This is a genomic window from Yersinia enterocolitica (assembly GCA_002082245.2).
In the GTDB taxonomy this organism is placed as follows: domain Bacteria; phylum Pseudomonadota; class Gammaproteobacteria; order Enterobacterales; family Enterobacteriaceae; genus Yersinia; species Yersinia enterocolitica_E.
The window spans coordinates 3056586-3114256 of the sequence record NBTC02000002.1 but is presented as its reverse complement, the minus strand read 5'-3'; the positions used below and the strand labels follow the sequence as shown (position 1 = coordinate 3114256).

Genomic DNA, 57671 nt, shown 5'->3' with positions numbered 1-57671 from the left:
TCCATAGCGCTGGGTCATATTCCACAGGGCTATAACCGATGGTGATAATCACATCGGCTTGTTGTAGTAACTTGTCGCCAGCCTGATTATTAAACAAGCCCACCCGCCCGGCAAAATGATCAAAGTGCGCCTGATCAACCACCCCTGCGGCTTGATAGGTGCTGGTGACCGGTATTTTGCTATGGTGAAGTAAACGCCGAATGGCTTGAGCGTTTGCCGGCTGACTGGCCATCAATCCAAGGAGCAAAATGGGATTTTTAGCGTTGTTAATCAACTTAGCCACGGCAGTAATCTCATCCAAGGGTGCACCGCCATTGTGTGGACATGGTTGATGAATCAATGCCTGGCTGGTCACAGGGTTGTTGAGGATATCTTGCGGCAGGCTAACAAAGGCCGCGCCCGGCCGACCAAATTCAGCGGTTCTAAAGGCATTACCCAGGACTTCTGACAGCGCCGCAGAGGCCGTCACCTCCGCACTAAACTTAGTTATCGGGCGAAAAATACTCACAGTATCCATACTCTGGTGAGTTATTTTCAGGCTATCGGCTCGTTTTACCGCGCCGCCCAGTGCCACCACTGGATCCCCTTCAGAGGTTGCTGTTGCCAGTCCGGTGACTAAGTTGGCGCAACCCGGCCCTGAGGTGACTAATGCAACGCCTGCTTTACCGGTTAGCCGGCCGATGGCCGCAGCCATGAAAGCCGCATTCGCTTCGTGGCGCACCACAATCGTTTGAATGCTGGAATCTTCCAGTGAATTAAATACTCGATCAATTTTAGCGCCGGGAATACCGAACACCTGCTTTACACCTTGCTGCTCTAAATGATTAACCACCAGATCAGCCCCGCACTGCCAAGCCTGAGTATGCGTTTCATTGGTCATGATGTGTTGTCCTCTATGGTTGATTTAGCCGCTATTAATTGATGTTTTACCGCCGGTTAACTTTCTACCGCGCGGATGGCGTTATTGAGATTTTGCGGGGAGAGATTGGCCTGGAGAAAATCAGCTTCCTGCGGCAGATCGATTACCAGTTTGGCCACGGTGCCGAAGGTCAGAACACCCTTTTCCAATTGGTAGTCGAGCACATGGCCACCGCCATTGCGGGTGTCAGTAATAAAATGCTCGTGGTAGCCAGCAACATTTATTCCTTGGGTATAGTCTGGGCTGCGAAAACCGATGATCACGCCATTTTGATGGGTGAAATCAAACGTCGGTTGCTCGGAGATGGCTTCAAGCATGGGTTTATAGGGGCGCTGTTGGCAGGGAACGGTGCGGGTTTCAACGTGGCTGAAGGTGCCATCAATACGCAGAGCACAAAACAGATTATCTGTTTTGGTAAGGTCATCAATCACATTATGGAGCTGCTTTCTGCTTATTTTATGTTCGAAACTGCGTTTTTCTGTCGGCTGAAAAAACGTCATTACTGCGAAAGGTGTCTTCTGTTCTGGTTGTGCTGAACGGGCGCTGCCATCGGATCGTAATTGATAAATTTTACTGTTTAGTGCGACTAATTCACCATCAAGATTGTTAAATGTTCCTAATCCAAAATCACCGTGTTTCAGTAGTTCTGCCATGGTGATTTGGCCTTCATAAACCCCACTAATTAGCGCGCTCATTAGTGATGTTTGATAAATAATGCACTCAGAATGCTTTTCTCTATAGGCAATAAAGCTTTTTACAATCTCTTGAGTACATGAACAATGCGATGTTATTGATTTAGTCATCTCTCTCTCCGTCTTACCTGTAACATAAATTATATTTATATTTACGTATAAGGTTGACGCTGAAAGAACATAAGTACCAATATAGGAATCCCACTTTTTTGATATCAATAATATATGGAACTACGTTATCTACGATATTTTGCTGCGGTTGCTTCAGCCCGCCATTTCACCCGGGCGGCTGAAAAGCTGGGTATCTCTCAGCCACCACTAAGTCAGCAAATTCAAAAGCTAGAGCGGGAGATCGGGACACCACTGCTACGTCGGCTCACGCGCGGTGTTGAACTGACTGATGCAGGGAAAGCGTTCTATGTGGATGCCTGTCATATATTGACGCTTACGGATGAAGCGATAGAGCGAGCTAAAAGTATCGCGCGCGGGGAGACGGGTAAGTTGCGGGTAGGTTTTGCCAGCTCGACAGCCTTCCAGCCCTTGGTATTGCGCCTACTCCACGCCTATCGGGATAAATATCCTGAGGTGATATTGTCACCCAGTGAAAAGACCATGCCGGTGTTAATGAATGATTTGCATAACGAACGCATTGATGTGGCTTTTATCCGTCAGCCATGTGATGCCAGTAATGAATTCACCTGTAAGGTGCTGGTGGAGGAAGATATGTTGCTGGTACTGCCCCATAACCATCAGTTGCATCGCTGCCCACAAATCAATCTGCAAGCGATACAGCATGAAAAGCTGATTACTTTCCCTCGCGAAGTGGCTCCCGGATTGTTTGATACCATTATCAGCGCTTGCTACCGTGCCGGATTTAAGCCGGAGCTGGGGCAACAATCCCCCCAGTTGGTGTCTGCCATAGGGATGGTGTCGGCAGGCTTTGGTTTTACTATCGTGCCTCGCTCACTGACAACTATTCAGACGAATAATGTTACTTATCATGAGATTGACGATAGTTTGCTAAAAACCAAGATTACACTGGCATGGCGGCGGCATGAGCGCTCTGCCGCGGTACTTAATATGGTGAGTATCATTGCCCGCACGGGTAAGTAATTAACCGTTGTTAACCCTCACTCGCGGTGATAAAGGGCAATTTAAGTGTAATGCGCGTGAATTTATCTGCCTCGCTTAGGGCGGTGACACCATATTCGTTGCCATAGCGGACTTTAATTCGCCGGTCTACCAGATTCATCCCCAGCCCATCGCCGTTTGGTTGCGGTTGATACAAACCAGCATTGTCTTCCACTTCCAGTATCAACGTATTGCCCTCGAGCTTACCGTGCAAGGTGATGCGCCCGTTATTGAACATCTGCGCTATGCCGTGTTTGATGGCATTTTCGACCACGGGTTGCAGGGAAAAAGCCGGTAAACGCGCTTCCATCAATTCATCAGGTAATGAGATCTCAACGGAGAGGCGGTCGGCAAAACGTGCCTTTTCTATTTCCAGATAAGCATTCACATGTTCAATTTCATCGCTCAGCGTGACCACATCATGGCTGCGCTTGAGGTTCTTACGGAAAAATGTCGACAAAGAAAGCACTAGCTTGCGGGCATGGTCTGGATTACGGCGGATTACTACTGACAGGGTATTCAGTGCGTTAAAGAGGAAGTGAGGATTTACTTGCGCGTGCAGTAGCTTGATTTCTGATTGTGCCAATAGCTGTTTCTGTTGTTCAAATTCACCCGCCAGAATCTGGGCGGACAGCAGGTGAGCAATACCTTCACCCAATGTGCGGTTGATACTGGAGAACAATTTACTTTTTGGTTCATACAGCTTGATGCTGCCAATCACCCGATGCTCTTCACCGCGTAGTGGGATAACTAACGTGGAACCCAGTTTGCAATTAGGTGAAATAGAGCAGGTATAAGGGACGGCATTGCCATCGGCATAAACCACCTGATTCAACTCAATCGCCCGGTGGGTATGGTCTGAGGTGATAGCACTCCCCACAAGGTGATGGTCGGCGCCAGTACCGATAAATGCCAGCAGCTTCTCGCGGTCGGTAATTGCCACCGCGCCAACGCCCAGTTCCTCATACAAGATACGCGCCACCCGCATACTGTTTTGTTGGTCAAAACCATGGCGTAGTTGCCCCTCCGCCCGTGCGGCAATTTGTAATGCTTTGGCTGAGAAGGCGGTGGTGTATTTTTCGAAAATAGCCCGCCGGTCCAATAAGATACGCATAAACATGGCAGCACCAATGGTATTGGTGATCATCATCGGCAGGGCAATGTTTCCGACCAACTCGACAGCTTCATGGAATGGGCGAGCAACGGCCAAAATAATTAACATTTGCAGGACTTCAGCGACCAGCGTAATGCCTGCAACCACCAGCGGCTGGAACAGCAAGTCAAGGCGGTTTTTACGTATCAAATAGCTGTGGAGGAAGCCACCCAATAGCCCTTCAGCGACGGTAGACAACATACAGGCGGTGGCGGTCATCCCACCCATGGAGTAACGGTGCAACCCACCCGTCAGCCCTACCAGAAAACCGACCGATGGCCCCCCCAAAACACCACCTAACACAGCGCCGATAGCACGGGTATTGGCGATGGAGTCCTCAATATGCAGACCAAAATAGGTGCCCATGATGCAAAACATGGAAAACGTGAGATAGCACACCAGTTTGTGGGGCAGCCGAATGGTAACCTGCATTAACGGAATAAACAGCGGTGTTTTACTTAACAGATAGGCGATCACCAGATACACACACATCTGTTGTAGCAGGGAGAAAATCAGTTCGGCTTGGCTTACGCCCATATTGATAACCACAAATGCTAATTCTTGCCGCTATTGTAACCACATTTAGCCGCAGAAAGTTTTAACCGTCACCCCTTTTAAGCAAAAAGGGCCTTATATGGGCAAACGTCAGCTCAGTTCCCTGTTTTGGGCATTTCTACTGGCCGATGTTATCCGCACTGTTTTTACGTCTTAACTTAGGGTTTTACGTCATTCACGCACGCCTTACGCCGTTTAAACACTGTTTTTTTTTGCTAATTCATATGAGAAAAAATTTCATTAATAGTAAGCCGATTTTTTTGGCGGCCTTTGACTATGCTTATAGTTTGGGTAAGAAAAATTAACTGACGAGCTTTTACTGTCAGAAAATGAGTATTAGGGCATTAAATCAACTAATTGGTTAATCATTGACCTTAGTCACTCTTTAAACGCTAAATGGATTGCATGATGAAAAGGTCGGTTCTGCTGTCAGAGTTCAGAATTCGGCTCAAAATCATGCCGTTAATCATAGGAAGAAATCATGCCAGTACTTCCCGATCGTCAGGTGATTAATCAGATTATTTCCGGCCATTATGCCGATCCCTTTTCCATTTTGGGTATGCACCAAACTGCGCAAGGGTTACAGATATGCGCTTTGCTGCCAGATGCAAAAGAAGTCTGGCTGGTCGAAACGGAAAGTGGGCGCAACATTGCTCAGTTGACCAGTGAAGACCCGCGCGGTTTTTTCATTGCGAAGCTTCCTCGTCGTAAAAGCCCGTTTCGTTATCAATTAGCGGTTACTTGGCAAGACAGTCCCCAAATCATCGAAGATCCTTATCGATTCGGGACGTTATTGCAGGATATTGACAGTTGGTTATTGGCCGAAGGCACCCATCTACGCCCTTATGAACGTCTGGGCGGGCATTTAATGAGCCTTGATGGAGTCGCGGGGGTCAGTTTTGCCGTTTGGGCACCTAATGCCAAACGAGTGTCTGTGGTGGGGGAGTTTAACTTTTGGGATGGTCGCCGCCACCCGATGCGGTTACGGCGCGAAAATGGTATTTGGGAGCTATTCCTGCCCGGTGTACAAGCCGGCCAGTTGTACAAATTTGAGATAATAGACAGTAATGATCAGGTGCGCTTAAAAGCGGACCCTTATGCATTTGAAGCTCAGATGCGGCCAGAAACTGCCTCGTTGGTCAGCCCGTTACCTGAAGTGGTACAAAATACGCCAGCAAGACAGAAAGCCAATGATTTGCGCTCACCGGTTTCTATCTATGAAGTCCATCTCGGTTCATGGCGCCGCCATACCGATAATAACTATTGGCTCAGTTATGGCGAGTTGGCTGAGCAATTGGTTGAATACGTTAAATACATGGGGTTTACCCATGTCGAGCTGCTGCCGATTAACGAACATCCATTTGATGGCAGCTGGGGTTATCAGCCGCTCGGGTTATATGCACCGACCCGCCGCTTTGGTACTCCGCAGGATTTCAAAGATTTTGTTGCCGCATTCCATACCGCGGGGATTAACGTCATCCTTGATTGGGTTCCCGGCCACTTCCCGAGTGATGAACACGGGCTCATGCAGTTTGATGGCACCTCGTTGTATGAATATGCCGATCCGCGCGAAGGCTATCACCAGGATTGGAATACCCTGATTTATAACTATGGTCGTAATGAGGTCCGTAATTATTTGGCTGGCAATGCGTTTTACTGGATGGAACGTTTTGGTATCGATGCATTGCGTATTGATGCCGTGGCTTCGATGATTTATCGCGATTATAGCCGTGCTGAAGGGCAGTGGGTGCCTAACTATTATGGCGGGCGTGAAAATCTGGAAGCGATTGCTTTCCTGCGTTACACCAATCACACCATCGGCGTTGAGCGCCCTGGCGGTGTGACGATGGCGGAGGAATCGACCGATTTTCCTGGCGTGACATTACCGCCCGATGCCGGTGGATTAGGGTTTAACTATAAATGGAATATGGGTTGGATGCATGACACGCTCAATTACATGCAGTGTGATCCGATTCATCGCAAGTACCACCATAATCTGATGACTTTCGGGATGTTGTACGCCTATACCGAGAACTTTATCTTGCCTATCTCCCACGATGAAGTGGTGCACGGTAAGCGCTCGGTGCTCGATCGTATGCCGGGGGATGCCTGGCAGAAATTCGCCAACCTGCGTGCCTATTACGCGTTTATGTGGGCGCATCCCGGTAAAAAACTGCTGTTTATGGGCTGCGAGTTTGCGCAGGGGCGCGAGTGGAATTTCGATACCAGCCTGGACTGGCATTTACTGGATGATGAAAATGGCTGGCACCGTGGCGTGCAGCGTTTTGTTCGTGACCTGAACCACTGCTATCAACAACATGCGCCACTCTATGAATTGGATTATCAGCCCGATGGCTTTGAATGGCTGGTGGTAGATGACCACGAAAACTCAGTGTTTGCTTTCTTGCGCCGTGATGCGAATGGTGGCGAACTGATTGCCATCAGTAATTTCACACCGGTGCCGCGTTATGACTACCGTGTGGGCATTCCGCAGGCAGGGCATTATCGGGAAGTACTTAATTCTGACTCTGAGTTTTACCGTGGCAGCAATCTGGGTAATCAGGGGGGGATCCATAGCCAGCATGTCGGTAGCCATAACCACGCGCACTCATTGTTGTTAACACTACCGCCACTGTCGACTATTTACCTGTTACGGGAGGGGTAGGATGACTGGCCTTACCCGTGGTTCCCCGACACCGATTGGTGCCCATTTTGATGGGGCTGGGATAAATTTCACGCTGTTTTCAGCCCATGCTGAACAGGTCGAACTGTGTCTGTTTGATGACAATAACCAAGAATTGAGGATTGCCTTGCCCGCCCGCAGTGGTGATATCTGGCATGGCTATCTGCCTGGAGGTAAACCGGGGCAGCGCTATGGTTATCGGGTCAGCGGGCCATTTGACCCACAACAAGGACATCGTTTTAACCCACATAAATTATTGATAGACCCCGGTGCCCATGCATTAGATCGCAAAGTGGCGGATGATCCAAGCTTGGAGGGGGGGGTTAATCAGCCCGATGAGCGCGACAGTGCTGCCGCCTTACCTAAGTGCATTGTGGTACATGAAGAATATGACTGGCAGGAGGATAAGTCACCGGCTATTCCTTGGGGCAATACCGTGATTTATGAAGCCCATGTACGCGGCTTAACCAAACTGCACCCTGATATTCCGGCTGATCTGCGTGGTAGCTATGCGGCGTTAGCTCATCCCGTCATGATTACCTATTTGCAAGACATGGGCATTACCACACTGGAGTTGTTACCGGTGCAATTCCACGTCGATGAACCTCGTTTACAGAAGATGGGACTGGGTAATTATTGGGGCTATAACGTGCTAGCGCCTTATGCCGTTGATCCTGACTATGCCTCGGGCCGTGACGGCATATCTCCGCTGCGAGAGCTGCGGGATGCGGTCAAAGCGTTACATAAAGCGGGTATCGAAGTGATTCTCGATGTGGTGTTCAATCACAGCGCCGAATTGGATATTTTTGGCCCAACCCTGTGCCAGCGCGGTATCGACAATGCTAGCTATTACTGGCTCACTCCTGACGGTGAATACGACAACATGACTGGCTGCGGCAATACGCTGCGGCTTAATCATCCTAATGTCATGCAGTGGGTTATCGACTGCCTGCATCATTGGCTCGATAGCTGCCATGTTGACGGCTTCCGCTTTGATCTGGGTACCGTTCTGGGCCGCACGCCGGCTTTTGACCAACATGCCCCTTTATTTACCGCGCTGGCTGCCGATGAGCGGCTGCGTGCCTGCAAAATGATTGCCGAGCCTTGGGATATTGGTCTGGGAGGCTATCAATTGGGTAACTTCCCTACCGGTTTTAGTGAATGGAATGACCAGTATCGTGATGCGATGCGCCGTTTCTGGTTAAGGGATGACTTACCGCTGGGACTATTTGCTCAGCACTTTGCCGCTTCAAGCAATCTTTTCCAACAGCGGGGGCGTTTGCCTTCCGCCAGTATCAATCAAATTACCGCCCATGATGGTTTTACTTTGCAGGATTTGCTGTGTTTTAACCAAAAGCACAATCAAATCAATGGTGAGGAAAACCGTGATGGCAGTGATAACAATCTTAGTAATAATTTTGGTAGCGAAGGGTTGGTGGCTGATGAGGCTATCTGGCAACGGCGTAAGTCTTGTCAGCGGGCATTGTTGGCCAGCTTATTACTCTCGCAGGGAACGCCAATGTTACTGGCCGGTGACGAGCATGGTCACAGCCAGCAAGGTAATAACAATGCATATTGTCAGAACAACATCCTCACCTGGCTCGACTGGGGCAGTGCGGATCGTTCATTAATGACATTTACCGCCGATCTTATCCGGTTACGCCAGCAAATTCCGGCCCTGATTAAGGACGCATGGTGGCAGGAGGGTGATGGCAATGTGCAATGGCTGGATAGTCAGGGGCAAGTGCTGAGTGATGCAGCTTGGGAACATGGCTGCCAGAAACAGCTGCAAATTCTGTTGTCTCAGCGCTGGCTGGTGGTGATTAACGCCACTGGTCAAGAATGTGAAATACAGTTACCTACGGGGGAATGGGAGGTTATCCCTCCTTTTGGGCCGTCAGATCAGATGGAATCATTCACCGTATGGAACGGAGCCGCGCATGACATTTGCGTGCTCGTACTGAAATCTTAAGGAGTCAGCCATGGTTAAATTCGAAAATAAAGACCCATTGATGTTAGCCAGACAATTACCGAATAAATCTGTAGCGCTGATTCTGGCCGGAGGTCGTGGTTCTCGTCTGAAAGATTTGACCGCCACCCGTGCCAAACCGGCGGTACATTTTGGCGGCAAGTTCCGTATCATCGATTTTGCGCTATCTAACTGCCTGAATTCAGGTATCCGCCGTATCGGTGTCATCACCCAGTACCAGTCTCATACTCTGGTGCAGCATATTCAACGTGGCTGGTCATTCCTCAACGAGGAGATGAACGAGTTTGTTGATTTATTGCCTGCCCAACAACGTTTGAGCACCGAGCATTGGTACAAAGGTACTGCGGATGCGGTTTATCAAAACCTGGATATTATCCGCCGCTATGAGGCGGAATATGTGGTCATTCTGGCCGGTGACCACATCTACAAGATGGATTACTCGCGCATGCTCATCGACCACGTAGAGAAAGGCGCTGAGTGCACCGTTGCTTGTATCCCGGTACCCATTAACGAGGCCAATGAATTTGGGGTAATGGAGGTGGACGAGGATTACCAGATAACGGCTTTCTTTGAAAAACCTGCGAACCCGCCTTCAATGCCTGGACGGCCTGATATGGCGTTAGCCAGTATGGGGATCTATATTTTTAATGCCAATTATCTGTTCAAGTTATTAGAAGAAGATATGAATACCCCTGGCTCTACCCATGATTTTGGTAAAGATTTGATTCCCAAACTTACCGAACAGAAGGCGGCTTGGGCACATCCGTTTGATCTCTCCTGCGTGACCTCCAATGCCGAATTGCCACCTTATTGGCGTGATGTTGGGACATTGGATGCCTACTGGCGGGCCAACCTGGATTTGGCATCGGTCACACCAGAGCTGGATATGTATGACCGTGCCTGGCCAATCCGTACCCATATGGAGCCGTTGCCGCCGGCTAAGTTTGTTCAGGATCGCTCCGGTAGCCATGGCATGACCATGAACTCGCTGGTCTCCGGTGGCTGTATTGTTTCTGGCTCGGTAGTGGTGCATTCGGTGTTGTTCCCTCGGGTTCGGGTGAACTCGTTCTGTACCATTGATTCCACGGTATTGCTGCCTGATGTCAATGTTGGTCGCTCGTGCCGTTTACGCCGCTGCATTATTGATCGCGCCTGTCACATACCTGAAGGGATGGTTATCGGGGAGAACGCCGATGAAGATAGCGCCCGTTTTTATCGTTCGGAGGGCGGGGTGGTGCTAGTGACCCGTGCGATGCTGGCGAAATTAGCCGTCAACGTCAAATAGGGCTATTTTATTTATCCGATAGGTGTCAGGAGTCACGATGCGGGTCTTACACGTATGTTCTGAGCTATTTCCTTTGTTGAAAACAGGGGGATTGGCTGATGTTGTTGGCGCTTTACCTGCCGCACAAATTGCTGAAGGGGCCGATGTTCGGGTCATGCTACCGGGCTTCCCTGATTTGCGTCGTGGAATACCAGACACCGTGCTGGTTAGGGAGATAGACACCTTTGCCGGACGGGTTTCTCTGCGCTACGGCCATTATCAGGGCATTGGTATCTATCTTATTGATGCTCCGGGGTTATATGACCGCGCTGGCAGCCCTTATCACGACCAGTCGTTGCATGCTTACGCCGATAACTATCGCCGCTTTGCCTTGCTGGGATGGATGGCGTGTGAGCTGGCCTGCGGGCTGGATGGTTTCTGGCGTCCCGATGTGGTGCATGCCCATGATTGGCACGCTGGGCTGGCCTGTGCTTATCTGGCGGCGCGTGGTAGACCGGCACGATCAGTATTTACCGTCCATAATCTGGCCTATCAGGGGCTATTTGCTGGGTACCATTTGGCTGAGTTACAACTCCCCGCCGCATTTTTCCAAATGTACGGGTTGGAGTTCTACGGTCAAATTTCCTATCTGAAAGCTGGGCTGTTCTTTGCTGATCATGTCACTACTGTCAGCCCGACCTATGCCAAAGAAATTACCCAACCTGCTTTTGGTTACGGCATGGAAGGGCTGCTGCAAGAACGAGCCAGTCAGGGGCGTTTGACCGGCATCCTCAATGGGGTGGATAGCGCCATTTGGGACCCACAGAGCGATACCTTGCTGCACGCCTGCTATGACATAGAGAACCTGCAGCAGAAAGCGGTGAATAAAGTGCATCTGCAAACCACGATGGGGTTGGAGGTGACGGATAAGAAACCTATTTTTGCCGTGGTCAGTAGATTGACCGAGCAAAAAGGGTTGGATTTGGTGCTGGAAGCTTTGCCTGAATTACTGAAACTAGGTGGGCAACTGGCGGTCTTGGGGGCGGGGGATGCCATTCTACAAGAGGAGTTTTTGGCGGCAGCGGCAGACTATTCCGGCCAGGTTGGGGTACAAATTGGTTATCACGAGGCATTTTCTCACCGAATTATTGCCGGTGCGGATGTGATTCTGGTGCCTAGCCGTTTTGAACCTTGTGGGTTAACGCAGTTGTATGGTTTGAAATATGGCACTTTGCCACTGGTCCGGCATACGGGCGGGTTGGCAGATACCGTGGTGGATTGCGCGCTGGAAAATCTGGCGGATGGCAGCGCCTCGGGGTTTGTGTTTGATGAATGCGATGCGCAGGCATTGGTGCGGGCAATTCGCCGTGCTTTTGTTCTGTGGAGCCGGCCAAAACATTGGCGTCATGTTCAGCGCCATGCAATGGGGTTGGACTTTGGTTGGCAAGTAGCTGCTGGTCAATATCTGTCACTTTATCGGCGTCTCTAGTTGTCGATTTGTTGTAACCACGAATTGGGAAAACCGCTATGACATCACCGTTCAGTTATACCTCACCCGTTGTCAGTGTGGATGCGCTGAAACACTCGATTGCCTACAAATTGATGTTTATTGTCGGCAAAGATCCCTCGATTGCGACTCAGCACGATTGGCTGAATGCGACATTATTTGCGGTACGGGATCGGATGGTAGAACGCTGGCTACGCTCTAACCGCGCACAATTATCACAAGACGTTCGTCAGGTTTACTATCTGTCGATGGAGTTTTTATTGGGGCGAACCCTCTCTAATGCACTGTTATCTATGGGTATTTATGAAGATATCGAACAGGCGCTGGATGAGATGGGCCTCAATCTGTCAGAGCTGTTGCAAGAAGAAAACGACCCTGGGCTTGGCAATGGTGGCTTAGGCCGTCTGGCGGCGTGTTTTCTGGACTCACTGGCAACACTGGCACTACCGGGCCGAGGCTACGGCATCCGCTACGAATATGGCATGTTCAGCCAGAAAATAGTGGATGGCCAACAGATGGAGTCGCCAGATAACTGGCTGGAATATGGTAATGCCTGGGAATTCCCACGCCATAATACCCGCTATAAAGTGCGCTTCGGTGGCCGAATTCAGCAGGAAGGCAGCAAAACTCGCTGGCTGGAAACCGAAGAAATCCTCGCCTGTGCTTATGATCAAATCATCCCTGGCTTTGATACGGATGCAACTAATACACTGCGCTTATGGTCTGCGCAGGCCAGTAATGAAATCAATTTGGGCAAATTCAATCAGGGTGATTACTTTGCTGCGGTTGAAGATAAAAACCATTCAGAAAACGTATCACGAGTGTTGTATCCCGATGATTCTACCTATTCCGGCCGTGAATTACGTTTGCGACAAGAGTACTTTTTAGTGTCGGCGACGGTACAGGATATCCTCAGCCGCCACTGGACCATGCATCAGACGTTCGATAATCTGGCAGATAAGATTGCTATTCATCTCAATGATACTCACCCGGTCCTTTCCATTCCTGAAATGATGCGTCTGTTGATCGACGAACATAAGTTCAATTGGATGGATGCGTGGGACGTGGTGCAGCAGGTGTTCTCATACACCAATCACACGCTGATGACCGAAGCGCTGGAAACCTGGCCAATTGACATGATTGGCAAAATCTTACCGCGCCATCTGCAAATCATTTTTGATATCAATGATCACTTCCTCAAACTGGTGCAGGAACAATATCCGTCTGAACCAGAACTGTTGCCACGAGTCTCTATTATTGATGAAACCCATGGGCGGAAGGTCCGTATGGCATGGCTTGCGGTGATCGCCAGCCATAAAGTTAACGGTGTGTCTGCTTTGCACTCTGAACTCATGGTGCAGTCACTGTTTGCCGATTTCGCTCACATTTTCCCTAATCGCTTCTGCAATAAAACCAATGGGGTGACGCCACGGCGCTGGCTGGGGTTGGCTAACCGACCACTGGCTACGGTATTGGATGAGAGTATTGGTCACAATTGGCGGACTGATCTGAGCCAACTCAGTGAGCTGGAAAAAAACCTCGATTACCCCAGCTTCTTGCAGGCATTGCAAAAGGCCAAGCTGGAGAACAAAAAACGGCTGGCGGCTTATATTGCTGAAAAATTGAATATTGTGGTCAATCCGGGCGCGTTGTTTGATGTGCAAATCAAACGTATTCATGAGTACAAACGACAATTGCTGAATGTGTTGCATGTTATCACCCGCTATAACCGTATTCTCGAAGCACCGAATGAGAAGTGGGTGCCGCGCGTGGTAATTTTTGCCGGTAAAGCGGCATCAGCGTATTACAATGCTAAGCAAATCATTCGATTGATCAACGACGTAGCGAAGGTAATCAACAATGACCCTCGGATTAATAACCTACTGAAAGTAGTATTTATTCCAAACTATAGCGTGAGTCTGGCGCAGTTGATCATTCCGGCGGCTGACCTATCGGAACAGATTTCTCTGGCGGGAACCGAGGCTTCGGGTACCAGTAATATGAAGTTTGCCCTCAACGGGGCGCTGACCATTGGCACATTGGATGGGGCTAACGTCGAGATCCGCGAACATGTGGGTGAGGAGAATATCTTTATCTTCGGCAATACCACCGAACAGGTCGAGGTGCTGCGTAACAATGGTTATAACCCACGGAAATATTACGATGAAGATCCTGAATTGCATCTGGCATTGACGCAAATGGCGACGGGCACCTTTAGTCCCGAAGACCCTAAACGCTATACCAGCCTGTTCGATTCACTGGTTAATTTTGGTGATCACTACCAGCTATTGGCTGATTATCGCAGCTATGTGGATACTCAGGAGCAGGTTGATACGCTATATCGCCATTCGGACGAATGGACGCGCAAGACGTTACTCAATATTGCCAATATGGGTTACTTCTCTTCAGATCGTACCATTGAAGAATATGCCGACGAGATTTGGCATATTAAACCTATCAGGCTGTAGTTATATCCACTGAGCTAATAATAAAAACCCTCTTCAACAGTCAACTGTGAAGAGGGTTTTTTTAAGCAGATCGATGAACTGGATGGGTTATCAGGAAACCAGCGATAATGTCTGTTGTTTTCCGGCCTGCACCTGTGCCAACCATTCGGCAACGCGCTGTTTCTGCGCATCGTCCAGAGCCATACCTAACTTGGTACGACGCCAAATCGCATCATCTAGTTCTACAACCCATTCTTTTTCAACTAGATAGCGTAATTCTGCTTCGTACAAGCCATGGCCGAAATGTTCACCCAAGCTTTCGATACTGGTCGCTTCTGCCAAAATTATCTCGCTATGGCTACCATAAGTACGGGTATAGCGGCGGGCCAGCCCTTCAGGTAACCAGTTATAGCGATGGCGCAACTGAACAGTATAGTTATCACGGCTGCCGCCAATATCACCACCCGGCAATGCGCCAGTCTTGGTCCATGCTGGGCCGACATTCTGATAGTAGCCAGACAGTTTTTCCAGCGCGTGTTCTGCCAGTTTGCGATAGGTGGTCAGTTTGCCGCCAAATACAGAAAGCAGTGGTGCTTTACCGTCTTCATCGGCTACATCCAACGTGTAGTCGCGGGTAACAGCTTGCGGTGAATCTGATTCGTCGTCACATAGCGGACGTACACCAGAGTAGGTCCACACGATATCGTCGCGACCCAACTGTTTTTTAAAGTGATCGTTATACACTTTCAGCAGGTAATCGATCTCTTGTGAGTCGATCTTCACCTCTTTCGGATCGCCGTGGTACTCCACGTCAGTAGTGCCGATGATGGAATATTCATCCAACCACGGAATGACGAAAACAATACGATGGTCTTCGTTTTGCAGAATATAGGCTTGTGGCTGATTATGAACCCGTGGCACGACGATATGGCTGCCTTTAATCAAGCGGATGCCATAAGGCGATTTCAGCTTCAGGCCGTCGTCGAAGAATTGCTTAACCCATGGTCCGGTCGCATTTACCAAGCCTTTGGCACGCCAGGTAAAGGTTTTGCCGGTATTCACATCAATGGCTTCAACCATCCATAGACCTTGTTCACGCCAGGCACGGGTCACTTTGGTACGGGTGCGGACTTCACCACCGCGCTCGACCACTTCTTGGGCATTCAGCACCACCAGGCGAGCATCATCGACCCAGCAGTCAGAATATTCGAAACCGCGCACCAATTCTGGTTTCAATATCGATTCTGGTCCAAAACGCAACCCTTTACTGGCAGGCAGACTGGTACGTTTGCCCAAGTGATCGTACAGGAACAAACCAGTGCGGATCATCCAGGCTGGGCGCAGGTGGGGTTGATGCGGCAGACGAAAACGCATTGGGAATGCGATATGCGGTGCCAGTTTCAATAATACTTCACGTTCGGCCAGTGCTTCACTTACCAGACGGAATTCATAGTGTTCCAGATAGCGCAGGCCACCGTGGATAAGTTTGGAGCTGGCGGAAGACGTAGCACAGGCCAAGTCTTGCGCTTCCAGCAGCAGAACGGACAGGCCACGCCCTGCCGCATCCGCAGCGATACCGGCACCATTAATGCCGCCACCGATCACGATCAAGTCTTTGGTTTCCATGCTTCCTCTCTCCAGATGTTCGAAACAGCTCTTTAATGTTCGTTTTCGCTCATGATTGTAATCAAAAACCAACAAACAAGCCAAGAGTTAACCAAAAAAAAACATTCCCCCGTGATGGAGGTAACAGTTTTGTTATCAAAATGTGGGGAAAGTTTGGATTTGGATTTGGATTTGGATTTGGATTTGGATTTGGATTTGGATTTGGATTTGGATTTGGATTTGGATTTGGATTTGGATTTGGATTTGGATTTGGATTTGGATTTGGATTTGGATTTGGATTTGGATTTGGATTTGGATTTGGATTTGGATTTGGATTTGGTGATTAGGTTTGGTTGTTCGGTGTTCTGTGGTCCGATTCGGTTGTTAGAGCACTTGAGTTGACTTAACAACCGCACCGGATCACCAAAACTAAAATTTAATGACTAACACAACTCCAATTGAACCTGATGCTGCTCAATAATCTTCATCACACTGGGAGGAGGCATCTGATCGGTAAACAGATAATCAATCAAATTCATATTCCCCAAATTCACCATTGCGTTACGACCAAACTTCGAGTGGTCGGTTACCAGCATCACACAACGGGAGTTCTCGATAATTGCTCGCTTGGTGCGCACTTCATGGTAATCAAACTCTAATAATGAGCCGTCCATATCAATACCACTGATACCAAGGATGCCGTAATCAAGACGGAACTGAGAAATGAAATCCAGTGTGGCCTCACCAATAATCCCACCATCGCGGGTGCGAACTTCACCACCAGCCAGAATCAGCCGGAAATCCTCTTTAGCCGTCAGCAAGGTAGCAACGTTAAGATTATTGGTCACCACCCGCAGCCCCTTATGGTTCATCAGCGCGTGGGCGACAGCTTCTGGCGTGGTACCTATATCGATAAACAGTGTTGCACCATCGGGGATCTGGCTGGCAACACGCTGTGCAATACGGGCCTTTTCTTCCGACCACATCACTTTACGATCGTTATAGGCGGCGTTAACTGAGCTGGAAGGGAGTGCTGCACCACCATGATGACGATGAATTTTGTTTTGGTCAGCCAAATCATTCAAATCACGCCGGATGGTTTGCGGGCTAACGGCAAAATGTTCTACTAACTCTTCAGTGCTGACGTAGCCTTGTTGGCGTACCAATTCAATAATCGCATCATGCCGCTGCGTTTGCTTCACTATAATCCCCTAATGCGCCTGGTTGCTCAGGCAGTTATTGTGTGGTTCTTACGCTGTTGCGCGTATCCCAAAATGCCATTAATAACCCAATAATCAAACCTGAAACGTGAGCCGCATTGGCAATCGACAAACCTAAAACATCGAAATAACCGGCAATCAGCCAGAGGACAGAAAAAGCCATTAAACCTCGGGGCAACGAGATACCGCGCTCGGGTGCGCGCTCGCCGGTCAGCCAGACATAACCCATTAAGGCATACACCACACCAGACAGACCACCAAAATTCACACCGCTAAATAGCGATTGCCCCCAGCCACTGAACAGGGCAGATACCACAGTTAATACCAGCAATTTACCGGTGCCAAGCCGTTTTTCCATTTGTCCTGCCAGATACCACCACCACATCAGGTTAAATAAGATATGCAGTAGCGAAAAGTGTAAAAAGCCATGGCTGACCCAGCGCCAGAGTTGTAGATATTGGCTCTCGTCGCGGGGCCAGGCAAGCCATGACATAACGGCCGCATCGCCGACAATTTGCATCAGAATATAGATGGCGATGCACAGTACCATGACACTCAATGTCAGTGGGCCGGCCTGACTGCGCAGCGTCTGCAGGTAGGAAAAGCGCTGATAGGATAAATTTGAGTGTAAATTACCCGATTGCCAACTTGCGGCCTGATAGCGTGGATTGAGGGGATCGAGCAAAAACTGTTCCAGCTCCTGCTGCACCAAGGGCAATTGCTCATCATCGGCAAGCCAGATCTCTGCACCCTGAGTATCAGGCCGAACTTCCAGTACCACATTGCGAGTGGCCATATAATCCACAAAGGCCTGTGCCAGACGCGGATTAGAGATTGCTATTACACGAATCATATTGCCCATTACCGTCTATACCTTTTGTATTTGAGGCCGCAGGGTTGTGAGCTGCCTACCTGCAACGCCAATGATTTTGAGTATAGATATTATGAATGTGATTAAAGTGCTTAAAAATATCACAATCTGGTCGGTTGTGGCGAATGACAAGCTACAAACGGGTAACAAAGTCAGACATTTTCACGAATGATTTCTTGTGGATAGCTTTTGGCCCATGCCTCAAAACCACCATCAATGCTGTAAACCGCCTCAAAGCCCTGCTGGAGCAAATACTGCGCCGCCCCTTTGCTGCTATTGCCGTGGTAGCACATCACCATGACGGGCTGTTCAAAATCTGTTTGCTGCATAAAGGTATGCAGGCTGCTATTGGTCAAATGGAACGCGATGGGTGCATGGCCCGCTTCATAACTCTGTGGATCGCGGATATCGACCAATACGGCGGTATTCTCTTTCAGGCGGCTATGAGCCTGCTCAACACTGATTGTTTCAAACTGTTCCATCTTGCTCTACCTTACAAAAATGCATTTAGAGAGAAAATGCCAAAACACGATTATAATCATTTTTTAGCTGATAAATACCAGACTAACTGTAATGTTATTTTTGTCTCTGATTCCAATTTAATATGTTGTTTTTTTATAGAATTAATAAATTAAATCTATCGTTATTAATATAGGGCACATGGTTGGTTTAAAATAAAGGCATTATCTATGCTTAACCGCTTATCAAGTGCACAATATCAATCTCAGGCTACTATTTATAATGATAATATTAAGGTGGAGAAAAGGAATGCCAGTTTGAATGCTAATCCGACATTAAAGTCATTGTTGGAATTCATTAAATATTTCAATGAAGTGGGAAGTTTGTAGTAAAAACGAAATGAAAAAATTATATAGGCTATATAGTTGTACTTAACTTGTCTTTTCAATCAGTAGGATTGTTGCTTCAATCCCCCATAGATATTAAAGAGCTAACAGTTATAGCCGATAATATTATTAATATAAAAAATATTATCGCCAAAGACCACTGACTGCAATAACATTGGTTTAATGTAAATTGCAGTACAGTGGTAACTTATTGCCATAACAATAAAAATAATCAAACATAACCCATCATCTGTAATAAACGCTGTGCCTGTTGTACGGCTTCCTGGCGGTGAGCAACCCCCAGTTTTTGATATAAATTACGGATATGGGTTTTAATCGTAGTGGCTGCCACTTCCAGCTCACCGGCGATCTGTTCATTACTGTAGCCGGAGTAAATCAGCCCTAATACCTGCCATTCGCGCTGGGTTAGCGGGCTGGTACGGATCAGTTCTGGTACTTGCGGGTGAGTTAGCAGTTTATCGACAAATATCTCATCAAAATGGGCGAATTTATGCCGATGGTGCTGGTTAATATCCTTCAGTATTCGCTGAGCACGATGCTGTTCCAATTCCGGTAACGCGTTAAGTTGAATCAGTTGGCGCAACTGCTGTGCCATAGCTTCACCTTCAATCACGAAATGGCTGATAAAACCGGTGCGGTTAGCCAATGACAGTGATTCAATCAGCGCTTTCTGGGCCTCACTTTTACGTTCGGTTTGCCAATAAAGGATATTACTTAACAACAGATTACGGTTGAGGTCACTGGTTAAACGAAGGCGGCGGGCATTTTCGTTCAGTTCGTCCAATACCACTTCGGCTTCATTAAACCGCCCTAGCATGATCTGTATCCGCGCGATATTACGCCACTGCCCCTGTAAAAAGTGATTATCCGCCATCCCCGGTTTTTCTGCCTGGCGCAGCCAACTTGCGGCGGCGACTTTATCCCCGGTCATCTGCCAGTGAATAACCCGTGGCTTATCGGCATTGGTTATCCAGTCGAGATGATATTGGCTGCCGTGTTGCAGGGCCTCACAACGCTGAATATACATATTGGCGTTATCCAGATCACCACGCGCCAGTGAGCATTTTGCCAGCATCGCCAAACACTGCAATTGCTGTTGGGGTTGGTAATTGACCAGAATCTCAATGCCTTTGCGTGCCGCTTCTTCCGCTTCATCCAGCCGTGACCACGACCATAAAATTTGGGAGCGAATACGCAGCAGGAATTCATGCAACGGCAACTGCTCAAGATGTTGTTCATGAATTAAATCAAAGGCTTTATCTTGCGTTTCATAAGCGGCTTGCAAGAAACCTTGTGCAATCAGGATTTCGCTCTGTTGTAGCAATGCCCATAAGGCATAGTGATAGGCTTCGTGGCGACGTGCCATTTGCTCGGTTTGCTGCATCATGGGCAGCGCACGGCTTAGCTCCCCTTTACAATGATGAACTTCACCAGTTACGGAGGTTGCCACAATACGGCTATAAAAGTTCGCCATCGGCAGATATTTCAGCGCATCAGTTGCCAGTTTTTCGGCTTCATCTGGCTTACCATCATTGATAGCCACCTGAGCACGCAGGGCATCAAATTCAGCGCGTAAAATCTCATCAACAGGGATTTTGCGTTCTTGCATTGCCGATTCAGCGCGCTCGAGCAAGGTATTCACCTCACCATAACGGTGTTGGCTTTGCGCCAGCCAGGCTTGTAGCAGTGCCAGTTCTGGATTCTGCACCAATAAAGAGTAAGGCAGGGCGACTAGACATTGTTCCAGCAGCGCCAACTCACTGTGGTTAAACAGAGTCCAGGCATGTTGCAGCAAGATATCACGTAACATGCCAACATCACCTGCGGCCAACGCATGGTGGATTGCTTCAGCCGGGTAGCCCAACGCCATCCAACCTTCAGCGGCTGCGTGATGCAATTCCGGTAACTCCAACGCCAATTCCCACTGGCAGCGCTGGCGCAAGAAGGTGGCAAATAGCGGGTGGAAGCAGAACCATTCACCACTGTCATCCATACGATGAATAAATAACCCTTGGCGCTCCAACTCTTCCAGCCGTTGCTGACCGTTATCTTCCCCAGTCAGGCGCACAATCAGGGCATCATTCATGGAACGTAATACTGAGCAACGCAGCAGAAAAACGCGGGAATTGCTATCCACCTGATCTAATACTTCATCCACCAGATAGTCTGACAAATGGCTGGCATTTAACCCTGCCAGGCGTTTTGCCGATTTTTGCGCGGATGAGTTTGGCTGACGCGATGACAGTGCTATCAGTTGCAGCGCGGTAGCCCAGCCTTCAACTTCATCACACAAGCGGCTGCTATCACCTTGTTCCAGTGGCACTGACAGGCGGCAATCAAAAAATTGCTGTGCTTCCTGATGATTAAATGCCAGTTGCTGCATGCCTAATTCCAGCAACTGATCGCGCACCCGCAGGTTAGCAATTCCCAGCGGTGGCAAGGTGCGGGATAGCAGGATCAGCGTCATATTTTCCGGCTGGTGACGCAGAAAGAAGCGCACAGCTTCATGAACAGCGTCATTGGTAATCAGATGATAGTCATCGATGACCAGATAAAGCGGGCCGTCCCAATCGGACAACTCGATAAATAATTGAGCAAACAGCGCTGAAAGGCTGGCGTATTGATGCTTTTGGCTGAGCGCTTCACTTTTACTGCAATGGCCGCCAGTCGCCAACTGTACCGCAGCAATCAGATAAGAGGCGAAACGCTCTGGTTGATTGTCACTTTCATCCAGTGAATACCACCCGAGATTGGATTGGTCGGCAGCCCATTGGGCGATCAACGTGGTCTTACCATAACCGGCTGGGCAATTGATCAAAGTCAGGCGATAGTTTGCTACACCTGATAACTTAACCAATAGACGGTCGCGTATCACGGTATTTTGCAGCCGTACCGGGCGGCTCAGTTTTGAGGGGATCAGCATGCTGTGTCCGGTTTAACCAATATCCGGTGAGAAGACGTCCTGGCGAGTGATATGTCCATTTGTAATGAAATGTTACAGGCATTCATAAGAGTAATTATTTTTAGCCTCGTAATTAATCAGCACTGCTAAGGTCTGATAACGGCCATGTTATTGCAATAGAGTTAATGTTTCATATGGCTGTAAGTTGCACCGGATCACAATTTTAGCTACGCCCTGCGACTCATCCCCAGCTAATCCCCCGGCAGGATGATGCCCTTGTCAGTTCTCATTGGCAGGATAAGGGTAAAATTACCCCACTCACAGGATAGAGACCCCCTATGTCACAGCCTACGCTTAAAAAGGACGATTTCCTGGCCGCACTGATCCGCCAGTGGCAGCGCTTTGGCCTAACCTCCGCTCAGCAAATGACTCAACACCAATGGTGGGAAGCTGTCAGCGCGGCGTTAGCCGAACAATTGGCGGCTCAGCCTGCACCAGGTAAAACCCAAAAAGTCCAACGGCATGTTAACTACATTTCAATGGAGTTTTTGATTGGTCGTTTAACGGCAAACAACCTGATTAATCTGGGTTGGTATGACCAAGTGGAGGCGTTGCTGGCCGAGCAGCAAATTAACCTGTGTGATTTGCTGGAGCAGGAGACTGACCCTGCATTGGGTAATGGCGGTCTTGGGCGTTTGGCGGCCTGTTTCCTTGATTCGATGGCAACCGTTGAGCAACCCGCCACCGGTTATGGTCTGAATTATCAATATGGTCTGTTCCGTCAATCTTTCAGTGAATGTAAACAACAGGAAGCCCCGGACAACTGGCAGCGCGAGAGTTATCCGTGGTTTCGCCATAATGCGGCGTTGGCGGTTGATGTCGGCTTTGCTGGCAAGTTAGAAAAACTCGCTGATGGCCGCCAGGTGTGGCGTCCGGCCTTCACCTTGCGCGGTGAAGCTTGGGATTTACCGGTGCTGGGTTTTCGCAATGGTGTAACACAGCCGTTGCGCCTGTGGCAGGCTACTCATCAACATCCATTTGATTTAACTAATTTTAATGATGGGAAGTTCCTGCTGGCAGAACAAAATGGCGTTGAAGCAGAAAAACTGACCAAAGTATTGTATCCAAACGATAACCATCTGGCCGGCAAACGTCTGCGCCTGATGCAGCAATACTTCCAATGCGCCTGCTCGGTGGCGGATATTTTACGTAAGCATCATCTGGCTGGTCGTAAACTGGCTGAATTGCCTGACTATGAAGTTATTCAACTGAATGATACCCACCCGACTATCGCTATTCCTGAAATGCTGCGAGTACTGCTGGATGAGCATCAGCTAAGCTGGGATGCGGCGTGGGCGATCACCAGTAAAACCTTCGCCTATACCAACCACACGTTGATGCCTGAAGCACTTGAATGTTGGGATGAAAAATTGGTGCGTAGTTTGTTGCCACGCCATTTTGTCATCATCAAGCAGATCAATGCGCAGTTTAAAAAGGTGGTGGATAAGCAATGGCCTGGGGATGAAGCGGTGTGGGCCAAGCTGGCGGTTCATCATAATAAGCAAGTGAGAATGGCCAATCTGTGTGTGGTCAGCGGCTTTGCCGTCAACGGCGTAGCGCAACTGCATTCTGATCTGGTTATCAAAGACTTATTCCCTGAATACTATCAATTATGGCCAAATAAATTCCATAATGTTACTAATGGTATTACGCCGCGCCGTTGGTTGAAGCAATGTAATCCGGCATTATCTGGCCTGATTGATGAAACGCTGAAAGTGGAATGGGCGAATAATCTGGATGCATTAGCTGGGCTTGAGTCTTATGCCGAAGATAAGGCTTTTAGGGGCCGTTATCAGCAGATCAAATATGACAACAAAGTTAAGTTAGCTGAATACGTTAAGCGAACTATGGGGTTGGTGATTAATCCAGACGCCATCTTCGATGTGCAGATTAAGCGGTTGCATGAATATAAGCGTCAGCATTTGAATCTGTTACATATTCTGTCGCTCTACCGCCAGATCCGTGACAACCCGAATCTGGATATTGCGCCGCGGGTGTTCTTGTTTGGTGCCAAAGCTGCACCTGGTTATTATTTAGCTAAGAATATTATTTATGCGATCAATCAGGCCGCCGATAAGATCAACAATGATCCGATCGTCAAAGATCGCCTAAAAGTGGTCTTTATCCCCGATTATCGGGTTTCAGTCGCGGAATTGATGATTCCTGCGGCGGATGTATCGGAGCAGATTTCAACTGCCGGTAAAGAAGCCTCTGGTACTGGCAACATGAAACTGGCACTGAATGGTGCATTGACTGTGGGCACTCTCGATGGGGCTAACGTTGAGATTGCCGAGCAGGTGGGTGACGAGAATATCTTTATTTTCGGTAACACCGTGGAGCAGGTAAAAGCCATTTTGGCGAAAGGCTATAAGCCGCAGAAGTATCTTAAAGCTGACTCGCACCTGAAAAGCATTCTGGATGAGCTGGCCAGTGGTGCGTTCAGCCAAGGTGATAAGCACGCATTTGACATGATGTTGCATAGCCTGTTGGAAGGGGGTGACCCTTATCTGGTATTGGCTGATTTTGCCTCATACTGTCAGGCACAGAAGCAAATTGATGCCCTGTACCGCGATAAGGATGAATGGACCCGCCGTACCATTCTTAACACTGCCCGGGTAGGGATGTTCAGTTCTGACCGTTCAATTCGTGATTACCAATCACGGATTTGGCAAGCCAAACGTTAAGGAGAAGACTGCATGGATCGTAAATCGCTCGATCAAGCAGCGACACTGGCAGGGATAGCCGCCAGCTACATTAATGCTCATGGTAAGCCGCAGGCTATTTTGCCGGAAACCAAGCAGCAGTTGTTGGCGGCCATGGGGCGCACTCAGGTGCCTCAGGACACCTCGACAGAAAATACACCACTACCGGTGGTGAAAGTATTTACTTTTGGTAGCCCAATGCAGCTACCAATGGCGGGTTCAGGCGATTATCACTGGCAATTGCAGACAGAAAAAGGTGAGTTGCACCAGGGGCGTATCAGTGCAAAGAAGACGCTGACATTGCCATCTTCTCTGCCGCAGGGTTATCACCGTTTGATTCTCGAACAAGGGTTACAGCAGTGGCAGTGTTCAATTATTGTGGCACCGAAACGTTGCTATGAGCCAGATGCGTTGCTGGCAGGGAAAAAGTTGTGGGGCGCTTGTGTACAGCTCTATACCCTGCGTTCCGAACGCAACTGGGGGATTGGTGATTTTGGTGATCTCAGCCAAATGTTGGAACAGGTGGGCGAGCGTGGTGGTGCCTTTATCGGTTTGAATCCAATTCATGCGCTGTATCCGGCTAACCCACAGAGTGCTAGCCCCTATAGCCCCTCTTCAAGACGCTGGTTGAATGTGGTTTATATCGACGTGAACCGCGTGGATGAGTTTCAGCACAGTGAAGCGGCGCAGCTCTGGTGGCATCAACCAGCAACGCAACAGACGCTGGCTGAAATTCGGGCTAATGAGTGGGTTGATTATCCGCAAGTTATGCAACTGAAATTGATGGCGCTGCGTTTGGCCTTCCCGTTGTTTACTGCTCGTAAAGTAAAAGATGCGCGGATGCAGGCGTTCCACCAGTTTGTGGAACAAGGCGGTCGTGGTCTGCATCAACAAGCAGCTTTTGATGCGCTACATGCTCATTTAAGTGCGCAAGACCCAATGATGTGGGGCTGGCCGGTGTGGCCAGAAAAATATCGTGATGGGCACAGCAGTGCTGTAGCTGATTTTTGCCGCGAATACGCGAGTGATGTGACCTTCTATCTATGGTTACAGTGGTTGGCCGCCACTCAGTTTGATAACTGTTTTCGCAACAGCCAGACACGAAAAATGCCGATTGGTTTGTACCGTGATTTAGCTGTTGGTGTGGCTGAAGGTGGCGCTGAAACCTGGTGTGACCGCGAGTTATATTGTCTGAAAGCTTCAGTAGGGGCTCCGCCTGATATTTTAGGGCCGCTGGGCCAGAACTGGGGGTTGCCACCAATGGACCCGCACGTCATGGTTGCGCGTGCCTACCAGCCTTTTATCGATTTGCTGCGCGCTAATATGACCAGTTGTGGTGCTCTGCGTATTGATCATGTGATGGCCTTATTGCGTCTGTGGTGGATTCCCTACGGGCAGACTGCCGCCCAGGGGGCTTATGTTAAATATCCGGTCGATGATCTATTGGCGATATTGGCGCTGGAAAGTCAGCGTCATCACTGCATGGTGATTGGCGAGGATTTAGGCACGGTACCGGTAGAAATTGTGGCTAAGCTGCGTGACAGCGGGGTGTATTCCTATAAGGTGCTCTATTTTGAGCATGACAGTGAGAATACCTTCCGTGCGCCACAATCTTATCCGGCACAGGCGATGGCCACCATTACGACCCATGACTTGCCGACCTTACGGGGCTATTGGCAAAGTGACGATCTGACGTTGGGGAATAAGCTGGGGTTATATCCAGACCAACAGATATTGAAGCAGCTTTATCTTGATCGGGAACGGGCCAAGCAAGGATTATTGGAAGGGTTACATCACTATGACTGTGTGCCAAAGAAGGTAGGCCATAAAGCGTCACTCCTCTCGATGAGCCCAGTCCTTAACCGGGGATTACAGCGTTATGTTGCTGACAGCGCCAGCGCATTACTGGGTTTGCAACCGGAAGATTGGTTAGATATGGCGACACCGGTAAACATCCCCGGAACCAGTGAGGAATATCCGAACTGGCGGCGTAAATTGACCTCGACCTTGGAAGAGATGTTTACTGACAGTCAGGTTAATCGTTTATTGAAGGATTTGGATAAGCGGCGCAAGAATGTGTCGGCGGGATGATAAGGGAGGGAATCTCTCAGTAGGCTGCCAATAAAGTGCTCGTGGCGGAGAGAACAGGCAGATCGTAAAGACGCCATCAATACGTCGATGTAGGCTCGTGCCGCGCCATCCCTGGCGCGGACGCTTTACTCTTCTACCTATCCTCGCCGCTCCAGATTGAGTCATCTGGTTTTGTCAGCATTAAGAACAATATTGTTCATTGGTGTTACAGCAAGGCAGCAAGCGAACAAATCCCGATGAGCTGACATCAGTCAGTGATTCGGGTGAGAGAGCGAAGCTAACACCGCTGTAGCGCCAAGGACGCAGGATAATTAGTAATAGGAATGCTCGCCGCGCTGATGCTCGGTCAAATCCCTCACGCCTTTCAATTCTGGGAATTTCTGCAACAGCTCTTTTTCGATGCCTTCTTTCAATGTGACATCAACCATAGAGCACCCGTTACAGCCACCGCCGAATTGCAGGATAGCCAATGCATCTGGTGTGATCTCCATCAATGTTACACGGCCACCATGCCCGGCCAGTTGCGGGTTAATCTGCGATTGCAGAACATATTCAACCCGCTCCATCAATGGTGCAGTATCATCAACTTTACGCATTTTGGCATTAGGCGCTTTCAGGGTAAGTTGAGAGCCTAGTTGGTCAGTGACGAAATCGATTTCAGCGTCGTCCAAATAAGGCTTGCTCATTTCATCAACATAGGCAGATAACTGCTCAAATTTCAGTACAGTATCTGTTGCTTCGACCGCATCCGGTGGGCAGTAAGACACGCCGCATTCAGCGGTGGGTGTTCCGGGGTTGATAACAAATACCCGGATTTGGGTGCCTTCTTCTTGATTTGCCAACAGTTTGGCAAAATGAGATTGTGCTGCGTCTGTTATTGTGATCATGGCATCTGCTCAATAGTTGACTATTCTTGTCGGTTATAATACGCCCATTGCTAGGGTGACTACAAGGTTCGGCAGATACACCACACCTGTAATGAGGCAATCCCCTCGGACCAGAGTAGATCGGCAATCTCATTCAGTGTACTGCCCGTTGTTACGACATCATCCAGCAGAGCAATATGTTGGCCGCGAAGAGACTGTGTACAACGAAATATCCCCCGCATATTTTTACGTCGCGCGGTAGCTTTCAATCGCTGCTGCGGTGGTGTAGCCCGTACTCGCTGTAACGTCATATTACTGTAGTGGCAGCCAAGCCAGTGTGCCAATGGCCGTGCTAACAGGTCTGTTTGGTTATAGCCGCGCCGCCAACAGCGCCTGCGGTGTAAAGGCACACTAATGATTCTTTCTGGCCTGATAACCTTACCCTGACGGTAGGCATCAAGCCAGCGTAACAATAATAAACGGGCCAGTACCGGAGCCAACGGTGTGACGCCGTTAAATTTGAACTTTTTTATCAGCCCGTTCAAGGGCGGAATATAATCACTGACAAAGGTCATACTCGCCCAGCGGGGTGGTGCGTTAAGGCAGCGGCCACAAGGTAATGCCGGGTTAGTGCAGGGCAAGCCGCAGCGAGGGCAACAGGGCGGTAATTTAGGTAAATGCTGGTTGCAATAACAACAAATGCCATGCCTGGGATGATATAACCGCTGCCGGCATAGCCAACACTGGCTGACGATTGTTAGCATGTTTATCTTCCTTGATAAGTGATGTATGACGCGGCTAAGGCAACAGGATATTAACGTATGAAACAACTGTATTGGAACATCTGCGGTGAAGGTGATTGCGATCTTGTGCTGCTGCACGGATGGGGGCTGAACGCCGAAGTCTGGCATTGCATAATTGATAGACTCGCGCCGCATTTTCGTCTGCATTTGGTGGACCTCCCCGGTTATGGGCGCAGCAAAGATTTTGGTACGATGCCACTGTCTGATATGGCGGCAATTGTCTTACAACAAGCACCACCGCGCGCCTTGTGGCTCGGTTGGTCGATGGGCGGGCTGGTGGCCAGTCAGATAGCTTTGACTCAACCAGAGCGCGTGCGTGGGCTGATAACTGTCTCCTCCTCGCCATGTTTTACTGCGCATGATGAATGGCCGGGGATTCGGCCGGAAGTCTTGGCTGGTTTTCAGCAACAGTTAAGTGAGGATTTTCAGCGTACCGTTGAGCGTTTTCTGGCATTGCAAACTTTGGGGACGGAAAGTGCACGACAGGATGCCCGTTTATTGAAAGCGGTGGTGCTACAACACCAGATGCCAGAGGTGGAGGTGTTAATCGGCGGGCTAGACATTCTGCGTACTGCAGATTTACGACCCGCACTGGCCAAATGCACTCTACCTTTGTTGCGCATTTATGGTTATCTGGATGGGCTGGTGCCGCGCAAAGTGGCTTCGTTATTAGATAGTGCCTGGCCGCAGAGTCAATCGGTGGTGATGAAGGGAGCAGCTCATGCCCCTTTTGTTTCTCATCCTGATGATTTTTCAAAATTACTTATAGATTTTTCAGCACATGTTGACGCTAAAATCACACTGGAATAGCTAACTGCCACAGATTTAAGGCCTTAGCACATAGAGATGAATGGAATTTAATGCGTAATTTAATGGCTAAATATTAAATTTACTTAATAATTAAGAAGGTTCAAATTGGCGCATCCCCGCGCACTGGCATGGGGAGAGCCTTTTCTTTAGAGGTGTGGGCGGCCACTGCGCGTGGCGTCACATCAGCCAACTGTCTTTAATTAAATCAATATCATCTCTGTTTTTCTTACTGTTTTTATACGCATTAATCCTTCATTTGCGAGGTATTCGGTATGAATTTATTGAAAAATCTGGCTGTAGCTCTGGTCGTTACGGGGGTTTCTTTTGGCGCGATGGCGGCGAAAGAAATTACTAAAGAAGAAGCGAAGAATTACGAGAAGATTGGCACCATCACCACGTCGGGTCAGGCAACATCGCCGATGGATGTGAAAGAAGAGCTGTCGAAAATGGCGGATGAGAAAGGCGGTAAGTATTATGTGATCATCGCCGAGCGTGAAAAGAAGAAATTTGACGCTGATGCCGATGTTTATAAGTAATAAAAAGGCAGAGATGCCCATCGGGCATCTCTTTTTGTAACTTAATGATGATTTTTTATTTTATAAATCACAGTGTTACATTTATTTTTTCCTTCAGGGCAGCTCTTGCAACTGCCCGTCAGGCACCCACTATTATCTTGCTCAATGCGTTCAACCTTGCCCATTGCCGTCAGCCTTTCTAGCATGGCCTCAACCAGGGGTAAAGGTGTTGCCAATTGCTGGCTTAGTTGACTCGCTCCCACACTACCACTGAGCGCGATGGCATCGCGTAATTGGAGTAGGCTCGCCATCATGCCTCCTGTTGTAACAAAAGCGGTTTGTTAATGGCAATCATTGCTTGCACTCTGACAACAGCTCGCAGGTTTACTGTTTTGCAACCTGACAGTTACCCGGCTCCGCGCGCGGCGCAATCCAAACAAGATCAATGCATTAATCACCATAACCACCGCAATAATCATTAGGCTTTGTTGTGGGTGCTGGTGAAACGTAGCGGCTTGGTAGAACAGGGTTGCCAGTGAGTAGGCCACATTTAACCCCCACAATATTGAGAAGGTCATCCAGCCGCGGCTGGTTTCCCGAGCGATAGCCCCCATGACTGAGACGCAGGGCACATAGAGCAACACAAATATCAGGTAGCTATAGGCAGCAATACTGGAACCGAATTTACTGCTCATCATGCCCATCGAACCGGCTGCCATTTCACCATCACCTTTGCTGGCTTCAATGGGATTGGATAACACGCTAAGGCTAAAAGTATCTTTTAAGCCCTGCCAGGTAGTTTTAACCGCCCCGACCAATTCGCCCGGTAAGTTGAAGCTCTCGGCATCAAAGGGTTCATTCTTAATCTGCTCTGCGGTATAGAGAGTATTGAGTGTCCCTACCACCACTTCTTTTGCCATGGCGCCGGTCACTAACCCCACGGTTGCCTGCCAGTTATCGCCATGAACACCCATGGGTGCCAGCAGTGGCGTCAGCACTTTACTGACTGAGGCCAGTGCTGAGTCATTGATGCTATCTACCGGTTTGCCACTGAAAGAGAAGCTGTTCAGGCCGCCGATGAAGATACTGGCAATGACAATCACTTTCCCTGCGCGCAGGACAAAACCTTTTAACCGTTGCCAGGTTTGCAATAATAAACTCTTTAGATGGGGCACATGATAAACCGGCAGTTCCATCACAAAGGGTGAGGCTTCGCCACGCATAATGGTGTATTTCAGCACCAGCCCAGTGAGGATGGCGACCGCGATACCCAATAGATAAAGAGAGAAAACGATACTGGCCCCATCCTGACCGAAGAATGCCGCCGCGAAGACGGCAAAAATCGCCAGCCGTGCGCCACAGGACATAAAGGGTGCCATCATGATGGTTATCAGGCGTTCGCGTTGCGCATCCAGTGTTCGTGCACCCATGATCGAGGGCACATTACAGCCGAAACCGACAATCAGTGGTACGAAGGATTTACCCGGTAACCCCAGCGCCTGCATCAGCCGGTCCATAACAAATGCGGCTCGGGCCATATAACCGGAGTCTTCCAAAAAGGAGAGAAACAGGTACATCATGCCAATTTGTGGCACCAACGGCAGCACGGTATTAATCCCGCCCCCCACGCCTTGAGCGAGGAAGATGGTTAACCACTGTGGGAAATGCAGCGTATAACCCACCCATTGCAACCCCTGAATAAAGATAGCCGCAGAGCCGATATCAAATATGGGTTGCAACGCCCCACCGATATTGATGGCTAAGACAAACATTAAATACATGACAAACAGAAAGATCGGGACACCTAACCAGCGATTAAGGATCACTTTATCAAGCGCTTGTGTCAGGCGGTTCGGTTCCGCTTGCTGCGAGTTACCGACCACATCACAGATGCGGGCAATACTTTGATAGCGGGCATCGGCTATCACCAGCTCGGGATCTTCGTGTTGGCTTGCTCGCAGATTTTCACGCGCTAGCGCCACGATTGAGGGCGCTATGCCTGCACGTGCCAGGCTATAGATATCACCTTCCAATATTTGCAGTGCCAGCCAACGGCGCTGCTGTACCGGCCAGGACTCAGGCATGGCCTGTACCAACTTATCTACTTCACTGAGTAGCACTGGCGGGTAGTTAACCAAAGCCTTAAAGGGAATCGGCTGAAGTTCATCAATACTGCTTTTTAATTCATTGATACCCTGCCCGCGAGTGGAGACCAGCGGAATAACCGGGCAACCTAACTGCTGAGATAATGCCTTGATATCAATATCGATATGTTGGCTTTTGGCAATATCCAACATATTGAGCGCCACAATACAGGGAATACCCAATTCAACCAGTTGCAGTGTCAGGTAGAGATTGCGCTCCAGATTCACCGCATCAATGACATTAATCAGCAGGTCAGCTTCACCACTTAGAATGTAGTGACAAGCAATTTGCTCATCCAGCGAGGTTTGCTCAGAAATGGTGGTCAGGGAGTAGGTTCCCGGCAGGTCAACCAATGTCACTTGATGTTGCGCGGTAGTGAAATGGCCTTCTTTGCGCTCCACCGTAACCCCGGCCCAGTTCCCCACCCGTTGGCGGGCACCGGTTAACTGGTTAAAAAGGGTGGTTTTACCTGCATTGGGATTGCCGATCAGGCCGATTGTGAGTGCTTTCATGATCCAACGTGATATTAGTAAATTAAAATCAGACTACGCAGGGGGGCTTTGACACGCAGCCCGGCAGCCAAAATAGGATGTTGACCCGCAATATTAGGGTTGCAAGTCCAGCGTAAGCAGATCTAAGTCTTTTTTCCGTAGCACCAGACTGACGCGGCGGGTCTCTATCTGAATGGGGTCACCTAATGGCGCGAGGCGGACAACATTAAACGAAGAGCCGGGCAGCATACCCAGTGACAATAATTTCTGCCGGTAAGCCGGGCTGATTTCAGGCGAGAAACCAACAATTTTATAGGAACGCTGCGGGATAAGATGCATAGGTGCCTCTTGTTATTACGTTATTGGCGTACCAAAATTCAGAGTGATACGACTCTAAAAGGTAATAGATAAAATAATAATAGTAAGAATCGTTTTCATATTCAACTAAGGTGAAATACTCAAAGGTAAGTATTCGTTACTATTTCATTTTTATATACCCGTCATACTTCCATCTGCCTGTGTGTTGGCTACGCTCACTAACCCGAATCACTTACTCATGTAAGCTTATCGGGATTATCTCGCTTGCCGCCTTCCTGCAACTCGAATTATTTAGGGTATAATTAATGAGTCTGATTTTTATTTATGCTTGTTTTACCATCAAATTAACATAATCGCAAATGAAAATAATGAGTTAAATCAGTTAACTGAATGTTTCCATTATGCCCTGTTAGGGCAGTTAAATACCGATTGTTAACATAATTAATTCACTCACATTTTAATAAAATAACATTCGGATTTTAATTAACTCACAGAATGTCTTCATAATTATTTATAAATTAGAGTGAATAATTGACGAAATTAACCCTCATGTTAAATAGATTGTTAAATTAACGCCGATTTAATCATGATGTAAACGTCATTTCGCAGCAGAAAAGAATCGCGTGCTAATTAATTTAAAAGATAAATCTTCAGCTTTATAGAAGAAAAGGATATGAGAGGAAATATTAAAGATGTCGCGATAATTTGAAACAAAAACGTAAATGAAAAAAGGGCCACCAACGTGGCCCTGAGTAGAGATATCAGCGTTTTTTAAATGCCGCCGCCAGTGCATCACTCATGGCGCTGTTGCTACCAGAATTACTGTCTGCCCGGCCCTTGGCTGCTGGGCGACTGTTCGCATCATTGCTGTTACGAGGCTGGCTGGCACCACGATTGTCATTACGACCATTGGCGCTGCTATTCGCACTATTAGCGCCATTGTTACCACGACGCGAGCCGCCTTCACCAGGCTGTTCATCAAGGCGCATGGTCAGGGCAATGCGCTTGCGTTGCAAATCCACTTCCATGACTTTCACTTTGACGATATCCCCGGCTTTCACCACCTTATGTGGGTCATCGACAAACTTATCCGCCAGTGATGAAATATGTACCAAACCATCCTGATGAACACCAATATCAACAAAGGCACCAAAGTTGGTCACGTTAGTGACCGAGCCTTCGAGGATCATGCCCGGAGTCAGGTCATTGAGCGTCTCTACACCTTCAGCGAAGGTTGCGGTTTTGAACTCAGGGCGTGGGTCACGGCCTGGCTTTTCTAACTCGCGTAGAATATCGGTGACCGTCGGGACACCAAATTGCTCGGTGGTGAAATCACGCGCATTAAGATTACGCAGCGCGGTAGCATTACCCATTAGGTCCTGCAATGCCTGTTCAGTTGCAGCCAAAATGTGCTCAACAATCGGGTAGGCTTCTGGATGCACGGTTGATGCGTCCAGCGGGTTATTGCCATGATTGATACGCAGGAAGCCGGCACACTGCTCGAAGGCTTTCGGCCCGAGGCGGCTGACTTTGAGCAATTGCTCACGGTTATGGAAGCGGCCATTCTCATCACGCCAGCTAACAATGTTTTGCGCCATCATGCGGGTTAAACCCGCAACCCGGGTCAGTAACGGCACCGACGCGGTGTTTAAATCCACACCCACGGCGTTTACGCAGTCTTCCACTACCGCATCCAGCTTTTTCGCCAGTTGGCTTTGGCTAACATCATGTTGATACTGGCCGACCCCGATAGATTTCGGGTCAATTTTTACCAGTTCAGCCAGTGGATCTTGTAACCGCCGGGCAATAGACACTGCACCACGGATGGAGACATCCAGATCTGGGAACTCCAGCGCCGCCAACTCCGAGGCGGAGTAAACCGAGGCTCCAGCTTCGCTGACAATCACTTTTTGCGCGGTGACTGCCGGATACTGTTGCTGTAGCTCGACAAAGAAACGCTCGGTTTCCCGCGATGCCGTACCATTCCCGATAGCCACCAGTTCAACCTGATGCTTGATGCATAGGGCGGCCACCACGGCGGCGGCTTTAGCAGCCTGCCCGGTATGAGGGTAGATGGTATCAAAGGCAACCAGCTTGCCGGTAGCGTCCACTATCGCCACTTTCACCCCAGTCCGCAGGCCCGGATCAAGGCCCATGGTGGCGCGCATGCCGGCAGGGGCTGCCATCAACAGATCTTGCATGTTACGGGCGAATACGTTGATTGCTTCATCTTCGGCTCGTTCGCGCAGGGTACTCATCAGCTCGGTTTCCAGATGCATCAGCACTTTGATACGCCAGGTCCAGTTGACCACCGCTTTGCGCCAACCGTCTGCTGGCGCATTATTCAGCCGCAGGTCGAGATGGTTAATAATTATCTGCTCGCCCTGACTTTCGCGCGGCGGTTCGTCAAACTGCGGATCCGGATTTAGCGCCAGTTGCAGCACACCTTCATTACGTCCACGGAACATTGCCAGTGCGCGGTGAGAAGGGACTTGGGCGATAGGTTCGTGGCTGTCAAAGTAATCGCGGAATTTAGCGCCTTCCTGCTCTTTGCCTTCCACCACTTTTGCTACCAAATGGGCATTTTTCCACAAATACTGGCGCACTTTCGCCAGTAGGGTTGCATCTTCTGCAAAGCGCTCCATCAGGATATAGCGTGCACCATCCAGTGCCGCTTTCGTATCTGCAACACCTTTATCGGCATCAACATAAGCGAGAGCAACCTGTTCTGGCTCTTGCTGTGGGTCATGCCATAAACTGTCCGCCAATGGTTCCAGACCGGCTTCAATCGCAATCTGACCACGGGTGCGGCGCTTCGGTTTATAAGGGAGATATAAATCTTCAAGCTCAGTTTTACTCATGGTGCCATTGATGGCACCGGCCAACTGCTCAGTGAGCTTGCCCCTTTCTTCAATTGATTTAAGAATGGTTTGGCGGCGCTCTTCGAGTTCACGCAGATAGCCCAAACGACTTTCCAACTGGCGCAACTGGGTATCATCCAACCCGCCGGTAACTTCCTTACGATACCGCGAAATAAACGGCACGGTATTACCTTCATCAAGCAGGCGGATAGCAGAGATAACTTGCTCCGGCCGCGCCTGTAGTTCGCTTGCAATAATGCTGCTCAGTTGTTCATTCATAAGTCTGATGTCAAGTCTGATAGTGAGTAGGAAAAATGGCAGAAGATAGTTATACGGATTGCCCGGATAAATTGCCAGTAGAGCGGCAGCAGAGCTTGAGGTAACGTGGACTTATCGGTAAAAAGTTAGGGTATAGTAGAAGCATCAATGCCAAAGGGATAATTATATGGCGAAAAGTAATTACATTACCCGCGAAGGCTGGCAGGCGCTGGATCGTGAATTGCATTATCTGTGGCGGGAAGAGCGCCCGGTGGTAACACAGGCGGTGTCTGAAGCCGCAGCAATGGGTGACCGTTCGGAAAACGCTGAATATATCTATGGTAAGAAGCGGCTACGAGAGATTGATCGCCGGGTACGCTTTTTGACCAAACGCCTTGAGGTGCTGAAAGTTGTCGACCCTGACCCGCGTCAGGAAGGAAAAGTCTTTTTTGGTGCCTGGGTGCGGGTAGAAAATGAATTAGAAGAGCAGCGCATCTTTCGCCTGGTTGGGCCGGATGAGTTTGATCCGGCAAAAAAATGGATTTCTATCGATTCACCGGTTGCCCGTGCCTTAATTGGCAAGCAGGTGGAGGATGAGGTGACGGTTCAGACACCAAATGGTGAAGCAACCTACTGGATATTAGAGATCCGCTACCGCCCATTTGACGAAAGTGTTGATAATTAGGCACAACAATAAGCTTTGTAACAATTTCGACTAGAATGTATACCATAAAAAGCTGTCTGTTATACACGTCATACTTCAAGCTGCATGTGTGTTGGCTTCCTTCGTTCACCCTCCGTCACTGACTCATGTAAGTGACCGAGGGCTCGCTCAGTTGCCGCCTTCCTGCGACTCGAATTATTTAGGGTATAAAGTAAGTTTTTTTAACAATGTACAGGTTCGAGCAATACGGCCTTTGGGAGTAATAAAATGCAAGAGAATCACAAGATTCTGGTCGTTGATGACGATATGCGCCTGCGCGCGCTGTTGGAACGTTACCTAACAGAGCAAGGTTTCCAGGTGCGCAGCGTTGCCAATGCTGAACAGATGGATCGCTTGCTGACCCGTGAGTCTTTCCACCTGATGGTGCTTGATCTGATGTTACCGGGTGAAGATGGTCTATCTATCTGCCGCCGTCTGCGTAGCCAAAGTAACCCGATGCCGATCATTATGGTGACGGCTAAGGGTGAGGAAGTTGACCGTATCGTCGGATTGGAAATTGGTGCTGACGATTATATTCCTAAGCCATTCAACCCCCGAGAATTACTGGCCCGTATTCGTGCGGTGTTACGCCGTCAGGCTAACGAGCTACCGGGTGCACCTTCACAGGAAGAAGCAGTGATTGCGTTTGGTAAGTTCAAACTCAATTTAGGCACGCGCGAGATGTTTCGTGAAGATGAGCCTATGCCACTGACTAGCGGTGAGTTTGCGGTGCTGAAAGCCTTGGTGAGTCATCCACGTGAGCCGTTGTCACGCGATAAGCTGATGAATCTGGCCCGAGGTCGCGAATACAGTGCGATGGAGCGTTCCATCGACGTACAGATTTCACGTCTGCGGCGTATGGTCGAGGAAGATCCGGCGCATCCGCGCTATATCCAAACTGTATGGGGCTTGGGCTACGTATTTGTACCGGACGGCAGTAAAGCATGAGGCGATGGCGCTTTTCTCCACGTAGCTCATTTGCCCGAACCTTATTACTGATTGTGACCTTGCTGTTCGTCAGTCTGGTCACCACGTATTTGGTGGTGCTGAATTTCGCCATTTTGCCCAGTTTGCAGCAGTTTAACAAAGTGTTGGCGTATGAAGTTCGTATGCTGATGACTGACCGGCTGCAATTGGAAGATGGCACGCTACTTGAAGTCCCGCCGGCGTTTCGGCGTGAGATTTACCGTGAATTGGGGATTTCGCTTTATACCAATGCTGCGGCGGAGGAAAGTGGCCTGCGTTGGGCACAGCATTACAAATTTCTCAGTGATCAAATGGCCCAACAATTGGGTGGGCCAACCGATGTTCGGGTCGAAGTTAATAAAAACTCCCCTGTTGTCTGGCTAAAGACGTGGTTATCGCCGGATATTTGGGTACGAGTGCCATTAACTGAGATCCATCAGGGCGATTTCTCGCCACTGTTCCGTTATACCCTGGCAATTATGTTATTGGCTGTAGGGGGAGCCTGGCTGTTTATCCGTATTCAGAATCGGCCATTAGTTGAGCTGGAGCATGCCGCTTTGCAGGTGGGTAAAGGGATTATTCCGCCACCGCTACGGGAGTATGGTGCGTCAGAGGTGCGTTCGGTTACCCGGGCATTTAACCAAATGGCCGCCGGCGTGAAGTTGTTGGCGGATGATCGGACCTTGCTGATGGCTGGGGTTAGCCATGATTTACGCACGCCGTTGACCCGTATTCGTTTGGCGACTGAAATGATGAGTGAAGCCGATGGATACCTTTCTGAGTCAATCAATAAAGATATCGAAGAGTGCAACGCCATTATTGAGCAATTTATCGATTATCTACGTACCGGGCAGGAGATGCCGACAGAGTCGAGTGATTTGAATGCCGTACTCGGTGAAGTGATCGCGGCTGAAAGTGGTTATGAGCGGGTAATCGAGACTGATTTGTGTGCAGGTGAAGTGCTGGTGGATATCCATCCGTTATCGATTAAGCGTGCGTTGGCCAATATGGTGGTGAATGCGGCGCGTTACGGTAATGGCTGGATAAAAGTCAGTAGTGGCACTGAGCTACAGCGTGCGTGGTTCCAGGTTGAGGATGACGGCCCTGGTATCAAGCCTGAAGATTTGAAGCATCTGTTCCAGCCTTTTGTGCGTGGCGATAGCGCGCGGAGTACCAGTGGTACTGGACTGGGCTTGGCGATTGTGCAGCGGATTATTGATGCCCACGCCGGTTCGTTGGATATCGGTACCAGTGAGCGAGGCGGTTTACGGATCCGGGCGTATATTCCGTTGCCGTTAGATATGAAGGCGAAGCCACCGGCGGTAGTGTGAGTTTTATTTTGGTTATTTAGTATGGTGATCAGGTTCGGTTGATATGAGTTTAGTGATCGGGTTCGGTTATGGTGGGGTCGGATCAGGTTTCGGTTGATATGAGTTAAGTGCCTAATTTACCTCCGTAGCCTCAACCGAGCAGGAGGGCAAGCCGGCCCTCCTGCACCTGCGGCTTGCGCGAAATATTGCCCTACGGGTAAACCGCCTACGTCTTTCGTGCTGACGAGCCAGCGCGATTCGCTCCTGCTCAAGCGCGCTTTTCGCGGGCGTCCATGCCCGCTCACTCTACCCTCATTCCTTGTCGGCAATATTCCTGATTGCGCTCAACGTCAAAACCATCATTTTTTGCTGTTGATTTCCTCTTTTGACTTTCAAAGCACATTTGAGCTGCCGAATGAAGAGTGAAGGTAGGACGCGAGGCAGGGAAGCCGAGCGAACCGTGCTTGAGCAGGAGCGAATCACGGCGGTCCGTGAGCCGAAACGATGAGTGAGGGAACCCACGCAGTGGGCAGGCGATACGTGCGAAGCGCGGGATTCCACAAGGGTGCGCGCCCGCACCCTTTGGCGGTTGAGGCAACGGAGACAAGTTAATCACTGAACTCATATCAACCGACCCGGATCACTGAACAACTAATAATGAACACCCGACCCCGATCACTCATCCACCAAACCTGATCTAATCCATTTTTGATTGGCGAAAAACAAAAGGGACACAAATGTGTCCCTCCCATAATCATTACAAAATCAACGCTAACTTAGAGCTTTGGCCCTGCGCTAACCAATGCAGCACCTGCTGGGGTATCAGTATACTTATCAAAGTTAGTGGTAAAACGCTTCGCCAGATCTTCGGCTTTCTCTTGCCACTGTGCCACATCAGCGTAAGTGTCACGAGGATCGAGGATCTCTGGGTTCACGCCCGGTAATGCCGTTGGCACCGCCAGATCAAAGATTGGCAGAGTGAAGGTTTCTGCTTTATCAATCTCACCGTTCAGAATGGCGTCAATGATGCCACGGGTATCCTTGATGGAAATACGTTTGCCAGTGCCATTCCAGCCAGTATTGACCAGATAGGCTTGTGCGCCCACCGCTTGCATACGTTTAACCAGCACTTCTGCATATTGTGTTGGATGCAGCGACAGGAAAGCTGCACCAAAACAGGCTGAGAAGGTCGGTGTTGGCTCAGTTACACCGCGCTCAGTACCAGCCAGTTTAGCGGTGAAGCCAGACAGGAAGTGATACTGGGTTTGATTTGCTGTCAGGCGTGATACTGGTGGCAATACACCAAAGGCATCAGCAGTCAGGAAGATAACCTTAGTGGCATGACCCGCTTTAGAAACCGGTTTAACGATATTTTCAATGTGATAGATCGGGTAAGAAACACGGGTGTTTTCCGTTTTGGAACCATCATTGAAATCAACGGTACCATCGGCCAGTACTACCACGTTCTCCAGCAAGGCATCACGCTTAATAGCATGATAAATATCCGGTTCTGCCTCTTCAGATAACTTGATGGTTTTGGCGTAGCAGCCACCTTCAAAGTTAAATACGCCGTCATCATCCCAACCATGTTCGTCATCACCAATCAACTTACGTTTCGGATCAGTCGACAGCGTGGTTTTACCGGTACCAGACAGACCGAAGAAGATAGCCACATCGCCTTTCTCGCCGACGTTGGCCGAGCAGTGCATGGAAGCAATGCCTTTCAGTGGCAGCAGGTAGTTCATCATCGAGAACATACCTTTCTTCATTTCGCCGCCATACCATGTGCCGCCAATGAGCTGCATACGTTCTGTCAGGTTAAAGGCAACAAAGTTCTCGGAATTCAGACCTTGCTCTTTCCAGTCTGGGTTGGTGCATTTAGCGCCATTCATGACGATAAAATCAGGCTCGAAATGGGCCAGTTCTTCGTCTGATGGGCGGATAAACATGTTTTTGACAAAATGAGCCTGCCACGCGACTTCAGTGACAAAGCGAACTTGCAGGCGAGTATCGGCGTTAGCACCGCAGAAAGTATCAACAACAAACAGACGCTTACCGGACAGTTGCTCGGTTACCAACCCTTTCAAGTGGCTCCAGGTTTCCTGACTCAGTGGCTTGTTATCATTTTTGCCTTTGCCCTGATCGGCCCACCACACGGTATCTTGAGTGATGGCATCGCGGACAATATATTTATCTTTTGGCGAGCGGCCGGTAAAAATCCCGGTATCTACCGCTATTGCTCCTGTGGTGGTGAGGATTCCGCGCTCGTATCCTTCAAGCGTGGGTTTGGTCTCTTCCTGGAACAGTAAATCATAGCTTGGGTTGTAAACAATCTCGCTGACGTTATGGATGCCATAGGCGGCGAGCTCCTGCGGGGTAATTCCTTTAACACTCATGTCATAACTCCTGGATCGTCAATTTTCTACCAGCGATTGTAAATCCTCATCTCTGATTAACAGCGATAGCTATCAAATATTTCAACATATGACCTATTTTTCGCTAGGTTATGAGAGATAGGACACGGATTGTCGCAAGTATGAAACGCCAGAAGAAATAGCTGGGCACGAGTCAGCACCCAACCAATCATTATGCTTATTAATGAATTTGTCCTGAGGAAGTGCTGTTACCACTCTTTAATGAGGCGATATCAACGGCATCAAACAGGTAGTGATTGCCGCAATACTCACAATGCATATCAATATTGCCATCTTGTTCCAGCATTTCGGTGATGTCATCTTCCGACAGTGTGACTAATGCATCAGCACAACGCTCGCGGGAACAGGTGCAGCAGAAACTGACGTTTTGCGGCTCATATAACGTCACTTCTTCCTGATGATATAAACGATACAGCACTTCATTCGCTGGCAGCGTAAATAGCTCCTCAGCTTTGATGGTAGTGGTAAGCTGTGCCAGGTGATCAAACTCATCTTCATTGCGCTCTTCGGCTGGTAACACTTGCAGCAACATCCCGCCCGCAGCGGCTTTACCTTCCACACTGCCGGTACGAATAAACAGGCGTGTTGGTAATTGTTCCGACTGCATAAAGTAATTTTCCAGACAGGCGGCGATAGTCTCCCCTTCCAGTGCGACCACACCCTGATAGCGCTCGCCCTTTGCCGGGGTGATAGTGATAACCAGATAGCCGTTGCCGACCATCTCTTTCAGTGTGCTTTCATCGCTGATTTCACCTTTAAAGCGGGCGACACCCCGCATCTGCTGCTGGTTATTACCGTTAATCACTGCCAGTGACAATGGGCCATCCCCTCCTTGTAACTGCACGGTAATATCACCATCAAACTTGAGCGTGGCGGTCAGTAAACTGGTTGCGACCAACATCTCACCCAACAGTTTTTGTACCGCTGGTGGGTAATCATGATTGGCTAATACTTGCTGGTAGGTTTCATTGACTGAAACCAGCTCACCGCGCACAGCATGGTTAGCAAACAGATAGCGGTGTAATTGGTCGTGATTAGACATAGTTTTCTCTCTTTCTGGCTGCAAGCAAAGCCGTCATCTTTCAAGTTGCAGGTGTGTGGGCTGCCGTCCTGCATGTTGAAATCTATAGGGTTTACTCAGACTCGCCTTGTTTAAATTTGATCAGGTTGCGACGCTCTTTTTTATCCGGCCGTCGGTCAGGATGTGGCATGGTCAGGGCATTCAGTTTACGCGCCTGTGCCACCTTATCGCGATTGGCAATACTGGCTTCAGTCTCTTCATACAATGCCTGTGCTTCGCTTGCACCACGGCGTTGACCGTGTAATGCCAATACCCGCACCGTGCGTTCATCATTGCCCTGACGCAGGCGGATTTCAGCATTCAGTTCAACCAACTTGCTCGGTTTACCGCGCTGGCCGTTGTAGTGGACTTTACCGCCATCCACCATTTCCCGGGCGATTGCTCTGGTTTTATAAAACCGGGCTGCCCAAAGCCATTTATCCAGCCGAACCGATTCGTCAGAAACTGCTTTATCCTTCATGAATACTCCTGCCTGTTATCTCCGTCATATTTCACGTCGCATGCGTGTTGGTCGCCTTGTTGCAACGCGAATTATTTAGGCTATAGGGCTAAACATCTTTTTAGTCACCACGTAACTGTAGCGCGGGTAATAGCTTACGGTAATCATTGATTGCAGGGTGGCTGTGAAATGCTTTGTCAGCACAACTGGAATCCGGGTTTTCTATACCCAGACAGTAGCGGATACCGAATGTGCGCGCGGCATCCAGAATCGTTTCACTGTCATCGACGAATAAGGTTCTGGCCGGATTCAGCCCGGTATGCTGCGCGACAGCTTGCCACAGTCGTTGATCTTCCTTCGGATAACCAAATGTATGGGTGGAAAGTAATAAATCAAGGTGCTGGTCAAGTGCAGTATGCTCAATTTTGACTGCCAGACTGTGTGGATGGGCGTTGGTGAGCAAAATGGTTTGTAACCCTTGCTGGCGTAAACTGGACAAAAACGGCTCAGTATCCTGGCGCAGACGAACCCGGTTACCCGCAGCCGTGGTCATGGCGTAAATATCTAAGTCCAACCGTTCACTCCAATAATCGAAGCAATACCAGTTTAAGGTATGTTGCACTGCCAAGTATTCATCATGAATAATTTTGTGGGCCTGCTCCAGCGGGATCCCTCGGTGTTGGCTAAGGGTTTCCGGCACCTGCTTTAGCCAGAAATGGCTATCGAACTCCAAATCCAACAGGGTGCCATCCATGTCCAACAGCACGGTATCAATCTCTTGCCAATTAAATTCTGGGGGCATAGCGGCTCCACAATCACATTATTTTTATGCAAACAAATAATACGGGTTACAACGAATACCAGCGCCATCAGGGTGATGTCCCGATAACAGCCACAGATAAAGTTAGCCTAGCATATCAAAGTTACAGAGCCAGCCAGAGATGAATGATATGGCCTGAAAGAAAGCTAACGCAGGAAAGGCGCGGGAGTGAGGGTTTGGTTAAAACAATTATCATAATAGCGTTGAATATTATCCATCCGGTTACGGTTTCGTAGTATCCGTTGAATTAATAAAGTGATATTCACGGCCAGACAGGCAATCAGTATTAGCAGCAATAGGCTGGTACCCAGATAGCGACCGAGTGTGACGATATCCGGCTCACTGTGTAGCGCGATATGCCGTGTGCCATTGGCATCAATGGTGATATTGGTAATGATGCCTTCTGCCTTAAACTGAGTATTAAGTAGCAGCCCGGAGAGCCGTTGTAATTCCCGCCACTGCTCCAGTGCGCTGTAATCAAACATGGGGACGGCAGGGGCAGGGTGATTAACTAACTGCTTACCTTCATCACTGGTTAGCAAGAAGCCACCCGGCGGCGGGCTATTTAATGCTTCAGTTGCCAAATGCGTTTCACGATAAACAAACGATGAGGTAGCGGTTTTAACCAGACTTTCCAGGGTATCGGCACTGACTGGGCGCAACAGCACATTCATCCCTTTCAATGTGCCAGATTGTGCTCGTTTAACCAGCCCCGGCCAATTCTTGGCATTACCTAAGTTAACCAAGGCATTTTTCAGGCGGACACAGTCGCTATCTCCACCGCATAATGCCTGTGTTTTTAAAACGATATCTGCAAAATCATTCAGTAAAATCATGCCAGATTTTTCAATGGCGGTTGCCAACTGTGGGTTGACGTTGGCACCAGTACCTTGCGGATGCAACTGCTGATTGACTGTTGCCACCAGTGCGGCGGCTTTTTCAATGGTGTCAGATTCAGGTTGTGGCAGTGGTGCTGCGTTATTCCAATAGATCCCAGAACAATCAAACGGCGTAAAAACAAAACTATGCGGATTTTGAGTATTCGGCGGGACATAACACATACCGGTACCCTGAGCTTTCAGCATATCGCCGATGCGCAGAGGCATTTTATCCAGAGCTTCAACACTAGTAACTTGCTGGCTTTGTGCGCCTTGCAACCAGGCAATACTCAATTTCAATGGCAAGCTGAGCGGCACATAGATTAGCAATAACACCATTATTAACAGTGAGCCGGCAATAAGCGTCAGGTTTTTCCCCCAGCGCTGTAACGGGAAATGTTTCATTTCGTCATGCAGGGATAAAAAAGGCCCCTGACGCACGACCTGACGGTTGAGATAGATATCAATGTTGGTTTTCTTGCCCAGGTCATGAGCAAAATAGGGCCCCCAATGGGCCGGATAAATCAGGTCGACAATCCCGAGCGAGATGTTATTCATCTGCCCTTGGTTCGATTCACCAAACAGCCCCCAGCGCTTTGGCGTACCGCTCAAGCAATGGACTTCACGCAAATCTTTTTCAGATAACGGGCGGAACATATTCCAGCATGCCCAACCGGTTAACGTTATCGCCACAATAATCAGCCAGGGCAGTGTAACCGCCGGACCGGTGAGTGCGAAAAACAGTAATAACAATGCCAGACAGATCGCAGCGGCTTCTTTTAAGCCATTAGCACCATGTAAGGCATATTCTTCGGGTGTTTCCTTGCGGATATTCAACAGCTCTATATGTTCGCTGTCCGCTTTGCGGATTGAGGCATTTTGCGCTGGAGAAGGCAAGATAGGCTGGTAGCTATTCTCAGCCTGGTGATTTTTAAGCGTATGCCCATTAAGGGAGATCACCAAAGGAATCGTCTGCGTTTGGATAAGTTCTACGTCATTATCCTGAGCGATATATTGTTCCCACGAAGCCGGTAGGTGAACTTCAATCGAATCAAGGTAATAACGCCATTTATTGGGTTCGTCACTCGCCACGCCGTAGCGGGTGATGGCGCGGGTAACCGAATAAACATTTTCGCTTTGTGGAGTTAGAGTCAGCTTTGCTGGCGCAAGATTGCTGTTCGTCAGTGTGCGGGTGTCAAAAGTTGACTGGGATTTGAATCCGAGCTTCTCTTGCTGACCGAGCAGATAATTCTCAATATTAACCCGTTCTTCCGCGGTGAGTTTACGGTGAATAGGTTTAGCGAACGGCAGTATTGCAGTTACGGGGGCGGGGTGGCGGAATCGGAACCACCATAACAAACCTACCGCGATCAGACTGGTCAACAGTAAGGCCAATATTAAGACTATTGTGCTCATCCCATCCCCATCCGAGCGCCTCTGACTTACGTCAACTCTATGAAAGAATGCATATTATGCGTAAAAACAGTACCAAGGCATATAACAGAGTCATTCAGTGAACTAGCATTTTACACGCTATTATTCATCAAAAAACCTAATGCAAGTGCTCTTAAACTGCCCGTAGATTGATAAGGATAGCAAGGCTAAAACAGCGGTAATATCAGCATAATCCTATTTTCAAACACATTTTTTAACGTGTGTTGAGTGAGGGTAGGATGAAATTTAACCGGTTGAATCTTGACTAAACTCGACGTCATGTTAAAAACAGGTAAATTATATCTAACTGAGATTGCGATAAAGGTTCTCACTAACGCACAATGTGATCAAGTTCTAATAAATTCCAGTATAAAGTGTTGGGTTAATCGTTATCGGCAAAAAGTGGCTTACTAAGTAACCATAAAATAGCTCTGGTTATCCTGATGCAAGTCCGATAGGCGGTGAGTATTTAAATTGGGGCTATCATGAAACACCTGCAAAAACCTAAAATTCTTAAAATAGAAACGGTTGCCCACTCCCGCTTGTTTACTGTTGAAGCGGTGGATCTGGAGTTCAGTAATGGCGTACAACGCGTTTATGAACGAATGCGGCCATCAAACCGTGAAGCGGTGATGATAGTGCCGATTATTGGCGATGATCTCCTGCTGATTCGTGAATATGCCGTGGGTATTGAAGAGTATGAGCTGGGCTTCCCCAAAGGGTTGATTGATCCGGGCGAAGGTGTGCTGGAGGCGGCGAATCGTGAACTGATGGAAGAGGTTGGCTTTGGTGCTAAAAGCTTTGATTATCTCAGTAAGCTGACGATGGCTCCGTCCTATTTCTCTAGCAAAATGAATATTGTTATTGCTCATAACCTCTATCCACAAAGTCTGGAGGGTGACGAGCCGGAACCCCTGCCACAAGTCCGCTGGCCGATCGCCAATATGATGGCACTGCTGGATGAGCCTGATTTTCGCGAGGCCCGTAATGTTAGTGCCCTTTTTCTGGCTCAGGCATTTCTTAATAAGTAATGGTCAGAGATAAAAAAGCCGGGACTCTGTTACGAGCTCCCGGCTTTTTTATTGGCGCTGCTCCGTCTTGATACTCAGGCCATCAGCGTTTACAGAACAACTCCATCAGAACAACTCGTGAGTCTGCCCGTTATCCATTAGAGTCGTCCCTGCTTCATGTACTGAATACTCGGTGGGTTGTGTCCCCTCGATAAAGTACTCTGAACGACTGCCTGGTCCGCCACTGGATAACTTACCCGTCTGCTTATCAATCACTACGCTGACAATACCCGGCGGTGGAGAAACCGGTTTTTCTGGCAAACCTTCAAGGGCCGCTTTCATAAAGTCATCCCATGCAGGTTGTGCACTCTTCGCCCCACCTTCAGCACCAGAGATCTGATCTGATATGGCCCCTGATGCAGAGCTGCGGCCTAAGTCGCGGCGATGGTCATCGAAGCCAATCCAGACGGAGGTCACGGTATCCGGGCCGTAGCCAGAGAACCAAGCATCTTTTGAGTTGTTAGTGGTACCGGTTTTACCGCCAATATCCTTGCGTTTCAGGTCACGCCCGGCACGCCAGCCGGTACCCATCCAACCCGGTTCCCCGAAGATATTTGAGTTCAACGCATCACGAATCAAAAAGGCCAACGGCGTGCTTATCACATGGGGTGCGTATTGCTGGTCACCGTTGAGCTTGGCCTGTTCGGGCGTCACTTTTTCTAACTCAGGCATTGGCACATTACTGGCGTTATTGTTCTGCGAGGTGGCGACGTTTTCGATGTTATCATCAGACAGAACAACTGAGCGCTGAGTGTCACCGTAAATAACCGGTAAGTTACACTCTTCACAGACAATCTTCGGTTTCTCTTCGAACAGCACATTGCCCACATCATCAGTTATCTTGGTGATGAAATAGGGATCGACCAGATAGCCGCCGTTTGCCAACACGGCATAACCACGGACTAACTGCAATGGCGTAAAGGAGGCGGAACCTAATGCCAGGGATTCTGAGTGCACAATATTTTGTGCTGGGAAACCAAAGCGTTGCAGGTATTCAGCCGCATAATCCACACCCATGGCACGCATTGCCCGCACCATCACCACGTTCTTCGATTGACCTAAACCTTGGCGTAAACGAATTGGGCCGTCGTAAGTCGGTGGTGAATTTTTTGGCCGCCAATCGGTGCCTGCACCCGCATCCCAGCGTGTAATTGGCAGGTCATTGAGGATGGTTGCCAGCGTCAGACCTTTGTCCATTGCCGCGGTATACAGGAAGGGTTTGATATTCGAACCGACCTGGCGTAGTGCCTGTGTCGCACGGTTAAATTTACTTTGGTTAAAGTCAAAACCGCCGACCAGCGCTTTAACCGCACCATTGTTTGGATCGATAGAAACCAAGGCTGAGTTGACGTCCGGCACCTGTGCCAGCCACCAATTATCTTCTACTTTTCTTACCCAAATCTGCTGGCCAGGCTGCACCACATCGGTCACTTGTTTTGGTGTTGGCCCTTGGGCGTTATCCGATTTAAACGGACGTGCCCAACGCATGCCGGACATTGGTAAGGTCACGTTGCTGCCATCTGCCAACAGTGCCGTTGCTTGCGTCGTATTAGCTTCGGTCACCACCGCAGGCAGCAGTGGGCCATAGACCGGCAAGGTTTTCAGTGAATCGATAATCTGCTCGCGGCCCCATGCGCTTTCGCCCACTTTCCACAACACATTGGACGGGCCTCGATAACCATGGCGCATATCATAAGCCAGCACATTGGCACGCAATGAGTCGACCGCCGCCAACTGGAGCTTTCTGGTTATGGTGGTATAGACCTGATAGCCGTCGGTATAGGCATTCTCACCGTAACGCTTAATCATCTCCTGCCGCACCATTTCTGACAGATAAGGCGCTGAGAAGGCGATTTGCGGAGCATGGTAGTTGGCAACCAGATCTTCACTGCGCGCCTGATCGTACTGCGCCTGGGTGATGTACTTTTCATCCAGCATACGCGAGAGCACTACGTTACGGCGTGCCACTGCTCTGTCATGTGAATAGAGCGGGTTGAAGGTGGATGGCGCTTTTGGCAAACCGGCGATCATCGCCATCTGGCTGAGGGTCAACTCATTGACTTCTTTGCCGAAATAGACCTGAGCTGCCGCACCGACACCATAGGCACGGTAGCCGAGATAAATCTTGTTCAGGTACAGTTCAAGGATTTCATCTTTGGTCAGTAATTGTTCGATACGAATGGCCAGAAAGGCTTCCTTGATTTTACGTATCAAAGTCCGTTCCGGGCTTAAGAAGAAGTTGCGAGCCAATTGCTGGGTAATGGTACTTGCCCCTTGTGAGGCACGCCCAGAAACCATAGCAATTGAGGCAGCACGTAGGATCCCAACCGGGTCCACACCGTGATGCTCATAGAATCGGCTATCTTCCGTAGCAATAAATGCATGCACCATTTCTGGTGGAATTTGTTTTAATGTCAACGGGATACGGCGTTTTTCACCGTATTGAGCGATCAATTCGCCTTCGGCGCTATACACCAACATAGGTGTTTGCAGCCGGACATCTTTCAGCGTGGCAACATCGGGTAGCTGTGGCTCAATATATTTGTACAGGCCAAATATCGAGGCTGCTCCCAGTAAAATGCAACACACTGTAAGGATCAAAAAATACTTTACGAACTTCACCTGAGATTTCCCATTCAATGTCAATTGGGCAGTTTATAAACAACCGCGCCGTAGTATAAAGGCAAGCCCGTAACATGGATACGTTCTTTTATTGTCTCTCGACATGGAGGTCGACAAAGATGTACTCACAATATTGGCAGGTTGGGCTAGATATTCAAATAGATGCTATACGTGCTTTGGCTGTTGTCAGACGCCGCTATGGCTGGCAACTGCGCTACTGGTGGCATCAAACCTTACCTTCTGGCGTTTTGCGGGAGGGTATTTTACAACAGCCAGATATGGTTAGCGACAAACTCAAATTATTGCGTAAACAATTACCAAAACATATTTCATTACGTATCGCATTGCCCGCACAGCGCATATTGCAACACACTATTCCGACACCGGACCGGCGTTTACGCGAACCGCAGCGTGATGGTTTTATCAAAGCCGCAGCAAGTAAGGTCTTTCCGCTCGGCAGTCAGGCTTTAGCCCTCGATTATCGTAGTGAAACCACAGCCAGTAGTGAGTTAATCATCACCGCCGCCCGTCAGTCAGAAGTTCAGCAATGGCAGGCGTGCTTGCATCAAGCGGGTTTACCTTCCGATATGATTGATATTACCCCCTGCGCTCTTCGTTATATGGCGATGGCGGCAGGATTATCGGGACCATATTGGTTGGTTCACCGTTTGGAGAGTGAGTGGCTGTGGGTGTCATCGGCTGACATGCCGTTTGACTTTGGTGTGGTAGCAGCCGACTCAGAGGATGTAGCACCAGGCCAGCCGCCTACTACATTCAATCCATTACCGACGTTGCTGAGACAACTTCAGGCGCGTTATCCCGAGCAGAGTGGAATACCGATAACGGTGTATTACAGTAATGTGGTGGATGATGCCCCGGTTGAAAATACCACCGGCTGGTCACCCTTTACGGCTTTTGCCCAGTATCAACCGCCACTGCCGCGATCTCCCGCTGCATTTATTCTGGCCGGAGGGCTGGCATTACGCCCGGCAGACGACTGATGTATCAAGTTAATTTTTCGTTATGGCGTGCAGAACGTCAATCATCCCGTTACCGTTTTTGGCGCAATCTAGGTTTATGCCAATGCCTATTTTTAGCCATCCTACTGGTTGTAATACAACTGCAATCACGGGTAGTAAATTTCAGCCAACAAATCCGTCTGGCAGCGCTATCCCAGCAGCAAATAGCCTTAGGCCAGCACCATCAAGAGGTGCAACAGGCAATGGCACAACTACGGCATCGGGAACAGCGCGCTCAGATTTATCGTCAGGCCCACCAACTTGCCCAGCGATATTCAATATTATTGCAGCAGCTATCGCAGCAAATTCCAGATAGCTGCTGGTTGGTCAGCCTGATACCACAAGGCGATAAGGTGGTTTTTGAGGTAATTAGCCAGAGTTATGCCGCAATTAATCTCTTTGTAGTGCGTTTAGGCCGCTCGCCTCTCTTCACAACAGTGCATTTACAAAAAATTGCTCAGCAGGATGACGGTAATTTTCGCTTTGCGGTTTGGGCCGACTGGCAGGACAGAGATAGTGATGAAAGAGGTAGTGATGAATAAGCGGCTGCAACATTGGATGGATAGGCCGGGTTGGCAAATCTTGATAGGGCAGTGGGTTTTTCTTGGGCTTTTAAGTGTAATGGCTTATGGCATGTTATTACGTCCTGCATGGCAACAGCAGAGGCTCACCGCAGATAAGATTATTCAACATCAGCAACAGGTTGATCATCATCAGGCGGCTTTGGCACCGTTACCCTCACTTTCTCTGGTTCGTCAGCAAATGATGGTATTGAAAGAAAGGGAGGCATCGTGGTTGTCACTTGATAGTTCAATGGCCCATCTGACCGATGAATTGATTGCCCCGTTTGGCGGGCAAGTCATTCGCTGGCAGCGACAATCCGGGCCAGTTGGCGAGGCCGCAGTGGATTCCATAAGGCACCAACAGTGGCACGCTACTCTGCGGGTCAATTTCTATGGATTACTCCATTTATTTCGTCAACTAGCCGAAATCCCCACCCCTGTTCAGACCCAGCTGGTTGAGATTAATAGTGATAATTCCGTACTGTTGGTGAAATTAAGCCTGAAAGAATATCTCGCAGGTGGCGTCAATGAGTAGCGGCAAAGGGAGCACGGTATGGGGCCTCTAAAGATAGTCTCTCTGATAATCGTATCACTGGCACCTGTGGCTTATGCCGACCCCTTATTGACCGCCACAGGGCGTAATCCTTTTCAGGACCTATCAGCACAGCCATGTGATGGTGAGCGGGAGAAACTCACTCATTGGCGATTACAAGGGGTTATCAGGGGAGGAGATTACTCTTCTGGTTGGATACTGCGGCCAGAGGGCCGCTGGCAGAAGCTAGTGGTCGGCTCACGGCTGTTGTCAACTTGGCAAGTTACCCATATTGGCTCACGGCAGGTGAGCCTACAGAATACTGGCTTAGTTGGCTTTTGCTCTGGATTGTCGGAGCCAGTGGTGCTGCTGATGCACTAACTAACGGGTTTTTTTAGATGATTATTATCATCACTAAAGAGCTTGGCTGGGCAGCATAAGCACTCTTACCGTTTCAAATATACAGGACATAAAAGGAATTAGTCTGATGAATGTTTCTACTACGAAAACCCGGAGTGGGCTTACCCCAACACTCAGTGCTGGGGTGATGATGCTGCTGCTGGTATTACTCACAAGTCGTGCCTTTAGCGCAAAAAGTGGGCCGCCGGTAACCCTGGAGTTTCAAGATGCGCCGATAGCGGTAGTGTTGCAGGCACTGGCGGATTATCAGCAACTGAATTTAGTCATTGCCGCCGGGGTTGACGGTAATCTCAGCCTGAGATTGGCGGATGTTCCGTGGGAGCAGGCTTTGGCGATTATTTTGCGTATGGGCCGTCTGAAAGTAGAGCGCGAAGGGTCGGTAATGATGGTTTTTACCGAACAGGAGATACAAGAAAGACAGCAACGGGCGGAACAGAAAGATGCATCTGAGTCCCTAAATAATTTCTCACTGGCCTTGCAGTATGCTGATGCTGAACAAGTTGCCGACAGTTTGACTCTTCCTGAAGGTGGGTTGCTATCGCCACTGGGTAGCGTAGTGGTAGATAAACGTACTAATACATTATTAATTCGCGATACTCCCGCCTCTTTAGCACTATTGAAAAGTTGGCTGGCAGAGATGGATTTGCCTTTACAGCAAGTGCAGTTAGCGGCACACATCGTAACTATGAGTCGGGAAAATTTGCATGAACTTGGTGTGCGTTGGGGTATGGACGAAGCAACGCAGCCCCGTGCGCTGAGAGTGAATAATTTTAATGTGAATTTGCCACTCCCCAATAGCGCCCTCAGCGCTGGATTCAATGTTGCCCGTATCGGCGGGCGTCTGCTGGAACTGGAATTGAGCGCGCTGGAGCAAGAAAATCAGGTTGATATTATTGCCAGCCCTCGGCTGGTGACATCCCATCAGCAAACTGCCAGTATCAAGCAAGGTTCTGATATTCCTTATACGGTCTCGCGGGGTAAAAAAGGGGTGCCTACTATTGAGTTTAAAGAGGCAGTATTAGGGATGGAAGTGACACCGAAAATACTGCGTAATGGCAAGATTACTCTAAACTTGAAAATCAGCCAAAATATGCCCGGAATGGCAATTAAACGCGGAGATAGTGAAGCTTTATTAATAGATAAGCAGGAAATAAAAACCCAAATAACCGTAAACGATGGGGAAACTATTGTGCTTGGGGGGATTTTCCAGCAAAAAAATAGTCAGGGAATTAATAAAGTGCCCATCCTGGCCGATATCCCTTGGCTGGGCGCGCTGTTCAAACAAGACACCCAACAACAAAGTCGGCGGGAGTTAGTGATTTTCATCACGCCAAGGCTAATCAGTGCTTGAGCCTTATGGGGGGGTGTTTTATGAAAACAGACCAATCTTGGTGACTTTCTGCAACTTTTTGTGTGATAGGAGGCTTCTAAATTTGACGCTGCCTCCGATTTAGCTTACAAGGGTTACCGAATTGAGCTCCGAGGTTTTAATAACGTTGATACGCCGATAAAAACGTATGGTTTCCCTCCCACGACGTGTACAACGATTTATTCGGTTGCCAAACTACCAGAAGTGCTGAGATAATTTTCCGTCTGATCTCGCACTATCGCTCATGAGGTTTCAGTTTAGGTCCCGCCGCTGATTTGATTGGCGGGGCGGGTTATCATTAACGAATAGTCTTAGTAATACCAAAAACATGGCAGAGAAACGCAATATCTTTCTGGTTGGGCCTATGGGTGCCGGCAAAAGCACTATTGGTCGTCAGTTAGCTCAGCAACTCAATATGGAGTTTTTCGACTCTGATCAAGAAATTGAGCGACGTACCGGAGCTGACGTGGGCTGGGTATTCGACGTGGAAGGCGAAGAAGGTTTCCGCGATCGTGAAGAAAAAGTTATTAATGAACTGACGGAAAAACAAGGCATTGTTCTGGCAACCGGTGGTGGCTCTGTTAAATCCAGAGAAACCCGTAACCGTTTGTCAGCCCGTGGCGTTGTGGTTTATTTAGAAACTACAATCGAGAAGCAGTTGGCCCGTACACAGCGCGACAAAAAACGTCCGTTGTTGCAGGTTGATGCGCCTCCACGTGAAGTGTTAGAAGCACTGGCAAAAGAACGTAATCCGTTGTACGAAGAAATTGCAGATGTCACCATCCGCACTGACGATCAAAGCGCGAAAGTTGTTGCTAACCAGATTATCAACATGCTGGAAAGTAACTGATTTTAGCATTTTACTAATGCCTCCGGGCGTAAGTTAAGAAGGTTACTGAGCGCGACATGGAGAAGATTACTGTCACGTTAGGGGAACGTAGTTACCCCATTACGATTGCTGCCGGATTGTTCAATGATTCGGCCTCTTTTGCGCCACTAAAGGCGGGTGACCAGGTAATGCTGGTAACTAACCAAACGCTGGCTCCACTCTATCTGGATTCGCTCCGGGCAGTGTTGGAACAAAGTGGCATTAAAGTTGATCAGGTGATTTTACCTGACGGTGAGCAGTACAAATCTCTGAGTGTTCTGGAGCAGGTATTTTCTGCCCTTCTGGAAAAACCGCATGGTCGTGATACTACACTTGTTGCCTTAGGTGGCGGTGTAGTAGGCGACCTGACCGGTTTTGCTGCGGCTTGCTATCAGCGCGGCGTTCGCTTTATTCAAGTTCCTACTACCTTACTGTCTCAGGTGGATTCCTCTGTCGGTGGCAAAACCGCAGTAAATCATCCACTGGGCAAGAACATGATTGGTGCGTTCTATCAACCAGCATCGGTAGTGGTTGACCTTAATTGCCTTAACACTCTCCCTTCGCGTGAGCTTGCCTCCGGGCTGGCTGAAGTTATCAAATATGGCATCATTCTTGATGCGGCTTTCTTTGATTGGTTAGAAGATAATATCGATGCATTACTCGCACTGGATATGTCAGCGTTAGCTTACTGCATCCGCCGTTGCTGCGAATTAAAAGCCGATGTTGTTGCTGCCGATGAACGTGAAGAGAGCGGTATGCGCGCATTACTCAATTTGGGCCATACTTATGGTCATGCTATTGAGGCTGAAATGGGCTATGGCGTCTGGTTACACGGCGAAGCCGTTGCTGCGGGAATGATGATGGCAGCACACACCTCCCGTCGATTAGGTCAGTTCTCAGCCAGTGATGTTGAGCGTATCAAACAACTACTGTTACGAGCCGGTCTGCCGGTCTGCGGGCCGCAGGAAATGACACCAGAGTCTTATCTGCCGCATATGATGCGGGATAAAAAAGTACTGGCAGGCGAGCTTCGTCTGGTACTGCCAACGGCTATTGGTAAATCAGAAATCCGTAGCGGTATTGCACATGACACGGTGTTGGCATCGATAGCTGATTGCCAGTTATAAAAATGGCATAAGTCCGATATTTATATGTTCGATACCCATAGTTATTGGAGTAGCTTGTAGGCAACAAGGGAAAGGCAAATTGGTTGTAAACCATTTTGAACAACACTTGTGCTGGCCCGCAGGGTAATCCCTGGTGAGGCTCATAATTCTGCTGAGCTGACGCAAGTTAGCGATTTGGAAGAGAGGGTGGCTAGTACCTTTGCGGCTTCAAGTACGAAGGGTATGCGCATAAGTTCTAAGATGTTGTACTATAAGAACATCATATTCCTTTGCTACGGGCGATTTAGCCTGTTTGCAGTCAGTAAAATCAATCAGCCAGATCGCAGTGATCAATGCGGTGGGCTTTTGCCTCTAGTTGGAGGGTTTAGATGGATGATTTAAAGCCGGAAGACGATCTGAAACCAGATAGCAGTGACCGTCGTCCTACACGTGCCCGTAAGTCCTCGGCCGGACCTAAGCTTGCTGTTTCACGCCAACACATCATGATTGGTATCGGCATTTTAGTGCTTTTGTTGATCATTATCGCCATCGGTTCAGCCCTGAAAGCCCCGACTGAGCATGAAGCATCCCAGCAAAACCCGAATGTTGATGCAGCGAGAAATATTAATCTGTCTGATTCATCTTCACTCACTAGCGGCAATAACACTCAGCCCGGTGTAGCAAACAATGCCAGCGACGGTCATGATGCCAATGGCGTGAAGAACTCGGCTCAGCCACAGGATATTAGTGCTCCGCCAATTTCGCCAACGCCAACTGAAGCTTCAGTGCCGCCTTCGGCGAACAGCCCGACTCAGCGTGTTGAATTGCCAGGCAATATGTCTGATGCACTTTCTCAAACTCAGGGGCAGGTTGATACCTTGTCTCAGAATATGAACGACGGTCAGACATCCACCTTGCCGACGGCACCTGCAACGGTTTCTGGTTCAAAAGGGGCTAAAGCACCGGCACCGGCTACGGGTGAAACCATTACCCACCCGTCGCAGAAACAAGCTACGACAGCAGCTAAGCTGCCAACCAGCAACCATAAAAAACCGACCACCGTGGTTTCTCCAGCGGCATCTGCGGTGACCAAATCAGGTTCCGTTGGCAGCAGTAGTACCTTAAAGAATGCACCAGGTAACCATTTCACGTTACAACTGAGCAGCGCATCACGCTCAGACACATTGAATGTCTATGCTAAACAGCAAAAATTAACTGACTATCATGTCTATGAAACTAAACGTGATGGTAAACCTTGGTATATTTTAGTAAGTGGTAACTACCCCTCTTCTGCTGATGCAAAAAGGGCCATCACGACGCTACCAGCCGATGTTCAGGCGAAAAAACCGTGGGTTAAACCTGTACAACAAGTGCAGCAAGACCTTAAAAAATAAATCATTCTTATTTGTGCGCTGATGTGCTGTTTGAAACAGAGTACAATCTGCGGCTCTGAATTATTAAGTAGCTAACTGACGGCATGAAGAAAAACCGCGCTTTTTTAAAATGGGCTGGTGGGAAATATCCGCTGGTTGATGACATACGACGCCATCTTCCAGCGGGAGACTGCTTGATAGAGCCATTCGTCGGTGCGGGTTCGGTGTTTCTTAACACTGAGTATGAGTCTTACATACTGGCCGATATCAACAGCGATCTTATCAACCTCTACAATATCGTGAAGGAACGCACTGATGATTTTGTGCGTGACGCCCGTGTTTTGTTTACGGGCGACTTCAATAAATCCGAGCAGTTTTACCTACTGCGTCAAGAGTTTAACGCCAGTACTGATGCTTATCGCCGCGCATTATTATTTCTCTATCTGAATCGCCATTGTTATAACGGCCTGTGTCGTTATAATTTGAGCGGTGAATTCAATGTGCCTTTTGGTCGTTATAAAAAACCTTATTTCCCTGAGGTAGAGCTTTATTGGTTTGCTGAAAAATCGCAAAATGCGGTATTCGTTTGTGAGCATTATCAGGAAACTCTCTTAAAAGCAGTGCATGGGGCGGTAGTTTATTGCGATCCTCCGTATGCGCCATTGTCAGCGACGGCGAATTTTACGGCATATCACACCAATAACTTTGGCATTGTGGATCAACAGAATCTGGCTCGTCTGGCTTATCAACTTTCGGCCGAAAGCAAGATTCCAGTTCTGATTTCTAACCACGATACAGAGCTGACGCGCAATTGGTATCATCAGGCGTCACTGCATGTGGTGAAAGCGCGCCGTACTATCAGCCGTAATATTCTTGGTCGTAGTAAAGTGAACGAGCTTTTGGCGCTGTATAGCTGAGCGGGAATGCCGCTCGGTAAA

At 48.9% G+C, this 57671-nt stretch carries 45 protein-coding genes and 3 pseudogenes (1 of these 48 only partly in view); 27 read left to right on the top strand and 21 right to left on the bottom strand.

What is annotated here, in order from left to right; genetic code table 11:
• Both A6J66_015820 and budA read right to left on the bottom strand, forming a co-directional pair.
• Nucleotides 1–880: the 5' portion of an acetolactate synthase AlsS gene (locus tag A6J66_015820; GenBank protein PNM25512.1), read on the bottom strand. 800 nt of this gene lie to the left of the window's left edge; the window shows 880 of its 1680 coding nt (coding positions 1–880); the start codon lies at nucleotides 878–880; its stop codon lies off the left edge, out of view.
• A gap of 56 nt (nucleotides 881–936) precedes the next feature.
• Nucleotides 937–1722, bottom strand: coding sequence for an acetolactate decarboxylase (gene budA, locus A6J66_015815; GenBank protein PNM25511.1), 786 nt, complete (start codon nucleotides 1720–1722; stop codon nucleotides 937–939).
• 114 nt (nucleotides 1723–1836) lie between these two features.
• On the opposite strand from budA, the gene A6J66_015810 reads away from it, so the two are divergent.
• The gene (locus A6J66_015810) at nucleotides 1837–2724 is read left to right on the top strand and encodes a transcriptional regulator (GenBank protein ID PNM25510.1); all 888 of its coding nucleotides are present in this window, start codon (nucleotides 1837–1839) and stop codon (nucleotides 2722–2724) included.
• Between the two features lie 10 nt (nucleotides 2725–2734).
• Here the strand turns inward: A6J66_015810 and A6J66_015805 are convergent, their stop codons facing one another.
• The gene (locus A6J66_015805) at nucleotides 2735–4432 is read right to left on the bottom strand and encodes a sensor histidine kinase (protein ID PNM27040.1); all 1698 of its coding nucleotides are present in this window, start codon (nucleotides 4430–4432) and stop codon (nucleotides 2735–2737) included.
• A 499-nt stretch (nucleotides 4433–4931) separates the two neighbouring features.
• Here A6J66_015805 and A6J66_015800 point away from each other — a divergent pair, with 499 nt between their 5' ends.
• Genes A6J66_015800 through A6J66_015780 form a run of 5 tightly spaced genes read left to right on the top strand, consistent with a single transcriptional unit; the run spans nucleotide 4932 to nucleotide 14362 of the window.
• Nucleotides 4932–7115 carry a 1,4-alpha-glucan branching enzyme gene (locus tag A6J66_015800; GenBank protein ID PNM25509.1) on the top strand — a complete coding sequence of 728 codons (2184 nt, stop codon included), beginning with the start codon at nucleotides 4932–4934 and terminating at the stop codon, nucleotides 7113–7115.
• Nucleotide 7116: 1 nt separating this feature from the next.
• Complete coding sequence (locus A6J66_015795) at nucleotides 7117–9105, top strand: glycogen debranching enzyme (GenBank protein PNM25508.1); 1989 nt, start codon at nucleotides 7117–7119, stop codon at nucleotides 9103–9105.
• Nucleotides 9106–9115: 10 nt separating this feature from the next.
• Entirely contained in the window at nucleotides 9116–10408 is a 1293-nt protein-coding gene (gene glgC, locus A6J66_015790) for a glucose-1-phosphate adenylyltransferase (GenBank protein ID PNM25507.1), read from the top strand.
• Nucleotides 10409–10445: 37 nt separating this feature from the next.
• Nucleotides 10446–11876 (top strand): glycogen synthase GlgA, encoded by a 1431-nt coding sequence (locus A6J66_015785; protein ID PNM25506.1) that lies wholly within the window; start codon nucleotides 10446–10448, stop codon nucleotides 11874–11876.
• A gap of 38 nt (nucleotides 11877–11914) precedes the next feature.
• On the top strand, nucleotides 11915–14362 hold the full coding sequence (locus A6J66_015780; protein ID PNM25505.1) for a glycogen phosphorylase: 2448 nt from the start codon (nucleotides 11915–11917) through the stop codon (nucleotides 14360–14362).
• A 90-nt stretch (nucleotides 14363–14452) separates the two neighbouring features.
• On the opposite strand, the gene A6J66_015775 is transcribed toward A6J66_015780, so the two are convergent.
• On the bottom strand, nucleotides 14453–15967 hold the full coding sequence (locus tag A6J66_015775) for a glycerol-3-phosphate dehydrogenase (protein ID PNM25504.1): 1515 nt from the start codon (nucleotides 15965–15967) through the stop codon (nucleotides 14453–14455).
• A 140-nt stretch (nucleotides 15968–16107) separates the two neighbouring features.
• Between A6J66_015775 and A6J66_015770 the strand changes: the two genes are divergently transcribed.
• Nucleotides 16108–16293, top strand: coding sequence for a hypothetical protein (locus A6J66_015770; protein PNM27039.1), 186 nt, complete (start codon nucleotides 16108–16110; stop codon nucleotides 16291–16293).
• A gap of 96 nt (nucleotides 16294–16389) precedes the next feature.
• Here the strand turns inward: A6J66_015770 and A6J66_015765 are convergent, their stop codons facing one another.
• The 4 genes from A6J66_015765 to A6J66_015750 all read right to left on the bottom strand — a co-directional run bounded on the left by A6J66_015765 (nucleotide 16390) and on the right by A6J66_015750 (nucleotide 21826).
• A complete protein-coding gene (locus tag A6J66_015765) occupies nucleotides 16390–17148 on the bottom strand; it encodes a DeoR/GlpR family transcriptional regulator (protein ID PNM25503.1) in 759 nt (252 codons plus the stop codon).
• A 34-nt stretch (nucleotides 17149–17182) separates the two neighbouring features.
• Nucleotides 17183–18019 (bottom strand): rhomboid protease GlpG, encoded by an 837-nt coding sequence (locus A6J66_015760; protein PNM27038.1) that lies wholly within the window; start codon nucleotides 18017–18019, stop codon nucleotides 17183–17185.
• A gap of 170 nt (nucleotides 18020–18189) precedes the next feature.
• On the bottom strand, nucleotides 18190–18519 hold the full coding sequence (locus tag A6J66_015755) for a thiosulfate sulfurtransferase GlpE (GenBank protein PNM25502.1): 330 nt from the start codon (nucleotides 18517–18519) through the stop codon (nucleotides 18190–18192).
• A 595-nt stretch (nucleotides 18520–19114) separates the two neighbouring features.
• Nucleotides 19115–21826, bottom strand: a complete 2712-nt coding sequence (locus A6J66_015750) for an HTH-type transcriptional regulator MalT (GenBank protein ID PNM25501.1) — start codon at nucleotides 21824–21826, stop codon at nucleotides 19115–19117.
• Between the two features lie 317 nt (nucleotides 21827–22143).
• On the opposite strand from A6J66_015750, the gene A6J66_015745 reads away from it, so the two are divergent.
• Together A6J66_015745 and A6J66_015740 are read left to right on the top strand one after the other, a co-directional pair.
• On the top strand, nucleotides 22144–24549 hold the full coding sequence (locus A6J66_015745) for a maltodextrin phosphorylase (protein PNM25500.1): 2406 nt from the start codon (nucleotides 22144–22146) through the stop codon (nucleotides 24547–24549).
• Nucleotides 24550–24561: 12 nt separating this feature from the next.
• Complete coding sequence (locus tag A6J66_015740; protein ID PNM25499.1) at nucleotides 24562–26658, top strand: 4-alpha-glucanotransferase; 2097 nt, start codon at nucleotides 24562–24564, stop codon at nucleotides 26656–26658.
• 311 nt (nucleotides 26659–26969) lie between these two features.
• Here A6J66_015740 and A6J66_015735 read toward each other — a convergent pair whose 3' ends face one another.
• The gene (locus A6J66_015735; protein PNM25498.1) at nucleotides 26970–27545 is read right to left on the bottom strand and encodes an iron-sulfur cluster biogenesis protein NfuA; all 576 of its coding nucleotides are present in this window, start codon (nucleotides 27543–27545) and stop codon (nucleotides 26970–26972) included.
• A gap of 59 nt (nucleotides 27546–27604) precedes the next feature.
• A complete protein-coding gene (locus A6J66_015730) occupies nucleotides 27605–28288 on the bottom strand; it encodes a DNA utilization protein GntX (protein PNM25497.1) in 684 nt (227 codons plus the stop codon).
• 57 nt (nucleotides 28289–28345) lie between these two features.
• Between A6J66_015730 and bioH the strand changes: the two genes are divergently transcribed.
• A complete protein-coding gene (gene bioH, locus A6J66_015725) occupies nucleotides 28346–29137 on the top strand; it encodes a pimeloyl-[acyl-carrier protein] methyl ester esterase (protein ID PNM25496.1) in 792 nt (263 codons plus the stop codon).
• Between the two features lie 272 nt (nucleotides 29138–29409).
• Nucleotides 29410–29673 carry a DUF1471 domain-containing protein gene (locus tag A6J66_015720; GenBank protein ID PNM25495.1) on the top strand — a complete coding sequence of 88 codons (264 nt, stop codon included), beginning with the start codon at nucleotides 29410–29412 and terminating at the stop codon, nucleotides 29671–29673.
• A gap of 41 nt (nucleotides 29674–29714) precedes the next feature.
• On the opposite strand, the gene A6J66_015715 is transcribed toward A6J66_015720, so the two are convergent.
• From A6J66_015715 to A6J66_015705, 3 genes are all read right to left on the bottom strand, one after another.
• Complete coding sequence (locus A6J66_015715) at nucleotides 29715–29963, bottom strand: ferrous iron transporter C (GenBank protein ID PNM25494.1); 249 nt, start codon at nucleotides 29961–29963, stop codon at nucleotides 29715–29717.
• 30 nt (nucleotides 29964–29993) lie between these two features.
• A complete protein-coding gene (gene feoB / locus A6J66_015710) occupies nucleotides 29994–32309 on the bottom strand; it encodes a Fe(2+) transporter permease subunit FeoB (GenBank protein PNM25493.1) in 2316 nt (771 codons plus the stop codon).
• A gap of 93 nt (nucleotides 32310–32402) precedes the next feature.
• Nucleotides 32403–32627, bottom strand: a complete 225-nt coding sequence (locus A6J66_015705) for an iron transporter (GenBank protein ID PNM25492.1) — start codon at nucleotides 32625–32627, stop codon at nucleotides 32403–32405.
• Nucleotides 32628–32804: 177 nt separating this feature from the next.
• On the opposite strand from A6J66_015705, the pseudogene A6J66_015700 reads away from it, so the two are divergent.
• A pseudogene (locus A6J66_015700) lies at nucleotides 32805–32906 on the top strand (type I methionyl aminopeptidase).
• Between the two features lie 461 nt (nucleotides 32907–33367).
• Here the strand turns inward: A6J66_015700 and A6J66_015695 are convergent.
• Nucleotides 33368–35746 (bottom strand): RNA-binding transcriptional accessory protein, encoded by a 2379-nt coding sequence (locus A6J66_015695; GenBank protein ID PNM25491.1) that lies wholly within the window; start codon nucleotides 35744–35746, stop codon nucleotides 33368–33370.
• 166 nt (nucleotides 35747–35912) lie between these two features.
• Here A6J66_015695 and A6J66_015690 point away from each other — a divergent pair, with 166 nt between their 5' ends.
• From A6J66_015690 to A6J66_015675, 4 genes and pseudogenes are all read left to right on the top strand, one after another.
• Nucleotides 35913–36410 carry a transcription elongation factor GreB gene (locus A6J66_015690; protein PNM25490.1) on the top strand — a complete coding sequence of 166 codons (498 nt, stop codon included), beginning with the start codon at nucleotides 35913–35915 and terminating at the stop codon, nucleotides 36408–36410.
• 60 nt (nucleotides 36411–36470) lie between these two features.
• A pseudogene (locus A6J66_015685) lies at nucleotides 36471–36600 on the top strand (methionine aminopeptidase).
• A 56-nt stretch (nucleotides 36601–36656) separates the two neighbouring features.
• Nucleotides 36657–37376 (top strand): two-component system response regulator OmpR, encoded by a 720-nt coding sequence (locus A6J66_015680; GenBank protein ID PNM25489.1) that lies wholly within the window; start codon nucleotides 36657–36659, stop codon nucleotides 37374–37376.
• The gene (locus A6J66_015675) at nucleotides 37373–38725 is read left to right on the top strand and encodes a two-component system sensor histidine kinase EnvZ (GenBank protein PNM25488.1); all 1353 of its coding nucleotides are present in this window, start codon (nucleotides 37373–37375) and stop codon (nucleotides 38723–38725) included. The genes A6J66_015680 and A6J66_015675 overlap by 4 nt, the downstream gene beginning before the upstream one ends.
• Nucleotides 38726–39098: 373 nt before the next feature.
• Here A6J66_015675 and A6J66_015670 read toward each other — a convergent pair.
• From A6J66_015670 to A6J66_015645, 6 genes and pseudogenes are all read right to left on the bottom strand, one after another.
• Nucleotides 39099–39302, bottom strand: a pseudogene (locus A6J66_015670) (hypothetical protein).
• A gap of 178 nt (nucleotides 39303–39480) precedes the next feature.
• The gene (gene pckA, locus A6J66_015665; protein ID PNM25487.1) at nucleotides 39481–41100 is read right to left on the bottom strand and encodes a phosphoenolpyruvate carboxykinase (ATP); all 1620 of its coding nucleotides are present in this window, start codon (nucleotides 41098–41100) and stop codon (nucleotides 39481–39483) included.
• A gap of 199 nt (nucleotides 41101–41299) precedes the next feature.
• A complete protein-coding gene (locus A6J66_015660; GenBank protein PNM25486.1) occupies nucleotides 41300–42181 on the bottom strand; it encodes an Hsp33 family molecular chaperone HslO in 882 nt (293 codons plus the stop codon).
• A gap of 91 nt (nucleotides 42182–42272) precedes the next feature.
• Nucleotides 42273–42680 (bottom strand): heat-shock protein, encoded by a 408-nt coding sequence (locus tag A6J66_015655; GenBank protein ID PNM25485.1) that lies wholly within the window; start codon nucleotides 42678–42680, stop codon nucleotides 42273–42275.
• A gap of 100 nt (nucleotides 42681–42780) precedes the next feature.
• Nucleotides 42781–43461, bottom strand: a complete 681-nt coding sequence (locus A6J66_015650) for a GMP/IMP nucleotidase (protein PNM25484.1) — start codon at nucleotides 43459–43461, stop codon at nucleotides 42781–42783.
• A 164-nt stretch (nucleotides 43462–43625) separates the two neighbouring features.
• Nucleotides 43626–45773 carry an intracellular growth attenuator family protein gene (locus A6J66_015645; GenBank protein ID PNM25483.1) on the bottom strand — a complete coding sequence of 716 codons (2148 nt, stop codon included), beginning with the start codon at nucleotides 45771–45773 and terminating at the stop codon, nucleotides 43626–43628.
• Nucleotides 45774–46276: 503 nt separating this feature from the next.
• Between A6J66_015645 and A6J66_015640 the strand changes: the two genes are divergently transcribed.
• A complete protein-coding gene (locus A6J66_015640; GenBank protein ID PNM25482.1) occupies nucleotides 46277–46822 on the top strand; it encodes an ADP compounds hydrolase NudE in 546 nt (181 codons plus the stop codon).
• Between the two features lie 105 nt (nucleotides 46823–46927).
• Here A6J66_015640 and A6J66_015635 read toward each other — a convergent pair whose 3' ends face one another.
• Nucleotides 46928–49483: a carboxypeptidase/penicillin-binding protein 1A gene (locus A6J66_015635; protein PNM25481.1), complete on the bottom strand. Its 2556-nt coding sequence runs from the start codon at nucleotides 49481–49483 to the stop codon at nucleotides 46928–46930.
• Nucleotides 49484–49602: 119 nt separating this feature from the next.
• On the opposite strand from A6J66_015635, the gene A6J66_015630 reads away from it, so the two are divergent.
• From A6J66_015630 to A6J66_015585, 10 genes are all read left to right on the top strand, one after another.
• A complete protein-coding gene (locus A6J66_015630) occupies nucleotides 49603–50484 on the top strand; it encodes a pilus assembly protein HofM (GenBank protein ID PNM25480.1) in 882 nt (293 codons plus the stop codon).
• Nucleotides 50484–51044 carry a pilus assembly protein PilN gene (locus tag A6J66_015625; GenBank protein ID PNM25479.1) on the top strand — a complete coding sequence of 187 codons (561 nt, stop codon included), beginning with the start codon at nucleotides 50484–50486 and terminating at the stop codon, nucleotides 51042–51044. The genes A6J66_015630 and A6J66_015625 overlap by 1 nt, the downstream gene beginning before the upstream one ends.
• Before the next feature lie 40 nt (nucleotides 51045–51084).
• Nucleotides 51085–51600, top strand: a complete 516-nt coding sequence (locus tag A6J66_015620) for a pilus assembly protein PilO (GenBank protein PNM27037.1) — start codon at nucleotides 51085–51087, stop codon at nucleotides 51598–51600.
• A 66-nt stretch (nucleotides 51601–51666) separates the two neighbouring features.
• Nucleotides 51667–51978: a DUF2531 domain-containing protein gene (locus A6J66_015615; protein PNM27036.1), complete on the top strand. Its 312-nt coding sequence runs from the start codon at nucleotides 51667–51669 to the stop codon at nucleotides 51976–51978.
• A 169-nt stretch (nucleotides 51979–52147) separates the two neighbouring features.
• Nucleotides 52148–53368, top strand: a complete 1221-nt coding sequence (gene hofQ / locus A6J66_015610; protein PNM27035.1) for a DNA transporter HofQ — start codon at nucleotides 52148–52150, stop codon at nucleotides 53366–53368.
• Nucleotides 53369–53714: 346 nt separating this feature from the next.
• Nucleotides 53715–54236: a shikimate kinase gene (locus A6J66_015605; protein ID PNM25478.1), complete on the top strand. Its 522-nt coding sequence runs from the start codon at nucleotides 53715–53717 to the stop codon at nucleotides 54234–54236.
• 56 nt (nucleotides 54237–54292) lie between these two features.
• Entirely contained in the window at nucleotides 54293–55381 is a 1089-nt protein-coding gene (locus A6J66_015600) for a 3-dehydroquinate synthase (protein ID PNM25477.1), read from the top strand.
• A 108-nt stretch (nucleotides 55382–55489) separates the two neighbouring features.
• The gene (locus tag A6J66_015595; protein ID PNM25476.1) at nucleotides 55490–55762 is read left to right on the top strand and encodes a hypothetical protein; all 273 of its coding nucleotides are present in this window, start codon (nucleotides 55490–55492) and stop codon (nucleotides 55760–55762) included.
• Entirely contained in the window at nucleotides 55750–56754 is a 1005-nt protein-coding gene (locus A6J66_015590) for an SPOR domain-containing protein (protein PNM25475.1), read from the top strand. Before A6J66_015595 ends, A6J66_015590 begins: the two co-directional genes overlap by 13 nt.
• A gap of 83 nt (nucleotides 56755–56837) precedes the next feature.
• The gene (locus tag A6J66_015585) at nucleotides 56838–57650 is read left to right on the top strand and encodes an adenine-specific DNA-methyltransferase (GenBank protein ID PNM25474.1); all 813 of its coding nucleotides are present in this window, start codon (nucleotides 56838–56840) and stop codon (nucleotides 57648–57650) included.
• The last annotated feature ends 21 nt before the right edge of the window (nucleotides 57651–57671 follow it).

What these genes read in the sequence shown, in the direction of transcription:
- budA (PNM25511.1), bottom strand. Translation starts at nt 1,722, where the DNA reads ATGACTAAATCAATAACATCGCATTGTTCATGTACTCAAGAGATTGTA.
- A6J66_015810 (PNM25510.1), top strand. Translation starts at nt 1,837, where the DNA reads ATGGAACTACGTTATCTACGATATTTTGCTGCGGTTGCTTCAGCCCGC.
- A6J66_015805 (PNM27040.1), bottom strand. Translation starts at nt 4,432, where the DNA reads ATGGGCGTAAGCCAAGCCGAACTGATTTTCTCCCTGCTACAACAGATG.
- A6J66_015800 (PNM25509.1), top strand. Translation starts at nt 4,932, where the DNA reads ATGCCAGTACTTCCCGATCGTCAGGTGATTAATCAGATTATTTCCGGC.
- A6J66_015795 (PNM25508.1), top strand. Translation starts at nt 7,117, where the DNA reads ATGACTGGCCTTACCCGTGGTTCCCCGACACCGATTGGTGCCCATTTT.
- glgC (PNM25507.1), top strand. Translation starts at nt 9,116, where the DNA reads ATGGTTAAATTCGAAAATAAAGACCCATTGATGTTAGCCAGACAATTA.
- A6J66_015785 (PNM25506.1), top strand. Translation starts at nt 10,446, where the DNA reads ATGCGGGTCTTACACGTATGTTCTGAGCTATTTCCTTTGTTGAAAACA.
- A6J66_015780 (PNM25505.1), top strand. Translation starts at nt 11,915, where the DNA reads ATGACATCACCGTTCAGTTATACCTCACCCGTTGTCAGTGTGGATGCG.
- A6J66_015775 (PNM25504.1), bottom strand. Translation starts at nt 15,967, where the DNA reads ATGGAAACCAAAGACTTGATCGTGATCGGTGGCGGCATTAATGGTGCC.
- A6J66_015770 (PNM27039.1), top strand. Translation starts at nt 16,108, where the DNA reads ATGTGGGGAAAGTTTGGATTTGGATTTGGATTTGGATTTGGATTTGGA.
- A6J66_015760 (PNM27038.1), bottom strand. Translation starts at nt 18,019, where the DNA reads ATGATTCGTGTAATAGCAATCTCTAATCCGCGTCTGGCACAGGCCTTT.
- A6J66_015755 (PNM25502.1), bottom strand. Translation starts at nt 18,519, where the DNA reads ATGGAACAGTTTGAAACAATCAGTGTTGAGCAGGCTCATAGCCGCCTG.
- A6J66_015750 (PNM25501.1), bottom strand. Translation starts at nt 21,826, where the DNA reads ATGCTGATCCCCTCAAAACTGAGCCGCCCGGTACGGCTGCAAAATACC.
- A6J66_015745 (PNM25500.1), top strand. Translation starts at nt 22,144, where the DNA reads ATGTCACAGCCTACGCTTAAAAAGGACGATTTCCTGGCCGCACTGATC.
- A6J66_015740 (PNM25499.1), top strand. Translation starts at nt 24,562, where the DNA reads ATGGATCGTAAATCGCTCGATCAAGCAGCGACACTGGCAGGGATAGCC.
- A6J66_015735 (PNM25498.1), bottom strand. Translation starts at nt 27,545, where the DNA reads ATGATCACAATAACAGACGCAGCACAATCTCATTTTGCCAAACTGTTG.
- A6J66_015730 (PNM25497.1), bottom strand. Translation starts at nt 28,288, where the DNA reads ATGCTAACAATCGTCAGCCAGTGTTGGCTATGCCGGCAGCGGTTATAT.
- bioH (PNM25496.1), top strand. Translation starts at nt 28,346, where the DNA reads ATGAAACAACTGTATTGGAACATCTGCGGTGAAGGTGATTGCGATCTT.
- A6J66_015720 (PNM25495.1), top strand. Translation starts at nt 29,410, where the DNA reads ATGAATTTATTGAAAAATCTGGCTGTAGCTCTGGTCGTTACGGGGGTT.
- A6J66_015715 (PNM25494.1), bottom strand. Translation starts at nt 29,963, where the DNA reads ATGGCGAGCCTACTCCAATTACGCGATGCCATCGCGCTCAGTGGTAGT.
- feoB (PNM25493.1), bottom strand. Translation starts at nt 32,309, where the DNA reads ATGAAAGCACTCACAATCGGCCTGATCGGCAATCCCAATGCAGGTAAA.
- A6J66_015705 (PNM25492.1), bottom strand. Translation starts at nt 32,627, where the DNA reads ATGCATCTTATCCCGCAGCGTTCCTATAAAATTGTTGGTTTCTCGCCT.
- A6J66_015695 (PNM25491.1), bottom strand. Translation starts at nt 35,746, where the DNA reads ATGAATGAACAACTGAGCAGCATTATTGCAAGCGAACTACAGGCGCGG.
- A6J66_015690 (PNM25490.1), top strand. Translation starts at nt 35,913, where the DNA reads ATGGCGAAAAGTAATTACATTACCCGCGAAGGCTGGCAGGCGCTGGAT.
- A6J66_015680 (PNM25489.1), top strand. Translation starts at nt 36,657, where the DNA reads ATGCAAGAGAATCACAAGATTCTGGTCGTTGATGACGATATGCGCCTG.
- A6J66_015675 (PNM25488.1), top strand. Translation starts at nt 37,373, where the DNA reads ATGAGGCGATGGCGCTTTTCTCCACGTAGCTCATTTGCCCGAACCTTA.
- pckA (PNM25487.1), bottom strand. Translation starts at nt 41,100, where the DNA reads ATGAGTGTTAAAGGAATTACCCCGCAGGAGCTCGCCGCCTATGGCATC.
- A6J66_015660 (PNM25486.1), bottom strand. Translation starts at nt 42,181, where the DNA reads ATGTCTAATCACGACCAATTACACCGCTATCTGTTTGCTAACCATGCT.
- A6J66_015655 (PNM25485.1), bottom strand. Translation starts at nt 42,680, where the DNA reads ATGAAGGATAAAGCAGTTTCTGACGAATCGGTTCGGCTGGATAAATGG.
- A6J66_015650 (PNM25484.1), bottom strand. Translation starts at nt 43,461, where the DNA reads ATGCCCCCAGAATTTAATTGGCAAGAGATTGATACCGTGCTGTTGGAC.
- A6J66_015645 (PNM25483.1), bottom strand. Translation starts at nt 45,773, where the DNA reads ATGAGCACAATAGTCTTAATATTGGCCTTACTGTTGACCAGTCTGATC.
- A6J66_015640 (PNM25482.1), top strand. Translation starts at nt 46,277, where the DNA reads ATGAAACACCTGCAAAAACCTAAAATTCTTAAAATAGAAACGGTTGCC.
- A6J66_015630 (PNM25480.1), top strand. Translation starts at nt 49,603, where the DNA reads ATGTACTCACAATATTGGCAGGTTGGGCTAGATATTCAAATAGATGCT.
- A6J66_015625 (PNM25479.1), top strand. Translation starts at nt 50,484, where the DNA reads ATGTATCAAGTTAATTTTTCGTTATGGCGTGCAGAACGTCAATCATCC.
- hofQ (PNM27035.1), top strand. Translation starts at nt 52,148, where the DNA reads ATGCTGCTGCTGGTATTACTCACAAGTCGTGCCTTTAGCGCAAAAAGT.
- A6J66_015605 (PNM25478.1), top strand. Translation starts at nt 53,715, where the DNA reads ATGGCAGAGAAACGCAATATCTTTCTGGTTGGGCCTATGGGTGCCGGC.
- A6J66_015600 (PNM25477.1), top strand. Translation starts at nt 54,293, where the DNA reads ATGGAGAAGATTACTGTCACGTTAGGGGAACGTAGTTACCCCATTACG.
- A6J66_015590 (PNM25475.1), top strand. Translation starts at nt 55,750, where the DNA reads ATGGATGATTTAAAGCCGGAAGACGATCTGAAACCAGATAGCAGTGAC.
- A6J66_015585 (PNM25474.1), top strand. Translation starts at nt 56,838, where the DNA reads ATGAAGAAAAACCGCGCTTTTTTAAAATGGGCTGGTGGGAAATATCCG.